Annotated in this window: 56 protein-coding genes and 1 pseudogene (2 of these 57 cut by a window edge); 33 read left to right on the plus strand and 24 right to left on the minus strand. The window is 36.4% G+C overall.

Annotation, left to right across the window (positions count from 1 at the left end; translation table 11 throughout):
- The 4 genes from CY0110_RS07795 to CY0110_RS07810 all read left to right on the plus strand — a co-directional run.
- Positions 1–114: the 3' portion of an RDD family protein gene (locus CY0110_RS07795; RefSeq protein WP_008274841.1), read on the plus strand. 492 nt of this gene lie to the left of the window's left edge; 114 of the gene's 606 nt are visible here — the last part of the coding sequence; the start codon falls outside the window, past its left edge; the stop codon is at positions 112–114.
- A 141-nt stretch (positions 115–255) separates the two neighbouring features.
- Positions 256–1,146, plus strand: coding sequence for a gamma-carotene 1'-hydroxylase CruF (cruF, locus tag CY0110_RS07800; protein WP_035798841.1), 891 nt, complete (start codon positions 256–258; stop codon positions 1,144–1,146).
- A 13-nt stretch (positions 1,147–1,159) separates the two neighbouring features.
- A complete protein-coding gene (cruG, locus tag CY0110_RS07805; RefSeq protein ID WP_008274843.1) occupies positions 1,160–2,377 on the plus strand; it encodes a 2'-O-glycosyltransferase CruG in 1,218 nt (405 codons plus the stop codon).
- A gap of 100 nt (positions 2,378–2,477) precedes the next feature.
- Entirely contained in the window at positions 2,478–2,849 is a 372-nt protein-coding gene (locus tag CY0110_RS07810) for a hypothetical protein (RefSeq protein WP_008274844.1), read from the plus strand.
- 41 nt (positions 2,850–2,890) lie between these two features.
- Here CY0110_RS07810 and galE read toward each other — a convergent pair whose 3' ends face one another.
- From galE to CY0110_RS07840, 6 genes are all read right to left on the minus strand, one after another.
- On the minus strand, positions 2,891–3,892 hold the full coding sequence (gene galE / locus CY0110_RS07815) for a UDP-glucose 4-epimerase GalE (RefSeq protein WP_008274845.1): 1,002 nt from the start codon (positions 3,890–3,892) through the stop codon (positions 2,891–2,893).
- A 21-nt stretch (positions 3,893–3,913) separates the two neighbouring features.
- The gene (locus CY0110_RS07820) at positions 3,914–5,149 is read right to left on the minus strand and encodes a glycosyltransferase family 4 protein (RefSeq protein ID WP_008274846.1); all 1,236 of its coding nucleotides are present in this window, start codon (positions 5,147–5,149) and stop codon (positions 3,914–3,916) included.
- Between the two features lie 46 nt (positions 5,150–5,195).
- Positions 5,196–6,080, minus strand: coding sequence for a putative capsular polysaccharide synthesis family protein (locus CY0110_RS07825; protein WP_008274847.1), 885 nt, complete (start codon positions 6,078–6,080; stop codon positions 5,196–5,198).
- Positions 6,081–6,231: 151 nt separating this feature from the next.
- On the minus strand, positions 6,232–7,227 hold the full coding sequence (locus CY0110_RS07830) for a glycosyltransferase family 2 protein (RefSeq protein WP_008274848.1): 996 nt from the start codon (positions 7,225–7,227) through the stop codon (positions 6,232–6,234).
- Positions 7,228–7,301: 74 nt separating this feature from the next.
- Complete coding sequence (locus CY0110_RS07835; protein WP_008274849.1) at positions 7,302–8,135, minus strand: hypothetical protein; 834 nt, start codon at positions 8,133–8,135, stop codon at positions 7,302–7,304.
- Positions 8,136–8,157: 22 nt separating this feature from the next.
- Positions 8,158–8,790, minus strand: coding sequence for a response regulator (locus CY0110_RS07840; RefSeq protein ID WP_008274850.1), 633 nt, complete (start codon positions 8,788–8,790; stop codon positions 8,158–8,160).
- A gap of 178 nt (positions 8,791–8,968) precedes the next feature.
- Here CY0110_RS07840 and CY0110_RS07845 point away from each other — a divergent pair, with 178 nt between their 5' ends.
- From CY0110_RS07845 to CY0110_RS07875, 7 genes are all read left to right on the plus strand, one after another.
- Entirely contained in the window at positions 8,969–11,206 is a 2,238-nt protein-coding gene (locus tag CY0110_RS07845; RefSeq protein ID WP_008274851.1) for a sensor histidine kinase, read from the plus strand.
- 192 nt (positions 11,207–11,398) lie between these two features.
- The gene (locus tag CY0110_RS07850; RefSeq protein WP_008274852.1) at positions 11,399–12,199 is read left to right on the plus strand and encodes a YwqG family protein; all 801 of its coding nucleotides are present in this window, start codon (positions 11,399–11,401) and stop codon (positions 12,197–12,199) included.
- 548 nt (positions 12,200–12,747) lie between these two features.
- Complete coding sequence (locus CY0110_RS07855) at positions 12,748–14,055, plus strand: FAD-binding oxidoreductase (protein WP_008274853.1); 1,308 nt, start codon at positions 12,748–12,750, stop codon at positions 14,053–14,055.
- 27 nt (positions 14,056–14,082) lie between these two features.
- Entirely contained in the window at positions 14,083–15,450 is a 1,368-nt protein-coding gene (locus CY0110_RS07860; protein WP_008274854.1) for a (Fe-S)-binding protein, read from the plus strand.
- Between the two features lie 80 nt (positions 15,451–15,530).
- On the plus strand, positions 15,531–16,166 hold the full coding sequence (locus CY0110_RS07865; protein ID WP_008274855.1) for a SanA/YdcF family protein: 636 nt from the start codon (positions 15,531–15,533) through the stop codon (positions 16,164–16,166).
- Between the two features lie 137 nt (positions 16,167–16,303).
- Positions 16,304–19,786, plus strand: coding sequence for a transcription-repair coupling factor (gene mfd, locus CY0110_RS07870; protein WP_008274856.1), 3,483 nt, complete (start codon positions 16,304–16,306; stop codon positions 19,784–19,786).
- A 227-nt stretch (positions 19,787–20,013) separates the two neighbouring features.
- Positions 20,014–20,718 (plus strand): type 1 glutamine amidotransferase domain-containing protein, encoded by a 705-nt coding sequence (locus CY0110_RS07875; protein ID WP_008274857.1) that lies wholly within the window; start codon positions 20,014–20,016, stop codon positions 20,716–20,718.
- Between the two features lie 340 nt (positions 20,719–21,058).
- Here CY0110_RS07875 and psbC read toward each other — a convergent pair whose 3' ends face one another.
- The 8 genes from psbC to CY0110_RS07915 all read right to left on the minus strand — a co-directional run bounded on the left by psbC (position 21,059) and on the right by CY0110_RS07915 (position 30,136).
- Positions 21,059–22,435 (minus strand): photosystem II reaction center protein CP43, encoded by a 1,377-nt coding sequence (gene psbC, locus CY0110_RS07880; RefSeq protein ID WP_008274858.1) that lies wholly within the window; start codon positions 22,433–22,435, stop codon positions 21,059–21,061.
- Positions 22,419–23,474, minus strand: a complete 1,056-nt coding sequence (gene psbD / locus CY0110_RS07885; RefSeq protein WP_008274432.1) for a photosystem II D2 protein (photosystem q(a) protein) — start codon at positions 23,472–23,474, stop codon at positions 22,419–22,421. Before psbD ends, psbC begins: the two co-directional genes overlap by 17 nt.
- 503 nt (positions 23,475–23,977) lie before the next feature.
- Entirely contained in the window at positions 23,978–24,451 is a 474-nt protein-coding gene (locus CY0110_RS07890; protein WP_008274859.1) for a GatB/YqeY domain-containing protein, read from the minus strand.
- Between the two features lie 185 nt (positions 24,452–24,636).
- Entirely contained in the window at positions 24,637–25,692 is a 1,056-nt protein-coding gene (locus tag CY0110_RS07895) for a CHAD domain-containing protein (protein ID WP_008274860.1), read from the minus strand.
- A 413-nt stretch (positions 25,693–26,105) separates the two neighbouring features.
- Entirely contained in the window at positions 26,106–26,660 is a 555-nt protein-coding gene (locus CY0110_RS07900) for an imm11 family protein (RefSeq protein ID WP_008274861.1), read from the minus strand.
- 59 nt (positions 26,661–26,719) lie between these two features.
- Positions 26,720–27,265 (minus strand): hypothetical protein, encoded by a 546-nt coding sequence (locus CY0110_RS07905; RefSeq protein WP_008274862.1) that lies wholly within the window; start codon positions 27,263–27,265, stop codon positions 26,720–26,722.
- 24 nt (positions 27,266–27,289) lie between these two features.
- Positions 27,290–29,017 (minus strand): succinate dehydrogenase/fumarate reductase flavoprotein subunit, encoded by a 1,728-nt coding sequence (locus tag CY0110_RS07910; protein ID WP_008274863.1) that lies wholly within the window; start codon positions 29,015–29,017, stop codon positions 27,290–27,292.
- Between the two features lie 189 nt (positions 29,018–29,206).
- On the minus strand, positions 29,207–30,136 hold the full coding sequence (locus CY0110_RS07915) for a hypothetical protein (protein WP_008274864.1): 930 nt from the start codon (positions 30,134–30,136) through the stop codon (positions 29,207–29,209).
- A 118-nt stretch (positions 30,137–30,254) separates the two neighbouring features.
- Between CY0110_RS07915 and CY0110_RS07920 the strand changes: the two genes are divergently transcribed.
- The 10 genes and pseudogenes from CY0110_RS07920 to CY0110_RS07960 all read left to right on the plus strand — a co-directional run bounded on the left by CY0110_RS07920 (position 30,255) and on the right by CY0110_RS07960 (position 37,182).
- On the plus strand, positions 30,255–31,130 hold the full coding sequence (locus CY0110_RS07920) for a hypothetical protein (protein ID WP_008274865.1): 876 nt from the start codon (positions 30,255–30,257) through the stop codon (positions 31,128–31,130).
- Positions 31,131–31,216: 86 nt separating this feature from the next.
- Positions 31,217–31,399 (plus strand): annotated as a pseudogene (locus tag CY0110_RS28495) (IS1 family transposase); the annotation flags it as partial.
- Positions 31,400–31,564: 165 nt separating this feature from the next.
- On the plus strand, positions 31,565–31,807 hold the full coding sequence (locus CY0110_RS07925) for a hypothetical protein (RefSeq protein WP_008274866.1): 243 nt from the start codon (positions 31,565–31,567) through the stop codon (positions 31,805–31,807).
- A 192-nt stretch (positions 31,808–31,999) separates the two neighbouring features.
- Positions 32,000–32,230: a type II toxin-antitoxin system CcdA family antitoxin gene (locus CY0110_RS07930; protein ID WP_035798868.1), complete on the plus strand. Its 231-nt coding sequence runs from the start codon at positions 32,000–32,002 to the stop codon at positions 32,228–32,230.
- A 240-nt stretch (positions 32,231–32,470) separates the two neighbouring features.
- Positions 32,471–33,520 (plus strand): fatty acid desaturase, encoded by a 1,050-nt coding sequence (locus tag CY0110_RS07935; protein ID WP_008274868.1) that lies wholly within the window; start codon positions 32,471–32,473, stop codon positions 33,518–33,520.
- A gap of 787 nt (positions 33,521–34,307) precedes the next feature.
- A complete protein-coding gene (locus CY0110_RS07940) occupies positions 34,308–35,723 on the plus strand; it encodes a form I ribulose bisphosphate carboxylase large subunit (RefSeq protein WP_035798872.1) in 1,416 nt (471 codons plus the stop codon).
- An 81-nt stretch (positions 35,724–35,804) separates the two neighbouring features.
- Complete coding sequence (locus tag CY0110_RS07945; RefSeq protein WP_008274870.1) at positions 35,805–36,203, plus strand: chaperonin family protein RbcX; 399 nt, start codon at positions 35,805–35,807, stop codon at positions 36,201–36,203.
- 23 nt (positions 36,204–36,226) lie between these two features.
- Positions 36,227–36,562, plus strand: a complete 336-nt coding sequence (locus tag CY0110_RS07950) for a ribulose bisphosphate carboxylase small subunit (protein WP_008274871.1) — start codon at positions 36,227–36,229, stop codon at positions 36,560–36,562.
- A gap of 82 nt (positions 36,563–36,644) precedes the next feature.
- Positions 36,645–36,959 (plus strand): DUF4258 domain-containing protein, encoded by a 315-nt coding sequence (locus CY0110_RS07955; protein ID WP_008274874.1) that lies wholly within the window; start codon positions 36,645–36,647, stop codon positions 36,957–36,959.
- Positions 36,952–37,182, plus strand: a complete 231-nt coding sequence (locus CY0110_RS07960) for a YgiT-type zinc finger protein (RefSeq protein WP_008274876.1) — start codon at positions 36,952–36,954, stop codon at positions 37,180–37,182. The genes CY0110_RS07955 and CY0110_RS07960 overlap by 8 nt, the downstream gene beginning before the upstream one ends.
- 97 nt (positions 37,183–37,279) lie before the next feature.
- On the opposite strand, the gene CY0110_RS07965 is transcribed toward CY0110_RS07960, so the two are convergent.
- Entirely contained in the window at positions 37,280–38,353 is a 1,074-nt protein-coding gene (locus tag CY0110_RS07965) for a DUF3747 domain-containing protein (RefSeq protein ID WP_008274878.1), read from the minus strand.
- 224 nt (positions 38,354–38,577) lie between these two features.
- On the opposite strand from CY0110_RS07965, the gene CY0110_RS07970 reads away from it, so the two are divergent.
- From CY0110_RS07970 to CY0110_RS07995, 6 genes are all read left to right on the plus strand, one after another.
- Positions 38,578–39,570 carry an SGNH/GDSL hydrolase family protein gene (locus CY0110_RS07970; RefSeq protein ID WP_008274879.1) on the plus strand — a complete coding sequence of 331 codons (993 nt, stop codon included), beginning with the start codon at positions 38,578–38,580 and terminating at the stop codon, positions 39,568–39,570.
- Positions 39,571–39,572: 2 nt separating this feature from the next.
- Positions 39,573–39,761, plus strand: coding sequence for a DUF4089 domain-containing protein (locus tag CY0110_RS07975; protein ID WP_008274880.1), 189 nt, complete (start codon positions 39,573–39,575; stop codon positions 39,759–39,761).
- Entirely contained in the window at positions 39,758–41,131 is a 1,374-nt protein-coding gene (locus CY0110_RS07980; protein WP_008274881.1) for an AtzE family amidohydrolase, read from the plus strand. The genes CY0110_RS07975 and CY0110_RS07980 overlap by 4 nt, the downstream gene beginning before the upstream one ends.
- Before the next feature lie 107 nt (positions 41,132–41,238).
- Positions 41,239–41,847, plus strand: coding sequence for a flavin reductase (locus CY0110_RS07985; RefSeq protein ID WP_008274882.1), 609 nt, complete (start codon positions 41,239–41,241; stop codon positions 41,845–41,847).
- A gap of 53 nt (positions 41,848–41,900) precedes the next feature.
- Complete coding sequence (locus CY0110_RS07990; protein WP_008274883.1) at positions 41,901–43,100, plus strand: M20 family metallopeptidase; 1,200 nt, start codon at positions 41,901–41,903, stop codon at positions 43,098–43,100.
- A gap of 5 nt (positions 43,101–43,105) precedes the next feature.
- Positions 43,106–44,158, plus strand: coding sequence for a P-loop NTPase family protein (locus CY0110_RS07995; protein WP_008274884.1), 1,053 nt, complete (start codon positions 43,106–43,108; stop codon positions 44,156–44,158).
- 80 nt (positions 44,159–44,238) lie between these two features.
- Here CY0110_RS07995 and CY0110_RS08000 read toward each other — a convergent pair whose 3' ends face one another.
- A complete protein-coding gene (locus CY0110_RS08000; RefSeq protein WP_008274885.1) occupies positions 44,239–45,018 on the minus strand; it encodes a carbonic anhydrase in 780 nt (259 codons plus the stop codon).
- Between the two features lie 440 nt (positions 45,019–45,458).
- Positions 45,459–46,430 (minus strand): aldo/keto reductase, encoded by a 972-nt coding sequence (locus tag CY0110_RS08005; RefSeq protein WP_008274886.1) that lies wholly within the window; start codon positions 46,428–46,430, stop codon positions 45,459–45,461.
- A 156-nt stretch (positions 46,431–46,586) separates the two neighbouring features.
- On the opposite strand from CY0110_RS08005, the gene CY0110_RS08010 reads away from it, so the two are divergent.
- The 3 genes from CY0110_RS08010 (at position 46,587) to CY0110_RS08020 (ending at position 48,390) form a co-directional block, all read left to right on the plus strand.
- Positions 46,587–47,204: a DUF6391 domain-containing protein gene (locus CY0110_RS08010; protein ID WP_008274887.1), complete on the plus strand. Its 618-nt coding sequence runs from the start codon at positions 46,587–46,589 to the stop codon at positions 47,202–47,204.
- A gap of 111 nt (positions 47,205–47,315) precedes the next feature.
- The gene (locus CY0110_RS08015) at positions 47,316–47,537 is read left to right on the plus strand and encodes a photosystem I reaction center subunit IV (protein ID WP_008274888.1); all 222 of its coding nucleotides are present in this window, start codon (positions 47,316–47,318) and stop codon (positions 47,535–47,537) included.
- Between the two features lie 16 nt (positions 47,538–47,553).
- A complete protein-coding gene (locus tag CY0110_RS08020; RefSeq protein WP_008274889.1) occupies positions 47,554–48,390 on the plus strand; it encodes a DNA-formamidopyrimidine glycosylase in 837 nt (278 codons plus the stop codon).
- A 37-nt stretch (positions 48,391–48,427) separates the two neighbouring features.
- Here the strand turns inward: CY0110_RS08020 and cobA are convergent, their stop codons facing one another.
- Together cobA and CY0110_RS08030 are read right to left on the minus strand one after the other, a co-directional pair.
- Complete coding sequence (gene cobA, locus CY0110_RS08025; protein ID WP_008274890.1) at positions 48,428–49,207, minus strand: uroporphyrinogen-III C-methyltransferase; 780 nt, start codon at positions 49,205–49,207, stop codon at positions 48,428–48,430.
- A 49-nt stretch (positions 49,208–49,256) separates the two neighbouring features.
- Positions 49,257–50,135, minus strand: a complete 879-nt coding sequence (locus CY0110_RS08030) for a sirohydrochlorin chelatase (protein ID WP_008274891.1) — start codon at positions 50,133–50,135, stop codon at positions 49,257–49,259.
- Between the two features lie 253 nt (positions 50,136–50,388).
- On the opposite strand from CY0110_RS08030, the gene CY0110_RS08035 reads away from it, so the two are divergent.
- Together CY0110_RS08035 and CY0110_RS08040 are read left to right on the plus strand one after the other, a co-directional pair.
- Positions 50,389–51,342, plus strand: coding sequence for an ABC transporter ATP-binding protein (locus CY0110_RS08035; protein ID WP_008274892.1), 954 nt, complete (start codon positions 50,389–50,391; stop codon positions 51,340–51,342).
- A gap of 43 nt (positions 51,343–51,385) precedes the next feature.
- Positions 51,386–53,110 carry a hypothetical protein gene (locus CY0110_RS08040; protein WP_008274893.1) on the plus strand — a complete coding sequence of 575 codons (1,725 nt, stop codon included), beginning with the start codon at positions 51,386–51,388 and terminating at the stop codon, positions 53,108–53,110.
- Between the two features lie 110 nt (positions 53,111–53,220).
- On the opposite strand, the gene CY0110_RS08045 is transcribed toward CY0110_RS08040, so the two are convergent.
- The 4 genes from CY0110_RS08045 to CY0110_RS08060 all read right to left on the minus strand — a co-directional run bounded on the left by CY0110_RS08045 (position 53,221) and on the right by CY0110_RS08060 (position 56,462).
- Positions 53,221–53,880 carry a DUF4335 domain-containing protein gene (locus CY0110_RS08045; protein WP_008274894.1) on the minus strand — a complete coding sequence of 220 codons (660 nt, stop codon included), beginning with the start codon at positions 53,878–53,880 and terminating at the stop codon, positions 53,221–53,223.
- Positions 53,877–54,506, minus strand: a complete 630-nt coding sequence (locus CY0110_RS08050; protein WP_008274895.1) for a DUF3038 domain-containing protein — start codon at positions 54,504–54,506, stop codon at positions 53,877–53,879. The genes CY0110_RS08045 and CY0110_RS08050 overlap by 4 nt, the downstream gene beginning before the upstream one ends.
- Positions 54,507–54,603: 97 nt before the next feature.
- Positions 54,604–55,785 (minus strand): aldo/keto reductase, encoded by a 1,182-nt coding sequence (locus CY0110_RS08055; RefSeq protein WP_008274896.1) that lies wholly within the window; start codon positions 55,783–55,785, stop codon positions 54,604–54,606.
- A gap of 53 nt (positions 55,786–55,838) precedes the next feature.
- Positions 55,839–56,462 carry an SDR family oxidoreductase gene (locus tag CY0110_RS08060; RefSeq protein ID WP_008274897.1) on the minus strand — a complete coding sequence of 208 codons (624 nt, stop codon included), beginning with the start codon at positions 56,460–56,462 and terminating at the stop codon, positions 55,839–55,841.
- Positions 56,463–56,608: 146 nt separating this feature from the next.
- Here CY0110_RS08060 and CY0110_RS08065 point away from each other — a divergent pair, with 146 nt between their 5' ends.
- Positions 56,609–57,352: a DUF1997 domain-containing protein gene (locus CY0110_RS08065; protein ID WP_008274898.1), complete on the plus strand. Its 744-nt coding sequence runs from the start codon at positions 56,609–56,611 to the stop codon at positions 57,350–57,352.
- A 63-nt stretch (positions 57,353–57,415) separates the two neighbouring features.
- Here CY0110_RS08065 and CY0110_RS08070 read toward each other — a convergent pair whose 3' ends face one another.
- A protein-coding gene (locus CY0110_RS08070; RefSeq protein ID WP_008274899.1) for a M23 family metallopeptidase crosses the window boundary here: on the minus strand, positions 57,416–57,671 show its 3' portion. It continues 1,121 nt past the right edge of the window; the window shows 256 of its 1,377 coding nt (coding positions 1,122–1,377); its start codon lies beyond the right edge, outside the window; it ends in the stop codon at positions 57,416–57,418.

The following is a 57,671-nucleotide window of genomic DNA, read 5'->3' on the forward strand; positions in this document are numbered from 1 at the left end:
TTAAAAAAACTCTGGAAAATTATCAAAGAAAAAATACAAAGTCGTCAAACGAAACAACAACGATATCGAAATGATGACTATGATGATTACGACGACTACGATGATCAATATTAAACCAGTGAACAGTTATCAGTCTTAAGTCTTTATCGTTTTATTGCTAATATAACTCCAAACTCCGAACTCAAGTTAAATATTATATTTTTTTATAAAGTTTTGTAAACTAGAATTTAACCCACAGACTATCGATAGAAACTCATGAATAGCCTTATGCGCGTAGAACGCATTCTTGTCATCGGCCATATTTTCTCTATGGCTTTTGGTTTAGCAGGATTATTGCTAGTGTTACCTAATCCTGATTTTGTTGCTAGTTTACCCCCCATCGGCAAAACCGCCTTTGCTTGGTCTATGGCTGGCGGTGGTGTGATGTATATGTTGTTAGGAATGGCTGCTGTTACCGTTTATGCTTATCGTACCCTGGGGGTTTGGCATTGGTTAGGCTTTATGTTACCAGCCTTAAGCATTTCCTTAACCAGTGAATTACTGGGAACCAGTACCGGATTCCCCTTTGGTCATTACCGCTACTTAACAGGATTAGGCTATAAAATTGCAGGGTTAGTTCCTTTTACGATTCCCCTATCTTGGTTTTATTTAGGATTTAGTGCTTATTTAATTGCCCGCGCCGGATTAAATAATAAGATTTCTCAAAATTGGCTAAAAATAGTCGCTTCTATTTTCCTCGGTTCCATTTTCTTAACCGCTTGGGATTTTGTTTTAGATCCAGCCATGAGTCAAACCACCATGCCATTTTGGGTTTGGGATCAACCAGGGGCATTTTTTGGAATGCCTTATCAAAACTTTGCCGGTTGGTTTGGGACTGGGGCAATTTTTATGACCATTGCTACCTTAATTTGGAAAGTTAAACCCTTTAAATTTCCCCAAAGTAACCTAGGACTTCCTTTAGCCATCTATGTCAGTAATTTTGCTTTTGCCATGATTATGAGTTTAGCTGCAGGAATCTATATTCCCGTTTTGTTAGGGTTGATTGTTGGTTTAATTCCTGTTTTAGTTTTGTATCGTCTAGCTAATACCCCAACAGATACCAATATCCCTGAAAATCTCGTCAAAGTGTCTTTTAATAATGGATAATTGACAATGGATTATGGATTATGGAGTTTCTATTTTGTTGAATGATACGGTTATCGGCATTATTTCTCTGTCTGTGTTACTGTTTCAAGGAACAGCAACCTTCATTTTGTTGTCTCGTCTGCTCAAAGGGGCTAAGCGTTGCCCACCCTTAACGCCCCAATTACCTTATCCCGAAATGTTGGGTAAAGTGACTGTCGTGGTTCCCACTCTCAACGAAGCAGAACGCATTACACCTTGTTTACAAGGGTTAGGACAACAAAGTTATGAAGTTCGAGAAATTATTGTCGTAGACAGTCATTCTCAAGATGGAACCCAAGAACTGGTAAAAACAGCAGGATTAGAAGATCCCCGTTTTCGCCTGATCACCGATGATCCTTTGCCTTCGGGATGGGTTGGCCGTCCCTGGGCCCTGCATAATGGATTTTTGCACAGTTCTCCCCGTAGTGAATGGGTATTAGGCATTGATGCTGATACCCAACCCCAACGGGGTTTAGTGGCTAGTTTAGTTAATGCTGCCGAGGAAGAGGGTTATGATATGGTTTCGTTGTCTCCTCAGTTTATCCTCAAAGATGCAGGAGAATGGTGGTTACAACCAGCTTTATTAATGACGTTATTGTATCGTTTTGATTCGGCTGGAGTGCGAGAACAAAGTCCAGATCGAGTGATGGCGAATGGTCAATGTTTCCTCTGTCGTCGTTCTGTTTTAGAAGCATTGGACGGTTATGCTTGTGCTGCTAGTTCGTTTTGCGATGATGTTACTTTAGCCCGTGAAGCAGCAAAACAGGGCTTTAAGGTGGGTTTTTTGGACGGTAAGAACCTCATTCGAGTGAGGATGTACGAAGGAATCAAAGAAACCTGGAACGAATGGGGGCGATCGCTGGATCTTAAAGATGCTGCCTCAACTGCTCAAGTATGGGGTGATTTAGCTTTATTATTATTAACTCAAGCTTTACCTTTATTATTGTTAATTGTTTTCCTTAGTTTTTGGTCAATTGGTTATCATTTTTTGAGTTTGAAATTAGCGATCGCTTTAAATATTGTTTTGGTTATTATCCGATTTTCTTTGTTGTTTGCTGTTTTCCCTTCCTATTACAAAGATAAGTCTTCATTTGTTAAATCCTTATTATTTTGGTTATCTCCTTTAGCTGATCCTTTCGCTGTTTTGAGAATCTTTTTATCTTCTTTACAAACACCGAAACAATGGCGAGGAAGAAGTTATAGTAATGAGTAAAAATGGATAGAAAAAGTTTTAAAATCTTCTATTGGCTAAAGGCAATGATTTATTTACAGGACAATCTAAACTGTCATTATGGGCATAAAATAGAATATTTATGAGCAATAAAAAATATGTTATTTTAACCACATATATTATTTCAATGATATTAGCTGTTGCTGGTTCATGGTTTGCAAGAGGTGTGTATGATGAATTAATACTCTATAAAGGATATTTTCATGTTATCAATGGTACTGAAAACCAGAAAAAAATTGAGCTAACTTTTCCATCAGGAGAATCAACAAATGTAAATATATCTTCTGAAAATATGAATACTTTTGTCGTTTCAAATACAGGGGAAGGTTCTATTGCTGTTAAATCAGATAATCAGGACTTAGCAAATGTTGGCTATGTAAGCAGTTTTAACCCCCCGATAATAATTGTGATTATGGATAATAAGGTAGTTTTTCAGTACATAACTAGACCTTAAGTTTAACAGCTATGCTTAGTTACTTATAATTTAATGATTAATTACTCAATATGTCTTTTTTGATGCCATTGCCAAGCATGGGAAAGAATATTTTCTAAACTGGAATATTGAGGTTTCCAGCCTAAAATTTTAGCAGCTTTTTCACCACTTCCGACTAAAATAGGAGGATCACCTGGACGGCGATCGCCAATTTTTACATTAATATTTTTTTGGGTTACTTCTATAGCGGTATCAATCACTTCTTGAATAGAAAATCCGTTACCATTTCCTAAATTAAAAATATCAGATTTTCCTCCTTGTTGTAAATAGTTTAAGCCTAAAAGATGAGCCTGAGCAATATCAAGAACATGAATATAATCACGGATACAAGTTCCATCTGGGGTAGGATAATCTCTGCCAAAAATAGAAATAAATTTTCGTTTTCCTAAAGCGGTTAAAAGCACTAAAGGAATTAAATGGGGTTCGGGATCATGATCTTCACCTAATAACCCTTCTGGATGCGCTCCTGCTGCATTAAAATAGCGGAAACAAACATAATTTAAGTCATAAGCTTTCGAGAAATCTTTTAAGATTTGCTCTACCATTAATTTACTAGCACCATAAGGATTAATGGGGTTTTGGGGATGCTGCTCAGTAATGGGAGAAAATTGAGCCACTCCATAAGTCGCACAAGTAGAAGAAAAAACTAATTTATTAATAGAAGTTGCTTTCATAGCCTCTAATAAAGTAAGAGTATTAGCAACATTATTACGATAATATTTTTGAGGTTCTTTGATAGATTCCCCCACATAAGCAAAGGCTGCAAAGTGCATCACCGCATCAATAGAATACTGTTTAAATATATCCTTGAGTAAGGAGCGATCGCCAAGATCACCTATTATCAATTCTACTTTTAAAATTTTTTCTACTAAATCTTGATGACCATAGATGAGGTTATCAAGAATAATCACATCATACCCTGCTTTTTTGAGGGCTAAAACAGCATGAGAACCGATATAGCCTGCCCCTCCCGTTACTAAAATTTTACCGTGATTAGATGACATGATTTTTGTTTGAATTGAATGTTAGTTTTTAGATTTAACGAGATTACTAAGTTTATATTGTAATCGTTTGGAAAATGAAGGACGACGTTTATCTTCTACTGCTAAGGGAGGATGGACAGGTGGTAAAAAGAAAAATGGAGGAATCTTGATAGATTGTTTAATACTAGCAGACTGGGATAATTCTCTGAGAAAGTTTGCCCATTTATCAGCACCTACGGTATCAGAATAGTCTGCTTCTATTTTCGCCCGTGCGCCTTGAGACAATTTCTCCCAAAGTTCTGTTTCTTGCTGTAACCGTCGAATAGCATTAACGAAGCTATCTCCGCGATCGTCCACTAATAAACCACTCACACCATTGTCGATCAGTTCAGGAATACCACTACGAATGCGTAGACAGACAGGAACGACTCCGCAGGCCATAGCTTCCATTAGTGCAATAGGTAATCCTTCATAATCGGATAATAGAACGATTACATGGCTTTGTAATAAATGTTGTTGGACTTTATTGCTATCGATTTTGCCCCCTAATTTTATGGGAAGACCTTGACTTTCTTCAGCTATAATTTTTTCTACAGCATCACTACTAGAACCACTACCATAAATAATAGCCTCTGTATTAGGAACTTCCTTGACAGCACGACAAAAAGCTTTAGTTAACAAAGAGATTTGTTTTTGTTCTTCAACTAAACGGCCAACATAAATAATTCTCAATTTATCAGAGGGTTTTTTTGTTTTATTTGGAGGTATAGGCGCGCCATAGGGAATACATCGGATCAAAGATTGGGTTTTTCCTTTGTTGTGTATTGTTTGTTCGATAAAACGGGAAACAGCAACAAATCCAGAAAGCTGATAATCAGACGAACCAAAGACAAATTGATCTAAAACGCCATAATAGAAAGGATCGTCAGAGTGCATGACTCCAACGGTAGGAATTCCTGCTTTTTTGACCCAACGACTCGCATAAAAAGCGGGAACGACCAAATTGGGAATAAATACATCAGGGGTATCTTCTTTTAATTCTTCTAAAATCCAACGAATTCTTTGATCGATATAACGAGGAAATTTTTTGACAGAATGCTGAAATCCTTGTTCTTTAACCAGTTGAACCGCCTGACATTTTTTTTTGTTTCCGGGTATAAAAAATAAGACTTTTGGTTCAATTCCTCTGTCTCTCAGCAATGGAAGAAGCCTGGGTAACCAAGCATAGGGTCCACCAACTCTATCTGGAAAATCGTAAGCACAAAAACTAACTTTCATAAACTAAATTTTCTATTTTTTTTTATATTATTTATTATTAATTATTTTATGATATTTTAGACACTTGGCTCCAATATTCAATTAGTTTTTGTCTTTCGAGATCACTATAAAAGTGAGTGGCATATTTTGAAGAATAAACTTGGGTTAAAATTGACGGTGATAATTTTATCTCTTCCATAACTTTTTCATAAGCATTAGAATACTTTTTATTTTGATTAACATTTGATTTTTTCACAGGAATATTAGTATCACAGTTGAGAAATTTTTTTATAGCTTGGTTAAAATTATTATTCAAATTTTCTAATTTCAAAATCAATATATCAAAGTGATCATTATCAATAATTTGATATCCTTTGGTATAATCAAAGGGATACTCATAAACATCAATTTTTAGGGATATTTTTAATTCTTGATCAAACCAGCTATTTATATAGTCAATGCCTTCATCAAAGTTAGATAATTTTTCTTCAATTATGTTAATTAACTCTTCTCTTGTTCGTAATTTATCATTTTCTCCTAATAAGTACGGATGATGAACTGTTGGATTATGAAATAAATGGGATAGATAGGTTCTAATTGGATCTCTTACTAAGGTTATAAATTTCCAGTTGATATGAGAAGATGCCGTTATTTTGTGTCGTAAAAATTGACTATCTCTTAAATGTCCTTGATCTGAATTAAGATTTACTTTCTCGTATCTTTTTTCTATCTTATTTATCCAACTTTCAGTTAAAAAATGAATATGATAAGTTGGGTTATCAAGACTCGAAGATTTCAAAGATTTTTCAACTGTTGTTGAGCCAACTTTTCCCATAGTATAGATAAGAATAGGATCAATATTTTGCCAAGACTTATAATTTATTCTCAATGATTGATATCTTTGATATGAAAGTAATGTTTTTAAAGTTTTAGGTAACGTTTTTTTTAACACTTGAATTCCCCTAATATTGTTATTTTTGAAAATATATAAAAGATAAATAGAAATTTACAACTATTTAACAGTTAATTTTGTCATAGATTATTTCCCTATAGGATTGTTATCATTTTAGCATTTGAAACCAATTCATTTTCTAAAATCAGACTTATATATTTTTCTGGTTCATTGTGACAATTATTTTTAGGTCAGGTTTAGTATTTGTTATGAGTTTTTTTAACATCAACTTCCCATGCTTAAGTTTTGATGGTTCATCTTTTAAATAATAAAAAATGAGTTTCCAAAATTTAAGCTTTAAACAATCTAATAGTGATATTAAATTGCTCCACCTTTTAATCAAGTTAAAATACATAGACTCTTTTTTCTCAGAAGTCATTTGAAAATTGTTCGACACAAAATTTAGAATAATGTAGTGTTCTATGTATTGTATAAAGCGTTTATTTTTATCTTTTTTATTATAGGCTCGACTAATTTGAGAATGATATCGATAATAGTTGAGTGGTTGATTACAAAAGGCAATATCATATTTTCTTAGAATTTTTATATAAGAATACCAATCTCCACACAATCTCATATTTTCAGGAGCCATTTCTGCTTCTATATATGCTTTTCTTCTCATGAGCACAGCACTAGCATTAGGAATGGTATTCTTTACAATCAAATAATTAGTCACTTCATCAATTCCACTATTTATGAAACTATTGTTCCATCTATTTTTATCTATATCCTCAGTATAATTGGAATAACTTTTAGTAATTTGACTTTTTTCGTTTATTTGTAATGATTGACAATAGGCAATGCCTATTTTCGGATTCTCTTCTAATAAAGGAACTAATGTTTCTAAAAATTTTCTATCTGCGTAATCATCAGATTCAGCAATCCAAATATACTCGCCTTGTGCTTCTTTGACTCCTTTATTCCATTGTTTAAAAGGACTCCCACTATTTTGAGAATTAAAAATTACTTTTTTAACTTTAGGATGATCAGTATATTTAGAAAAAATTTCTTTTGTATTATCCGAAGAAGCATCATCTAAAAAAATGACTTCAAAATCTTGATAGGTTTGATTGAAAATGCTATCTAGACGTTGTTCTAGAAATTTAGCATGGTTATAACTAGGAATAATAATACTTACTTTAGGCATATATGTAAACTATTGAAGTTAGTATTTATTGTTTGAATTTTGAATCATCAAAAATTTGGCTTTTTTATATTTTTTTAGGATATAACATTTTTGTATTTTGTCAACCCTTTCTCAACTAATAAACTATGAGGATTACAACTGTAGACTTCATTGCCTGTTTCTTGAAGCTTCGCAAGCATAAAATCAAATTTATCGAAAATTGTTGTCCCTTTATAAGAAATCGCACTAAAATGAGTCTTTTTTTCTTTGGTTATGTCCGTTGTCCAATCTTGCCATGTAAAATTGAGTTTTTCTAGTTCTTCTTGGAAGAAATAACCAGGGGAATTAAAATCAACTCCCACTAATTTGATAGGATGTTGGGGATATTTTATAGAAATATAATTTAAAACTGTACTTAAACTACCACGATAATGAAATAATGATTCTTTCAGACTATTACTCCAGTTCCCTCCTTCTAACCAACTTTGATGAGAAATAAATTCAAAAGAACAATCTTTAGGAACTAGAAAAAGATTAGGATTTATTGGTTCTCCGTGAAATAGTTTGTCATGTATTTCTTCTTCTATTGATAAGTATTGTTTTTTAATCCAAAATGCTAATTTTTTTGAACATAATCTTTTACTATTAAGGGGAAATTTTAAAATTTTATTGTTAAGAATAAAATTTATTTTACTTAAATTGTTTTGCCGACAAATCTTAAAAATATATTCAAGAAAATAAACGGTTGATGCACTATAAGCATCCACATAATAGACATGAGTTGGTAAAATTTTTGATTTTTTATAAAAAGCCATAAACTTATTAATGGCAATAATCACCTCACAATTATTAATATACTCAATTTCCTGTTCTGATAAATCAAGTATAGAACAACCACTACCTAAGACAATAACATCCTGACTTTTCATAATCTTAAAGGAAATTAAAATGCTAAACTAATCCCGAACGCAAAGCAACTACGGCTGCTTGAACGCGATCGTCAACGGCCAATTTATTCATAATACCCCGAACATGGGTTTTGATGGTATTGGTGCTTAAGTATAAGTCTTCGGCAATTTCGTTATTACTTTTTCCTTCCACAATTAACTTTAAAACCTCTAATTCTCGTTCTGATAAGAGGGCAATGTTTTGATTCGGTTCTGGGGTTGGGGGTTTCAAATTATCTAACACTAACCGTGCAATTTGTGGATCAAGATAAGTGGCTCCATCTTGGGCTGCTTCAATGGCAGCTAATAATCGTTCTAAACTAGCTCCTTTGATACAATAGGCATCGGCTCCACTGGATAAGGCTGCTACCACCTCGGTTTGTAAAGTATGAGAAGTCAACATAACGACATGAATGTTGGGTTGTTGTTCCTTAATCTGTTTAGTGGCAGCAATACCGTCTAAACGAGGTAAACCGATATCCATGACCACCAAATCGGGCTTAAGTTCCAGGGCTTGTTGAACACCAGTATAACCGTCTTCAGCTTGTCCGATAATCTCAAAGTTGGGATGTTCACTTAAGGCTTGTTCTAAGCCTAACTGCATTAGGGGATCGTCTTCTACAATTAAAATTCGCATGGAGGTGACAAGGTAACAAGGAACTTTATTAACAATATGCCAAAAGTTAAAAAAAATCAGTATTTTTCAAGTAACATCTTCACACAAATCTCGACTTATGCTTAAATTCACCCATCTAGGGGAGGCACAAAGATGATTGAGTTAGGCACTCTTTAGTAAGAGTGAGATAGTTAAGTTTATGACTTTAACTCGTCGTAGTCCGTGGCAATATTCTTCTGTTATCGTTGCTCTGGTAGCCTTAGCTTACCTGAGTGGTGGCTTCTTAGCTCATTGGGGCATGGGACTTGGGGTAGAAATCTCGCCCCTCGGCTTTTCGGCGGGCATTGCCTTAACCGCGTTGTTAATCTACGGAGAACAAGTTTGGTTAGGGATTTTTCTAGGCGATGCTTTGTTGATGTTCCTGTCAGGAGCGAATTGGGGAATTATTTTAGGCTCTGCCGTGGGTAGTAGTCTCTCAGCTTGGTTAGCTTTTAAATTATTACGTTGGTGTCATTTCTCCTGTCGTCTTTCTAGAATTCATGATGTTACCGCTTTAGTGTTTTTGGGGGGAATGGTTTCTCCTATATTGAATGCCACCATTGATACAGTGTTAGCCTGGTTAACCAGTCCTCTGAATTGGCAGAATTTTGCGTCACAGTGGTGGATAGGATGGTTAGGAGACTGTAGTGGTATTTTAGTGATAACGCCCTTTCTATTGCGAATATACCTTGATAGCGCAGGCTTATTTCGTCGTCACAAAAAAGAGCGTATTTTTGAAGGACTTCTCTGTGGCGGACTTTTAGTCGGGTTGAGTTGGATGGTATTTTACCGTCATACCCAGGTCGAAACCGTGATGAACGGAGGTTTGAGTAATGCTCAGTATTTGGAGTATTTGCCCTTCCCTATCGTTGTCTGGGCAGCTATTCGTTTTCAAACTTGGGGGGCGGTTTTAGGGAGTTTATCTTTAGCTTTATTGGCGATCGCAGGAACGGATCAAGGAGTCGGCCCGTTTGTGATGCAAACAGCTAATGAGTCTCAAACCATTTTACTGCTACAAATGTTTATTGTTATTGTCAGTGGAACCGCTTTATTATTATCGGCAGCCGTGGCAGAAAGACAACGGGCAGAACGACAGTTACGGGCAACCCTAGAACGAGATCATTTATTAGCAGAAGTCTCTTTAAAGATTCGGCAATCTCTCGATTTACAACAGATTTTTAACACAACTGTCACAGAAATTCGTCAGTTAATTCATGCTGATCGCGTGTTTATTGCTTCTTGGCAAGAGGGGGGACGTATTGAGGTAGTGGCTGAGTCTCTCAATAAGAATTATCCTAGCTTATTAGGCGGTAATGCTAGGGATGATTTATTAACAGATTTACCCTTTCTTTTTACTCAAGCTCAAACCTTTATCGCTGATGATATTAAGGCTTTAAATTTATCCCTAGCCCTGCAACAATATACCCAACGTTATCAAATTCAAGCAGCTTTAGTTGTCCCTTTACATCTGGACGGTAAGCCTTTAGGATTATTGGTAGCTCATCAATGTTTTGGGGTACGTCATTGGCATAAACAGGAGATCAAGTTATTAGAACAATTAGCGGGTCAAGTGATGATTGCTATGAGTCAAGCACAACTTTATCAGCAAGTACAACGCTTAAATTGTAATTTAGAAAAACAGGTACAACATCGCACTTATCAGCTTCAGGAAAAAATGACTGAAGTCCAAGAATTACATGATATGAAAGCTGTGTTTTTACAGGCAGTTTCCCATGATTTGCGTACATCGATTATGGGTCTTTTAATGTTATTAAAAAATTTACAACATCGTCCTGGAGATAGCTTAACCTTGTCTCGCTCTATTTTAGATAGAATGATTAACAGTAGTGAGCGTCAATTAACTTTAATTAATGCGCTTTCTGAGGATCATTTTTCTGAACAACGACCATTAATGATTCATTCTGAAACATTATCATTAGAAAATTTTTTGGACGAATTAACTCAAGAATGGCAGTCATTATTAAAACAAAACAAAGCTCATTTAACTGTGAATATTCCTCATAATTTGCCCTTGACTTATGGAGATAAGGAAAAATTACATCACGTCTTTGAGCATCTGGTTACTAATGCTTTAAAACATAATCCCCCTGGTATTAATTTAACTATTGATATGACGATTGAAAAAGGGATGATCTATTGTCGTTTGACTGATAACGGGGTAGGAATGTGTGAACAACAATGTGATCAATTGTTTAAATTATATCTTCGTAGTTTACATGATAGACGTAGGACAGGTATTGGGTTAGGTTCTTATCAATGTCGTCAAATTATTGAGGCTCATGGGGGTAATATTGGAGTTAATAGTACACCTGGTAATGGTTGTCAATTCTGGTTTACTCTCCCTATTGCTAAAAGCCAACCTTCAGCAGTCAGCTAAGCTTTATAATTACTCAAATTAATATAAAAAGATAAATCAGTTCAAGGGTGACTAATAAATATTAATTTTTAATTAATGTTGATGATCTCTGGATAACAAGATAACAAGTTTCTTAATTAAAGATTAACAACTTCATGAATTTACAGTCCTTCTGTAAAATGGGAGGTTGTACGACCAAGAATCTAAATTATCATGAAGCTGCCTCCTCCTCTAGATACCCTACGCAAAGAGTTAGAAGCAACTCAAAAACTTTATCTTAAAATAACCCCTTCCTTTAGCAACAATATGACTTTATGGGAAAGTAAGTTTGGAGGAGAACCTTATTTTCCTAAACAATTAGAGTATCCTAAAAGTCCAGAAGGAAAACCTTTAATTTTATTAGCTCAAATTAATTTTTCTGAAACCTTGCTATTAGATAATTTTCCCAAAGAAGGAATTTTACAATTTTATATTGATAGTTATCATGACTTATATGGGGTAGATGACGAAGATATGTTAAATCAAAGCCATTTTCGGGTGATTTATTTTGACAAAATTGATTTAGAGGAAAAGAATTTAATCACTGATTTTAGTTTTCTTCCGAGTATGGATGATCCTGATGTGATCTTACCGTTTATTGGGAGTTTTGCTTTAACATTTGAACAAAAATCTGAACCCATTAGTGGTTGTGATTATCGCTTAGAAGAGATGATAGAAAATTTAGTTGATAATTCAGAAGAAGATTTAGATTATTATGATCTTTTAGAAGATTATGTAGACTTATATGATGGGGAAGAACATAAATTAGGAGGTTATCCCTTTTTTACTCAAGATGATCCGAGAATTGATTTTGATGAAAATATAGAACCCTATGAGTTATTGTTTCAAATGATTTCCGATGAAGATGCAGACATTATGTGGGGAGACGCAGGGGTTGGTAATTTTTTTATTCAACCATCTGCATTGAAAAAATTGGATTTTAGTCGGGTTATTTATTCTTCTGATTGTTGTTAAAATTTGGGTATTTTATAGCAGTGCAATAATTAATGAGATATAACTGTATTTAATCGAGTTCTAGCAAGTTCTAGTTACTTGTTTTTATGCTTATTCCCTGGTTTCTCAAGAGAAAATTATAGAAAGAGTTGCCAATTAATACATCTTTGATTTTATGTTTTTAAATCGATGTTAATGCTAGTTAAACTCTCGGCAATATATTAATTTCTCAAGGTTATGATGTTGCTTTTGTTAATGATATTGATCCTGAGATGTTAGATAAAAATATTCTAGAATGGGCAGTCAGAGAAAAACAAGTTACTATTACTACTGATGAATATTTTTAACAGCTTATTTGGCAAAAAAAGAACAAACATTGTGGTGTTTTACGTTTACAAAATTTACCGCGTAAGGAAGGAATAACTTTACTGTAAAGATGTTTTAAGATCATATATTAGATAATTAGAAAATAGTGCAATTGCTATTGCCACAAAAACCAAATTTGGAATTCGCAAAAGTTAGTTAAGTAATAATGGTAAAATATTATAACAGTGTTTAATTAACTAATTATGACCTCTGCCATCGCCTCACAGTTAAAATCGGTATTAGACTCCCCTGATATTATTCCTTGGGAAATTGTTGAGACTGCTTGGAAAGATAAGATAAAAAAAACAGTTAATAATAGTTGTACTCCTCATTATTTAATCACTCCTACTAATATTGAAACCTTACAGGATACTATTAAAATAGCAAGTGAAAATAAATGGTCAATGCTTCCCTGTGGAAATGGAACTAAGCTACATTGGGGTGGTTTAGTTTCTGATACTAATCTCGTTATTAGTACCCAAAAGCTTAATCATGTGATTGATCATGCAGTTAGCGACTTAACCATTACCGTTGAAGCAGGGATAAAATTAAGCGACTTACAGGCTATTTTACGACATCATAATCAATTTTTACCCATCGACCCTACCTACCCAAAAGATGCCACTATAGGGGGTATTATGGCTACAGCAGACACAGGATCATGGCGACAACGTTATGGAGGAATAAGGGATCTGGTGTTGGGACTGTCTTTTGTACGATGGGATGGAGAAGTCGCAAAAGCAGGAGGAAAAGTCGTGAAAAATGTAGCAGGATACGACTTAATGAAACTATTTACAGGATCTTACGGAACACTGGGCATAATTTCTACTGTTACCTTCCGATTGTATCCTATCCCTGAAGCATCTGGAACCTTAGTAATGACAGGGGAAGCTGATGACATCAACCAAATGGCAAAAACCTTGTTACAATCAGGATTACAACCCACGTCCGCTGAGATAGTTTCTTCCTCTGTGGTGAAAACCTTAGAATTGGGGGAAAAAATGGGCTTAATGGTAAGGTTTCAAAGCATACCAAAAAGTATCAAAGAACAAAGTAAACAGGTGCAAGCGATCGCTGAAAAATTGGATATAAAAACAACATTTTGTCAAGATCAAATAGAATTAAATCTATGGCAACGATTACAAGAATTAATTAGAGTTTCTAGCACAAATTCAACCATAACAGGCAAAATGGGAATAATACCCAATCAAGCTATTAGCTGGTTAATTAAATTGAATGACTTGACCCCAGAAAAAGCATGGGCAATGATTAATTTAAGTAGTGGAATCGGACAGTTTAAGCTAGAAATGGAACCCAGTTTAGGGATTTTAAAACAACTGCGATCGCTTGCTCAAGAAAACAGAGGATTTTTAACCATTTTAGAAGCAAATCAAAGCATCAAAAAACAATTTGATCCTTGGGGATATTCAGGTAATGCCTTACCCTTAATGAAACAAATTAAAAAGCAATTTGATCCTCATAATTTATTTAGTCCTTCTCGCTTTATTTAATTAAATTTTGAAATTTAGTTTATTATTATGCACCTTTCTGAAAACTCCAATAATAGTTTTAATTTTCAACAAGCTTTAGAAGAAGAAATGAAAGGATTTGACTCAAAAAATCCTCCTAAACAAGAATTAATTGATAGTTGTGTTCATTGTGGGTTTTGCTTATCTACCTGTCCGAGTTATCGAGTTATTGGTAAAGAAATGGATTCTCCTAGGGGTAGAATTTATTTAATGGACGCTATCAAGAAAGGACAAGCAGACTTAGATGAAACTACAACTCAACATTTTGATAGTTGTTTAGGCTGTTTAGCTTGTGTTTCTACCTGTCCATCAGGAGTACAATATGATAGTTTAATTGCAGCCACAAGACCTCAAGTTGAACGAAATCAACCGAGAAATATTTCTGATAAAATTATTAGAAGTATTATTTTTAATTTATTTCCTTATCCAGAAAGATTGAAAATTTTTCTTCCCTTACTTTGGGTATATCAAAAATTAGGAATTCAAAAAATTGTACGGGTTACAGGATTATTAAAACAATTGTTTCCCCGTTTAGCAGCAATGGAGGCTATTTTACCTGAAATTACCCTAAAATCATTCAATCAAAATTATCCTGATGTAATACCAGCACAAGGGAAAAAACGCTATCGTGTAGGGGTGGTTTTAGGTTGTGTTCAACGGTTATTTTTCTCCCCTGTTAATGAAGCAACTGTTAGAGTTTTAACCGCTAATGGTTGTGAGGTGGTTATTCCTAAAAGTCAAGGGTGTTGTGCCGCATTACCAGCACACCAAGGACAAGAAAAACAAGCGCAAGCTTTAGCTAAACAGATGATTGATAGTTTTGCTAATACTGATGTCGATTATATTATTATTAACGCGGCTGGTTGTGGTCATACATTAAAAGAATATGGTCATATTTTAGCCGATGATTCAGAGTATAAAGAACAAGGTGAACAATTTTCCAATCAAGTTAAAGACATTCAAGAATTTTTAGCAGAAATTGAATTAACGACCCCATTATCTCCATTAACTGATGATAATTTACCCTTAGTTTATCAAGATGCTTGTCATCTCTTACATGGGCAAAAAATCAGCTTACAACCCCGTCAACTTCTCAAACAAATTCCAGGAATCATCTTAAAAGAACCTGTTGATGCAGCTTTATGTTGTGGTAGTGCAGGGGTTTATAATATGTTACAGCCAGAAGTTGCTGATGAATTAGGACAACAAAAAGTTAATAATTTAATCAATACAGGAGCCAAATTGATTGCCTCTCCTAACCCCGGATGTTCTTTGCAAATCAAAAAACATTTAAACCAGCAAGGAAAAAAGCTCAAACTAATGCACCCAATTGAATTATTAGACTATTCTATTAGAGGCATTAAAATAAAATTCTAATGTTTTAAACTCGATAAGTCTGAATATTTAATATGTTATCACGTAAAAAAATAAAGCAATTTTTCATTAATTGGTTGATAATGATTAGTGCTATAATTATTATCTTTATTGTATTAATTGTGTCCATTGATTGGTATATTAGCAACCAATTTGAACAGTTTATTTATTCCGATATTAATCAAGTTCCAAAAAGAAAAATTGCCTTAGTATTAGGAACCTCTAAATATATTCAGCAATCGGGAGAAACCTATTATAATGCTTATTATGCTTATCGAGTGCAAGCTGCGGCAAAACTATATCAAGCAGGGAAAATAGATGGAGTTTTAGTATCAGGGGATAACTCAACACAATTTTATGACGAACCCAGTCAAATGACACAAGATTTAATTAAGTTAGGAGTTCCTTCTCAATATATTACTCAAGATTATGCAGGGTTTAGAACTTTAGATTCTATTGTACGGGCTAAAAAAGTTTTTGGTTTAGAGAATTATACCATTGTGTCTCAAAAATTTCATTGTCAACGAGCCATATATATTGCACAATCAAAAGGTCAAAATCCTATTGCTTTTTCTGCATCAAATGTGCAATCTTTCGCTGGGTTGAAAACAAGATTAAGAGAAGTTTTAGCAAGATTTAAAGCTTTTTTAGATTGTAAAATACTCAAGATTAATCCTAAGTTTTTAGGAAAACCTGAAACAATTAATTACCGAAATTAAACTCCATAAAAATCCCCATCTAAAATTTTTTCAATAGAAAAAGGACACATCAACAGTTGTTTTAGATAAGTAGTAAAAATCCAAAAATCATACTTGATGTGTTACACTAACAAAGATAAACGAATTTCTAGTTGATTATGGTTTTTTCTTCTCTGATTCGTACCCTACAAAAATCCACCTTAACTAAAGAATTATTAGATAAACTTAAGGGAAATAAAGAATTAGGATTAAAAGGAATTAATCGACTACCAAAAGGTTTAATTTCTTCAGCTTTAGCCCAAGCTAATCAACAAAACTTATTAGTTATTTGTGCTACTTTAGAAGAAGCAGGAAGATGGACGGCACAACTAGAAATTATGGGATGGAAAACAGTCAGTTTTTACCCGACAACGGAAGCATCTCCCTACGAACCTTTGAACCCTGAATCGGAAATGATTTGGGGACAAATGCAGGTATTATCTAATCTTAACTTATCAGTAACTGAAAATAATAATTATGCTATTGTTACGACAGAAAAAGCATTACAACCCCATTTACCTCCTCCTGAGAGTTTTCATAAATACTGCTTAAATTTACAAACAGGAATAACAGAGAAATCTAAAATATTTGACGAAGCTTTAGTTAAATTAGGGTATGAAAGAGTTAATTTAGTCGAAGTAGAAGGACAATGGAGTCGTCGAGGTGATATTGTTGATATTTTTCCCGTTTCTTCAGAAGTTCCTATAAGATTAGAATGGTTTGGGGATGAATTAGAAAAAATAAGAGAATTTGATCCAGCCACTCAGCGATCGCTTGATTCTATAGAAAGTATCTTGTTAACTCCCGTGAGCTTTAATACAATTATTGCTAATACGATTAAAGAGAATGATTACAATTTAGACAATTATTTATCAAAAGAAGAAAAAGAAGGTTTAGAAAATTATAATTATCCTTCTGGAATGCAGCGATTTTTAGGAATCGCTTTTGATGAACCGGCCTGTATTTTAGATTATGTAAACCTTAATACCCTTTGTGTTTTTGATGAAATTGAACAATGTAAATCCCATAGCGACCGCTGGTTAGATTATATCGAAGAAAACTGGCAAGATCAAGAAAAATCTGTACCTAAAATTCATAGAAGTTTCGATGATTCTTTACAATTAACACAAGAATTTTCTAAATTATATCTCTCTGAGCTATCAGAAGTTAATAATAAAAATGCCTTAGATTTATCCAGTCGTCCACTTCCTACCACTCCTCATCAATTTGCTAAACTCGCAGAAATATTAAGAGGAAAACGAGAAATTTATAGTGGTATAACTTTAGATAAATATGCAACTTGGTTGATTTCTGCTCAACCTTCTCGTACTGTTTCATTATTACAAGAACACGATTGTCCAGCGCAATTTATCCCTAATCTCCGTGATTATCCAGCGATTAATAAATCTCATATTCAAGGAACAGCGATCGCTCTAAAATATTCAGGGTTAGCAGAATTAGAAGGGTTTATTTTACCCACCTTTCGTATTGTTGTTGTTACCGATAAAGAATTCTTTGGGCAGCACGTTTTAGCGACTGCTGGATATATTAGAAAACGTCGTCGTGCTACGTCTAAAAAAGTTGATTTACAACAACTCCATCCAGGAGATTATGTAGTCCATAAAAGTCACGGAATTGGTAAATTTTTGAAGTTAGAAAGTTTAGCAACCCGTGAATATTTAGTCGTACAATATGCCGATGGGATTTTGAGAATTCCTGCTGATTCCTTTGATAGTTTATCCCGTTACCGTCATACCGGTTCAACCCCTCCCCAACTCCATAAAATGACGGGGAAAATGTGGCAAAAATCAAAACAAAGAGTCCGTAAAAATATTAAAAAGTTGGCTGTTGATTTAATTAATTTGTATGCAAAACGTGCTAAAAACGTAGGGTTTACTTATCCCCTAGACACCCCTTGGCAACAGGAACTAGAAGACTCTTTCCCCTATCAACCCACCCCCGATCAACTAAAAGCCATACAAGACGTTAAAATAGACTTAGAAAGCGATCGCCCGATGGATCGATTAGTATGTGGTGACGTGGGATTTGGCAAAACAGAAGTCGCAGTAAGAGCCATTTTTAAAGCCGTTACCAGTGGTCATAAACAAGTGGCATTTTTAGCCCCTACCACCATTTTAACCCAACAACATTATCATACCCTAAAAGAACGATTTGCCCCCTATCCTATCAATATTGGACTGTTAAATAGATTTCGTACAAACTCAGAAAAAAAAGAGATTATTGACCGATTAGCCACAGGAGAATTAGATATAGTTGTCGGCACGCAACAACTATTAGGAAAAAGCATTAAATTCAAAGACTTAGGCTTATTAGTGGTGGACGAAGAACAACGATTTGGGGTTAATCAAAAAGAAAAAATCAAGGATATGAAAAGCCATGTTGATGTCCTTACTTTAACCGCCACGCCTATTCCCCGAACTCTATATATGTCCCTATCGGGAATACGGGAAATGAGCTTAATTACTACACCTCCGCCCTCTCGTCGTCCCATTAAGACCCATTTATCTCGCTATAATCCTGATGTTGTTAGAACGGCTATTCGTAATGAATTAGATCGAGGGGGGCAAGTCTTTTATGTAGTTCCCAGAGTAGAAGGAATTGAAGAAGTAGCAGCCGAATTAAAGAAAATGGTTCCTAGTGCTAGGATAGCAATTGGTCATGGTCAAATGAATGTTAATGACTTAGAAATGACCATGTTAAGTTTTAATAATGGAGATGCCGATATTCTTGTTTGTACCACCATTGTTGAGTCAGGGTTAGACATTCCTAGGGTTAATACAATTATCATAGAAGACGCTCAAAAATTTGGCTTAGCCCAACTGTATCAACTCAGAGGAAGAGTCGGAAGAGCCGGTATTCAAGCCCACGCTTGGTTATTATATCCAAGCAAAGCCCAACTAACAGAAACAGCAAGGAAAAGATTACGAGCCTTACAAGAATTTAGTCAGCTAGGCTCAGGCTATCAATTAGCCACTCGTGACATGGAAATTCGAGGGGTTGGTAACTTATTGGGTGCCGAACAATCGGGACAAATGGAGTCGATTGGCTTTGAATTATATATGGATATGTTACAAGAAGCTATTAAAGAAATTCAAGGTCAAGAAATACCAAAAGTGGAAGATACTCAAGTTGATTTACAATTAACTGCTTTTATTCCGACGGATTATATTCCCGATATGGAACAAAAAATGTCAGCTTATCGGGCGATTGCAGTTGCTAATTCCAAAAAAGAACTAGCCCAAATTGCAGCTGAATGGAATGATCGCTATGGAAAATTACCCATTCCCGTACAGCAATTATTACAAGTAATTGAACTGAAACAGTTAGCGAAATCTTTGGGATTTTCTCGAATTAAACCTGAAGGAAAACAAAACATTGTCTTAGAAACACCAATGGAAGAACCCGCTTGGAAACTATTAGAAGAAAACTTACCGGCACATTTGCGATCGCGGTTTGTTTATACTCCCAAAAAAGTCACCGTTAGGGGGTTAGGGGTGATGAAACCTCAAAAACAACTCGAAAGCTTATTAGAATGGTTAGGAAAGATGCAAGATGCTATTCCAGTTACCAGTGAATATTAGAGTTCGGGGTTATATTAAATTCGGATTGAAAAATAGACCAGAAACTTAAAAAACTGGTCACTGAATAACTGAATTTACCAATATTTCTATTTCTTCTTTCTTTAGAGAGGTGAAACTCAGATGATGCTTATGTTATCTTCTGAATAATTGGGTAAATAATCCCCAATAAAAAAGACTTTTTAACCCGGTATCTGGTCAAACATTTTACATCTCAATACATACAATATATGACTAAACAAATTCTTTTCGTATTAACGTCTCACAGACAACTAGGAGACACAGATCAAAAAACAGGTATTTGGCTCGAAGAAGCCGTAAACCCCTATTATCGCTTTTTAGAAGCTGGTTTTGAGGTAACGTTAGCTTCTCCTAACGGGGGAGAGGTTCCTATTGATGAAAAAAGCATTTTAGATGACGCTCAAACCGAAGACACTCGTCATTTTTTCCAAGACGAAACTGCTCAAAAATGTTTTAAAAATACTGTTCGTTTAACAGAGGTAGAAGCAGATAATTATGATGCCATTTTTATTCCTGGTGGCCACGGTCCCATGTGGGATCTCTGTGAAAATGAAAAATTAGCCAATTTAGTCGAAGCATTTGATCGCGCTGATAAAGTGATTGCTGCGGTATGTCATGGTTCAGCCGGGTTATTATCAGCGAAAAAAGCAGACGGAACTCCCTTTGTAGCAGGAAAAGAACTGACTAGCTTTAGTAACAGTGAAGAAGAAACTGTCGGACTTCATGAACTGGTTCCCTTTTTATTAGAAAGTCGTCTCAAAGAGTTGGGTGCAAACTATACCAACGCTGATGATTTTCAAGCCAAAGTAGTGCAAGATGGTAATTTAATTACGGGTCAAAATCCTGCGTCTTCTAACGGTGTTGCAGAGGCGGTAATTGCTTCAATGAAGTCTTTATCTTCTGTTGGTAGTTAAAACAGTTATCAGTAAACAGTGATCAGTTATTGGTTACTGTTAGCTGATAAGGATAACTAAATATAAATTCAAAATAAGCTTACAGGTTAATAAAATCGTTGCCTGAAACACCCATTATTTGCTTATATAAGCTCTAACTCTGACCGCTGAATTCTCTTCAAATTCAGCTTGAGAAAGTTCTTTTACATCAAAGACAAAGTGATATGTAAGCTAAAGTAAGTTTTTCAAGTAACTAATAGGGTTCAAGCTCATATTATATTATAGTATGTACTGAAGAACCTTTAAAAATAGAAAACCCCACCCTAAATACAGTTGGGTGGGGTTTTTCACAACCTAAATCTTAGTCAAGATCAGGCATAGTGAGTACGGGTTCAGTTTCACGATCAATCCCTTTCTCAAATCCAGCAGCGGCCGCCCGCGCACGTCCAGCGTGCCATAGGTGACCAACGAGGAAGAAGAAACCGAGGGTAAAGTGAGAGGTTGCTAACCACGCACGGGGAGAAACGTAGTTAAAGGAGTTAACGTCAGTAATAACCCCACCCACAGAGTTTAAAGACCCTAAAGGCGCATGGGTCATATATTCAGCAGCACGACGAATTTGCCAAGGCTGAATGTCATTTCTTAACTTATCTAAGTCTAAACCGTTAGGCCCACGTAGAGGCTCTAACCAAGGACCACGGAAGTCCCAGAAACGCATGGTTTCACCACCGAAGATAATTTCACCAGTGGGAGAACGCATTAAGTATTTACCTAAACCAGTGGGGCCTTGAGCAGAACCGATGTTAGCTCCCATTCTTTGGTCACGCACCAAGAAGGTGAATGCTTGAGACTGAGAGGCTTCCATCCCAGTAGGACCGTAAAATTCACTGGGATAAGCGGTGTTGTTGTACCAAACCATTACAGAAGCGATGAAGCCCATTAAGGACAATGCACCTAAACTGTAGGAAAGGTAAGCTTCACCAGACCAGATGAAAGCACGACGAGCCCAACCAAAAGGCTTGGTTAAGATGTGCCAGATACCACCGAAGATACAAATCAAGCCAACCCAAATATGGCCACCGATTATATCTTCCATGTTGTCCACACCAACAATCCAACCTTCTCCCCCGAAAGGAGCTTTCAGCAGATAGCCGAAGATAATTGCGGGGTTAAGGGTAGGGTTAGTAATCACACGCACATCTCCGCCACCAGGTGCCCAAGTGTCATAGACACCACCAAAGAACATGGCTTTGAACACGAGTAACAGCGCACCACATCCCAAGATAATGAGGTGATAACCAATAATATTGGTCATTTGGTTCTTATCTTTCCAGTCATAACCGAAGAAACTGGAATACTCTTCTAGGGTTTCAGGGCCTCTTAAGGCATGGTAAATACCACCGAAACCAAGAACGGCAGAAGAGATTAGGTGTAATACTCCCACAACAAAGAAGGGGAAAGTATCAATCACTTCACCACCAGGGCCAACACCCCAACCGAGGGTAGCAATGTGGGGAAGGAGAATTAAGCCCTGTTCATACATGGGCCTTTCGGGAATAAAATGGGCGGTTTCAAACAGGGTCATAGCCCCTGCCCAGAATACGATTAAACCAGCGTGAGCAACGTGAGCGCCTAAAAGCTTACCGGAGAGGTTGATCAGACGAGCATTGCCTGACCACCAAGCGAAACCGGTAGATTCCAGGTCACGACCACTGGCAACATTAGAGAGCGTTACCACGGGGCAGTACCTCCTCAGGGAATACAAAGTTTTGATGGGGTTGGTCTTGGGGAGCCATCCAAGCTCTGAGACCTTCGTTTAATAAAATGTTTTTGGTGTAGAATGTCTCAAATTCGGGGTCTTCTGCTGCCCGTAATTCTTGAGACACGAAGTCATAAGCTCGTAAGTTTAAGGCTAAACCGACAATACCGATCGCACTCATCCATAACCCAGTTACGGGTACGAATAACATGAAGAAGTGTAACCAACGTTTGTTAGAGAAGGCAATGCCGAATATCTGTGACCAGAAACGGTTGGCTGTCACCATTGAGTAGGTTTCTTCTGCTTGAGTGGGTTCAAAGGCACGGAAGGTATTAGCTTGCTCACCATCTTCAAACAAGGTGTTTTCTACGGTTGCACCGTGAATGGCACAGAGTAAAGCACCACCTAAAACACCAGCCACTCCCATCATGTGGAAGGGGTTCAGTGTCCAGTTGTGGAACCCTTGTAAGAATAAGATGAAACGGAAAATTCCTGCTACTCCAAAACTAGGTCCGAAGAACCAGCTAGACTGTCCTAGAGGGTACATCAAGAATACACTGACGAATACCGCAATAGGGGCAGAGAAAGCGATGGCGTTGTAAGGACGGATGCCAACTAAACGGGAAATTTCAAACTGACGTAACATGAAGCCAATCAGTCCAAATGCTCCGTGAAGGGCTGTAAATGTCCATAAACCGCCGATTTGGCACCAACGGGTGAAGTCTCCTTGGGCTTCTGGTCCCCAGAGGAACAGTAAGGAGTGTCCGAAGGCGTTAGCAGGAGAAGAAACCGCTACGGTTAAAAAGTTACATCCTTCTAGGTAGGAACTGGCTAACCCGTGGGTGTACCAGGATGTTACAAAGGTGGTTCCGGTTAACCAGCCTCCTAGTGCTAAATAAGCACAGGGGAATAGTAGTAAACCAGACCAACCTACGAATACAAAGCGATCGCGTTTTAACCAGTCATCGAGGACGTCAAACCATCCTCTTTCTGGTGCGCGTCCGACTGCAATAGTCATAGAATCCAATCCTCTTGCTTAACTGAAATCAATGGCAAGATTTCTTAACGTTTGTTTTATCTAGTTTAGGTCATATTGTCCCATTTTCTTATAGGGTGCGACCTAGAGAACGCCTATCAGTTTGACTGAATCGGCTCTTTTGGTAAGTGATGTTAGATCCGTGAACTAACTTCAGGATTAGAGTTAGGGGATCATTAACATTTCTTAAACTAGCACAATTTTCTCCCAAACTTCGGGTAATTTCCTTGTTCAAGGTAAATTGCGCTTTTCGCTATCTTTAGACTATTATTAGCAAAAAATTTACAATTTGACACATCTTGTCTCATAATTTATCCAAGATTTTTCGGATGACCCCCATGAATTTATGTCTATTAATACCATAAGTCAAGGGTTAAAATGGCGTTTTATCTGGGTTTAGGATAAATTTATAAATTCAATCTTAAGAATCCTCTATATTATTATTCAGGGTTAGATAACATTGTCTAACCCTCATTTACTTATGATTAGTTTAATTTAGCTTTCACTATTTCTTGGACTTGTTTCCCGTCTGCTTTGCCTTTTAATTCTTTCATCGCTGGTCCCATGACTTTTCCCATATCTTTTGGGGAGGTTGCCCCTACTGACTGAATAATATTGTCGATAATGGCTTCAATTTCTTCTGTCGACAATTGACGGGGTAAATAAGTTTCAATAATGGCTAATTCTTGGGCTTCTTTATCAGCTAAATCATCTCTACCCCCTTGACGATATTGTTCAATGGAATCTCGGCGTTGTTTTGCTTGTTGTGCTAATACTTCTAACTCTTGTTCTGGGGTTAATTCTGTTTGTCCTTTTGGTCGTACTTCGACTTCTTTTTCAAGGATAACTTTTTTCAAACTTCTAATCGTCTCTAAGCGAATTTTATCCTTTGCTTTCATTGCTTTTTTAATCTCTTCGGTTAATTTCTCTTTTAGTCTTTGTTCAGTAGATTCAGTCATGATTTTTTCCTTAATAACGCCTATCTAATGATAAGTTTTTTGATAGCAAAATATAGCACCACACAGTAGTTCTAAAATACCATATTTGAGGACAAGAGAATAGATAATAGTTTATTTTGTCCTTTTCTGATATCTTACTCTATTTTGCTAGTGCTATGGATGATCTCTTGATGAGGATAATCTAGTTAAGAATTTGATGAAATGTCGGTTGATGATGCAGTTTCTACAGATTTTTTAGAATTTTCTTGACTTTTTTCAATCTCGGATTGAATAACAGAAGGTTGTAAAATTGTAATATGAAAATCTTTCCGAGTTTTATTATTAAGGAATTTGTGCTGTAATGTTTCCCATTCTTGCCACTTTTCATAACGATTTTCTTGCAGTATTTTAGCAAAAGTTGGCATCTTATTGAGAATATTATCTTCAAAAACTTCATCGAGAAATTCAACTAACACAAAGCTATCTTGTATCTCTCCTAATATACTTTGTATCCGTTTAATATCTTTTAGATAATCTTCATAGACTTCTCCATAAAACTGGGTAAATAATTCCATATTATAACGAGTTCGTTTAGCTGCTTTTCGTAAATCGTGTAACATTAATCCCTGTTTGTCGAGTAAAGATTCTACTGCTTCTTTAGATAAACTCTCAGGAAAACTGATGCTTTCTGCTTCAAATTTAACCCCAATTACCCAACCAGGATGTAACATTAATTGACTGACTTCTGGTAACAAAAGATCCGGTAAAATGGTATGAATAGAAACTTGAGCAATATCATGATAAGTTGGACTATTTAACCAATCATCAAAGCCTTGTTTAAGATCAACACATTTTTGACTATTTAAAGTTTTTCTGACTGTTTTTAAAACTTTTTTTCTTTGTTTTTCTAGATTAGATAAAGCTTGTTTTAACTGTTTTTGTTCCTGCTTAGGTAAATTAGGATAATAATTATTTTTTAAGCTATCTTCTAAAACATCTAAATCTCTTAGCTTGCCTAAAGTTTTGGCAATCTTCCCAACTTTTTTTTCTTGAGCATTTTCAGGTAAATCTAAAGCTGCTGAAAATCCTTTAATGGTACTTCTTAAACGTCGCATACCTACTCGCATTTGATGTAATTCTTCAGGATCTTTATCTTCTAATACTACTAATTCATGAGATAAAAATTTATTGTAATGCGTTGCAATAGCTAGATAAGCCCAATCTCCAAAGGTTTTGGGTTCATGTCCTAAGTCATATTTCATATTATTACCTCCAGCGAAATATTAGTAGGAGAGAGTTATTTATTTTAGACACAAAAGGTTTTTGACTTTTTAGCTTACTGAAAATCAAAAGTAGTTTTTTCTATTACTTAATTTTCAATTCGATACAAATGTCTGTAAACTCTCCCCTGTACTTATTTTAATCAATGTAATTACTTATGTTATCACAAGGTTAAGAAGTGTTAAAGGGTTATCCTTTAATCCCAATTTTTTAGATATAAAAGTTAACAGTTGTAAACGCTAACAAAAACTGGTTAATAAAGGTATGGTTAAAGAAATACCAGTTAATATTCTATTGGTGCTATTTTTCCTCATTCTTTCAACATAATACTGAAAATAAGGGTTTTCCTAAATTATAATATCATCACTTGTAACATTCAGATTAAATGTTTTAGTTAAGGAGTAGAATAAACAAGTTCAAACTTAAGTCCAGTTAGCCCATATTCTTTAACTTTAGAATAAAATTTATCAGTTCCAAAAATAGATGAACGAGTAAGCTGAGGTAGTTTAAAATGTGTTACATTTTCTAGTAATTCTTCTTTAAAGACGTATTTCTCTACATCCATTATACCTTGTTCAATTTCATCAAAATACTCAATGACACTTTTTTCTTTATCTAAACAATCAATAAGATTAGTTATATTTAAAATGTTCAAATCTAATCCATCTACATTAGTTGGGATGATTTCTACCTCTTTAATAATATATGGTTTGAGTTTAATAAGGGCATAACTATCACAAAATAATAGACCTGAATCTAAACCTATAAAATCACCAACAGGTTTATCTTCTAGTAATTTTACTCTATAAGGAAAAGACCAATCTTCTCCTAATCTTTGTCCTTCAAAATAAGGCCAATCTGGACAAAATTGTAACTCACCTCCATCATCACTGACAAAATTTACACCAACAAAGTTTTTTACATCATTATCGATGTCCCAAATTTTCATACTTAAAACTCCATTCTTAACAAAAAAATTTCTAAACTAATTATATTAGTTAAAAAGATTTAGATAGGATCATAAGGTCTAGTATATTTTTCTACAAAATATTCAAAGAATAATTCATTTATTGGATATGTTTCCCAATCTTCGTAACTCAAAGCAATTTTACAGAGTCTACTTAAAATTAACCATATTTTATCATTATCAGTAAGCTCTGATTCTTCTCTTTTTAGAAAAATAAAATCATAAAATTCTGTCATCCAATAATCTAAAATTACCTTGATTTCATCATGAAGAATATTTTGTGTTCTTTTGTTCAGAACTGAAAATAAAGGGATTAAGTCAATACGTCCAATAAACACATAAGTTAAAAAACGAATTGAATTATCAACATTGCAATGAATACAACCAATTTCTACCCACTTTGGAGGGAAAACCTCAGAAACTTGACTCCATTGTTTTAATTGTGTCTGAGAAAAGAAATTTAGTAAATAAAATATCTCGGAAATATGTTCTATTTCTTCTTCTGAAAATTGAAGTAATTTCACTATATTAAATTCATTCATATCATATTCATCAAAAAAAAGGACAATGAATAAATAATCAATCATTAATTACTCATTATCCCTAATTATTTAATATTTGCGCTCTTTCGGTTCAAACATATCAATCACTACATCCATATATTGAATATCTAAACCAGCAGCAGAATAATAAGCTAAGGTATGTTTCAAAAAGTTGGGATCATCTCGTTTCGTATAATCTTCCCGTGAATGGGCCCCACGACTTTCTTTGCGGTTTAAAGCAGAGGTTAAAATCATCTCACCCACCACCATAATATTGCGTAATTCCATTGCTTCAATTAATTCAGTATTCCAACAATTTTCCTTATCATCTAGATAAATGTTGTCATATTGCGCTTTAAATTCTTGAATTTTATTAATACCTTCCTGCATTAATTCTTCAGTCCGAAATACCCCACAATGTTCGGCCATAGAGTCTTGAAACTGTTGACGTAATGCCCCAATACGAATGGTTCCTTCTTTATTTAACAGGCTAGAAATACGCTGTTTTGCTTCATTCAAATAAGTCTCTTCATCAAACTCAGAAAACTTACGATCTTTAACATAATGAGCGATATTTTCCCCTGTAATTTTGCCATACACCACACATTCTAATAAAGAATTACTACCCAACCGGTTGGCCCCGTGTACCGACACACAAGCACATTCCCCTGCTGCAAAAAATCCTTCTGTGAGGCGATCGCCACTTAATCTTACCCTTCCTTGGGTATTAACGGGGATGCCTCCCATGCAATAATGGGCGGTAGGACGCACTGGCATCGGTTCATAAACCGCGTCAACTCCTACTAAACGGTGTGCTTCTTCCCAACAAAAGGGAACCCGACTCATGATCTTTTCTTCCCCCATGTGGCGCAAGTCTAAATAAACACAGGGACCGCCTGGCCTGCCATCAGGATGTACACCTCGTCCGGCACGTATTTCTAGGGTAATGGCACGAGAGGTGATGTCACGGGGAGCGAGTTCCATGCGCGAGGGTGCATAATCTTCCATAAACCGCCGTCCTTCACTATTAATAAGATAGGCTCCTTCTCCTCTGACAGCTTCAGAAATTAACACGCCGACAGGATATAAACCAGTGGGATGAAACTGCACAAACTCCATGTCTTCTAACGGGACACCGGCTAACGCTGACATAGCTAACCCGTCCCCTGTTGAAGCAAAATCATTAGACGTAGTGTTGAATACCCGTCCGTAACCCCCGGTGGCGAACATCACTACCTTACTGTGAATAATTTCCAGGGTTCCATCTTCGATATGATATATGACAATGCCTTTGGCTTCCCCGTCTTCATAGATCAACTGCATCACATACCATTCATCATAAATAGTAACTCCGTTGCGTCGTAAGTTATTGACTAACTCATGAAGGATAGCATGACCTGTTTTATCAGCAGCGTAACAGGTACGGTTATGGGTATGGCCGCCAAAAGCCCGTTGAGCAATTTTCCCATTGTCTAAACGGGAAAATAACACCCCCAAATGTTCAAGATCGATAATAACATCGGGAGCTTGTTGGGTAAGTAAGGCTACCGCATCTTGATCCGCTAAATAGTCCGAACCTTTTACAGTATCAAATGCGTGAGACTCCCAACTGTCTTCTGAATCAACATTTTTTAGACTAGCAGCGATCCCTCCTTGGGCTGCAACAGAGTGCGATCGAATGGGATGAGTTTTGGCAACAACAGCCACATCAATACTAGGGTTAAGGCGTTTTATTTCTAGGGCAGCGCGAGATCCCGCTAAACCACCGCCCACAATGACCACATCATGTTTTAACATCTTTTACTAGGCTAGAGCTTTCCTACTTTTGACTCTAACTTATTGAAAGACAAAGGACTTCAAAAAAATATTAAAACTTTATAAATCTATGAACCAACCATCTAAATTACTCTATGGACTCGGAGGAATCACACAGACATTATTTTGTGCTTTGTTTGAGTAAGTTAATAACATTTTATTAAGGTTTTATTATGATTTTTTAGCTAAATTCCAGTTCTGGTCTTTAAGTTCTTCAAAAGGCATTTGAGAAAAATCAGAAAAAACTTCTTTATATTTTAAGACCCTAACATTTAATTTTATAACACGATAATAAAAACTAATTTTTGAAGAAATTTTATTCCAGACCTTGTGAAGAAAAGAGACTGATGGATATTCTATTTTTTTGAGAGTTTCAAAGTAATCCTTATTTTCTTCATAAGTAGCCTTACCAACCTTAATCTTATATTTTTCTAATACATCTTTGAAAATCGCAACTGTTTTCTGCTCATCATAATTAATAGGAAAACCAGCAGCAGCAGCAGCTAAACCTATAACCAACCCTTCTTGATTATAAAGTCCCTGGTATTCATAATAATCTGCTAACAGTTCCCAGTATCTAATAAATTGTAAATACTGTTCATTTTTTTGTATATAGAATATACCTTCAAAAACAAATTTTACTTGTTCTAAATTCAATTGATAGTATGAAGCTACCTGTTGAACAAACTTAAACATTTTATTTCTTTGTAGATACTCTTTATGATAAGGATTACTTTTATTTTCTTTGTAAAAATTCTTCAAAATATTATAACAGCTATAAGCAACTATACCTGGTTTAAAGTTTATAGAATCAGGTATCTGCTCTTTGATTCTAATATTTGCATCTACAAAAATACAAGATTGGTAAAACTCTAAAGCTTTAGAAATAACTATTCTTTTATCGTTATAAATTCTACAACTTATTGGCTGATATTTGAATGCTTTAATATTAGATTTTTGCTGAAAATATCTTGGTTTATCTGTTAAAATAAATAGCTCTGTTTTGGGAGCATAAAATTCTAAATCTCTAGCTAGTAATAAAGCACAATTACGGTAACTTTGACCAATAGCTAGGGTACAAAAACAATATTCCTTATTCATAATGTTAAAAGGCTAAAAGCAAATACTAAATTAAGAGAAAAAAGATTAAACTTATTTGACGATGCTATGTTACCACATTATGATGATATAATCAAATAAAGTTCAATTGCAAATTATCATGGTATTTAATAATTTATATGAAGTTCGTGTATTAGGTATTAGAAGAAGCGGAAATCATGCGATTATTTCTTGGTTAATTGACAATTATTCAGGGAGAGTTGTGCATCTAAATGATATACTTTTTCAAAAGGGACAAGATCCTTATTATGCGTTAAGAAATCGTATTACTATTAAAGGATTACCTTACTGGAGATGTTATCAAGATTTTAGCCAAAAAACTTTAGTAAGTTTAGCTAAATCTTTTTTGAATATTCCTGAACATTTTAGTTTACAAATTAGAGATAAAGCAGTCAATATTGAATACATACGTCAGTCTCCAAAAGATTTTTTAATCTATAGTTATGAAGACATTGATCCTCAAAATTCTCAATTAGACCTCTTTGAACAAAATTATCAAAAATATTTGGGAGAAAGTCGCAAAAGATTAGAGATATTAATTCTTAGAGATCCTTTTAATTTATTTGCTAGTTTATTAGAATCACAAATGATGAAAAAAAACGATGAAGAACAACATAAATACGTCGAGTTATATAAGGCTTATGCAAGAGAATATTTAGAGCAATCTCAAAGTGGAAATATTGAAAAAATATACGTTAACTATAATCAGTGGTTTTTGAGCAAGCAGTATAGAATTCAACTAGCTGAACACTTAGGCTTTACAAGCAGTGGAGAACCTTATGAAAAGGTAGCACACCAAGGAAAAGGAAGCTCTTTTGACCAACTCAAACTACAAAATAATGCAACTCAAATGAAAGTTCTCGAACGCTGGAAAAGCTATAAAAATGATCAATTTTATCGAGAAATTTTTCGAGACCAAGAATTAAAAGATATGACTGAAACAATTTATGGAAATATGGCAGATTTTAGCCTCTAAAAAATAAACTCTGCTAGAAAAATTGAACTATTTCAGGGACATAAGATTCAATGAATCAACCGCAGCATAAGTCAAAAAAAGAATGCGGTTATCCTAGTACAAGGAAAAGTGGTGAGACAAACAACATTGAAAGATTAAATAATACCCTAAGACACCGTTGCTCTCGTTTAGTTAGAAAAAACCTAGCATTTTCTAAAAGCTTTTTCAATCATGAAGGGGCTATTTTATATTTCATCCATCATTATAATGAGGAAATGATATCAACTTAGATTAACTTTCACTACTTAAATAACACTACCCTCCGAATGACAATTGAACAATTACAGATTTATGGAACTTCTGACCTCTGACTTTTTTAACTACCAATGTCTAATATGAACAGCATTTAGGGAATACTAATACCACCAGATTTGTTATTACCATGAAGTAGCAATATGAAACCATTAGGATCGATCATATTAGTATTAGGATTAATTTTTGTTGCTGCCGGGGACAGTTTTTTACCCAAACCTCTAAGTACAGTGAGCAAAAATGCTCGTACCTACGTTAACAACATTTTCCTAAGTTTTACCCCAGATACCGACTTTGAGAAACCTAGTAAGCAACGAGATGCTCAAGTTGAGGATATGGAAGAACGGGTTCAAGGAAATCGTGGCGAATTAATTAAACGTCCATAATTACGGAAAAATGTTGCTAAAAATCCTCAATAAACTAGAATTAGGTCAGGATAATAATGATTAGGTTGATATGATTCAGCAAAAAAAGCCTTAGTTTTACTGCTTCCCCACATTTTACAAATTTTAATTGCTCAAAAACCTAAAGCAATTCCCTTACTTGTACAATAGAACATGGAAGATTGGAAGAAACTTATGAATGATAATGCGACATCTACTCAGCGAAATGCTGATAAAGTAGAAATTTCTATTAACCTTGATGCAGAAGTCCTTGAACAACTTCAACACTTGACAAATGACCCTAGTCGCATTATTGAAACAGCGATTAAACAGTGGTTAAATGGAGAACGAAACAGAGATGATGACTTAACCCGTACCTTTCGTCGAAATCCTCCATTACCACCACGAGGAGAATGGAACGATTAAAGGATTTTGCTTTTTGTTACTAATGTCGGTAAACAGTCCCCAAGCTATAAAGGGCGCAAGTTTTGCGCCTTTTAATTTTGAAAGTAGAAAAAATTGACCCCAACACCATCTAGAGCAAAGGTTCTTGAAGTAGTAACTTGTAACAGTAGAGTATGTCAACTGCTAATAGTATAATAGGTAAGATTAAGAAAAATTAAGTTTTTCTCGACATTAGGTTTAAATAAGGAGATCCAACAGCGAATGCAGCAACCTATGACTGTGAAGCGACCAGAACCAAAAGTGGTCGACCTACCTTTTACGTTACAAGATATTAGAGAAGCCATCCCCCCTCATTGTTTTGAGTCATCTGCTATAAAATCCCTGGCTTATTTTTTTTGGGATATTTTTGTCATATCTGTTCTATATGCGATCGCTTATTCTTTGGATTCTTGGTTTTTTTGGCCGATTTTTTGGGTCATGCAAGGAACTATGTTTTGGGCATTATTTGTTGTCGGACATGATTGTGGCCATGGTTCTTTTTCTCGCTACAAATGGTTAAATAATCTCATTGGTCATCTTTCCCATACTCCCATTTTAGTCCCATTTCATGGGTGGCGTATTAGTCATCGCACTCATCATAAAAATACTGGTAATATTGATACGGATGAAAGTTGGTATCCTATCACAGAATCTAAATATAATGAGATGGGATGGTTAGAAAAGTTTGCCCGTTTTAAACTGGTTTTATTTCTGTATCCTCTTTATTTATTTAAGCGTTCCCCAGGGAGAAAAGGAAGTCATTTCGATCCTAAGAGCGATCTATTCCGTCCATCTGAAAAATGGGATGTTTTAACTAGCACTATTTGCTTGATTGGTATGGTTGCTTTGTTAGGTTTTTTAACTTATCAATTCGGCTTTTTGTGGTTACTTAAATATTATTTAGGACCTTATCTTGTTTTTGTGATTTGGTTAGATTTAGTTACCTTTTTACATCACACTGATCCTGATGTTCCTTGGTATCGGGGGAAAGATTGGTACTTTTTAAAAGGGGCATTATCTACGGTAGATCATGATTATGGGTTTATCAATGATATCCATCATAATATTGGTACTCATGTTGCTCATCATATCTTTTTGACCATGCCTCATTACCATTTAAAAACCGCAACAGAAGCCATTAAACCCGTTTTAGGTGACTATTATCGTAAGTCAAATTACTCTATTTTAGAAGCATTTATTCGGGGCTACAATATTTGTCATGTGGTTCCCGATGAAGGGGGTAAGGTTTATTGTGAATCTAGAAAGTTTTAAGTTTTAATTCTTCTTTCTAGTTATAAAAAACACAATCGAATTAATATAAAAAAGGGAAGGTATTTAATAAGTATCTTCCTTTTACTATAGAATGAAGAAAAAAAATAAAATTTCAAATTTCCTAGTATAAATATATTTGCAAAGAATTATAGAGAAGTTAAATGTAAACAAGATCAAGAAAACAAGTTAATAAAAAAATGGAAATTAGAAGAGAATAATTTATATTCATTATGAATGTAATACATTGATCTATTGTTAACTTTTCCAATTTTTAGAATAATTCTGTAACCTATTGTAAAAACAGAATTAGTAATAAGTAATACATAGCAATATATCTATATTTGACCAAGGGTGATTAATTCTCACACCTCATTCTATTGCTTATCAACCCAAGATTAAGCAATCTTACTCAGTGGATCAATAAAACTTATGTAACTATTTATAAATTTTTTAGGATAAGTGATCCCATATTTGATATGGAGGGAAACAAAATGATTAAAGAGGAATCAGAGCATAAACACTCATTAGTTAAATTAATGAGACTGTCTATAAATTGTAATCAAAAAATCTACTAGAAAAGGGTAAAAAGAATGTTAAAAGAGTCTAACTATCATGATATGATAAGGACTCGAAACGAACATAAGTGAATAAACGGTTTGCTACAAGCGACTTTGAGCGACCGAATAACTTTCTAAAATTTTCTCTATTACCGGTAGGTCAGGGGAAACCGACTTACGAACTGATAAATGAGAAATTAACGATGCCCATTCATGGAGGAATAACAAAAATGGCACAGGCCACAAAAGCAGGGTTTAATGCCGGTGTTCAGGACTACCGCTTAACCTATTACACCCCCGACTATACCCCTAAAGATACCGATTTACTGGCGTGCTTCCGCATGACCCCCCAACCTGGAGTTCCTCCTGAAGAAGCCGGTGCAGCAGTAGCAGCAGAATCTTCTACCGGAACCTGGACAACGGTTTGGACTGATAACTTAACCGACTTAGATCGTTACAAAGGTCGTTGTTATGACATCGAACCCGTTGCTAACGAAGAAAACCAGTATTTCTGTTTTATTGCTTATCCTTTGGACTTATTTGAAGAAGGATCTGTCACTAACGTTCTAACCTCTTTAGTAGGTAACGTTTTCGGGTTCAAAGCATTACGGGCTTTACGTTTAGAAGACATCCGTTTCCCTGTTGCTTTAATCAAAACCTTCCAAGGGCCTCCTCACGGTATTACCGTTGAACGGGATAAATTAAACAAGTATGGTCGTCCCCTATTAGGTTGTACCATTAAGCCCAAATTAGGTTTATCCGCTAAGAACTACGGACGTGCAGTTTACGAATGTTTACGGGGTGGATTAGACTTCACCAAAGACGACGAAAACATTAACTCTCAACCCTTCATGCGTTGGCGCGATCGCTTCTTATTCGTACAAGAAGCTATCGAAAAATCCCAAGCTGAAACCAACGAAGTTAAGGGTCACTACCTCAACGTAACCGCAGGAACTTGCGAAGAAATGATGAAACGGGCTGAATTTGCCAAAGAAATTGGCACTCCCATCATCATGCACGACTTCTTAACCGGTGGTTTCACTGCTAACACCACCTTAGCTAAGTTCTGTCGTGACAACGGCATCTTATTACACATTCACCGTGCGATGCACGCGGTAATTGACCGTCAGAAAAATCATGGTATTCACTTCCGCGTCTTAGCTAAGTGTTTACGTTTATCTGGTGGTGATCACCTCCACTCTGGAACCGTTGTGGGTAAATTAGAAGGAGAAAGAGGCATCACTATGGGGTTTGTTGACCTCATGCGTGAAGACTACGTCGAAGAAGATCGCGATCGCGGTATTTTCTTCACCCAAGACTACGCTTCTATGGCTGGAACCATGCCTGTTGCGTCTGGTGGTATCCACGTATGGCATATGCCTGCCTTAGTTGAAATCTTCGGCGACGACTCTTGCTTACAGTTTGGTGGTGGTACATTAGGACACCCTTGGGGTAACGCTCCTGGTGCAACCGCTAACCGTGTGGCTCTTGAAGCTTGTATCCAAGCTCGTAACGAAGGCCGTAACTTGGCTCGTGAAGGTAATGACGTTATCCGTGAAGCTTGTAAGTGGAGTCCTGAGTTGGCCGCTGCTTGCGAACTGTGGAAAGAAATTACCTTCGAGTTTGAGGCAATGGATACACTCTAATTTTGGGATAATTGTTAGCTTTTAGGAATATAAAAGACTAAAAACTAACAACTGTGTCCGAGGAGGGACAGGTAGGCATCTATGTATCCCAAAAAAATAGCTAACGACACTGCTGAAGTAATACAAAATTACCTGACTTATCAAGCGGTTCGTGTGATTCTTGACCAACTATCTGAAACCAACCCCAAACAAGCCATATGGCTGAGGCAATACACAGCCTCCCACAATATCCAAAAGGGAGAACTGTTTATTGAGGGGTTAATGGGAGAAGATAAGGAGCTAGTGATGCGTATTCTCAAAGTACGAGAATATCTAGCCTCTGAGGTAATGGAATTTATGCCCCAGATGGTTAGACACCGTATGAGTCAGGCAAATGTAGAACATCGTCGTCAGCTATTGGAGAGGCTTACCAGTTCTTCCTCAGTGTCCTCAACATCTTGTGAGTCAGAGAATGATGACTCAACGTCTAATTGTGATTAACTTGAGATAGAAATCAACCAACCATGAAAACATTACCTAAAGAGCGTCGTTACGAAACCCTTTCTTATTTACCCCCTTTAACCGATCAACAAATTGTTCGTCAAGTTCAATATGTATTGGATCAGGGAATGATTCCTGGAATTGAGTTTGAAGAAGATCCCCAACCCGAAACTCACTTCTGGACTATGTGGAAGTTACCTTTATTCGGTGCTAGTTCTGCTCAGCAAGTATTAGCTGAAGTGCGCGAATGTCGTTCTGAGTATCCTAATGCTTATATTCGTGTGATTGGTTTTGACAATATTAAACAGTGTCAAACCATGAGTTTCATCGTTCATAAGCCTAACAACCGCGCATTCTAAGCTGTTTTAGATAACTTTGAACGGTAAATTTTGGCCTACCTACAGTTATTGTGGGTAGGTTAATATTATGAATTGAAAGATTATGATCGACAAAATTCATAAAAAACTTTTAAATAATCAATATGAATTCTCGGAACAAGCTATTAATCAAACTCTTTTGCGCCAAATTAGTGTTTATGAAATCAAACAAGCCGTTTTACAAGGTAAGCTCATCGAAGATTATCCTGATGATAAATATGGTCCAAGTTGTTTAATATTTGGCTTAACAGAACAAAAACGCCCCTTACATATACATTGTAGTTATCCTACTCGTTCGCTAATTAAAATCATAACAGTCTATCAACCTAGTTCTAAGCTTTGGATTAATTATGAGCAAAGGAGACAGCTAAATGACTAATATTTCAAATGAAGAAACTTACTATGAAACAACAGTGACCTATACCCTTGAACGAGAAGGGAGATTTTACATTATTGAAAACGTACCGGCAAGGGTATGTGTAGAAACAGGAGAGCGATTATTTTCACCCGAAATCGTAGAAAAGTTACAAGAAATTATTTGGGAAAATAAACCCCCACAACGATTAATTCAAACGCCAGTCTATGAATTTTCTTCTGTTTGATTTACTAAAGCTATTATTAATTATTCTTGAGCCAACTTTACAAAACATTTATTTTAGGAAGCAAATACATAAATTGTTATTGCTCCCTAAAGTTTCTTTATTGAATAATAATCGGATTTAAACCAATACTTTTAAGACTTTGTTCTGCTTTTTGAGCATTGTTTTTATCACTAAATAATCCCACTTGTAACATAGAACGACCTTGATAAGAGGTAGAAAACGCTTCAGGAAACAGCGATCGCACACGAGTCCTATCTTGACTACTACCCACAGCAACCACAACCCGATAACTTTGAGAGGTTTGAGTATTGCGTTCTGTATTAGCTGCGTTTGGGGTAGGAGGAGGAACCATACCATTAAAACTTTTGGTGGTTGGAGGTTCAAGGGGAGGTAGTTCTGAAAAACTGGGTAACGGTGGCGGTTCATTAGCCACTGAAGGGTTTGGGGGAGGTGGTAAAGTATTACCAGAGGGTTGGACTGTGACAGTATTACCTGAAGACACACTAGAGGGTTGAGTTTGGGCGGTAAACGTCATTTCTTGTACAGAAGAATCAGACTCAGATACCACAACCTCTTCCTTAGATGAATCAGTGGTATTATAAGCTGGTTGTGCAGGAATAGACGCACTGTCCCCCGTTAAGTAAATATGACCCAATACTTGACCATTATAAGCCCGTTGGGTAAATCGCCAACCGGGATCTAAATCAATCTTTAAAAATCCTGAAGCAACTCCCTCAGTTCTTCCAACAACGATATCAGGTTGATTGGGATCACTGCGATGGGTTCCCACTAACAATAATTCCCCCTTGTTTTGAACCACTCTTAATAAATAGTCTAGTCCTAAGTCTTGTCCATCAATGCGGATAGAATACCCATTACTATCGGTACTTCTTTGACAACTACCGGCAAAATTAAAGTTGAGTAGTAGAGGGTCAATAGTGGTCACTGAATTCGATTCTATTTCTTCCCAACACTGTCGCTGTCCTGGTATTTGTCTGATGATGAGTAAATCGTATTTATTATCTCCGTAGGGTCTAGCAACAGCAATAAAATCATCCTGGTTGACCTCTTGTTCATCGAAGGTCGAGGCTTCACAAGGAAACCAAGGGATAATACCCGTTAATGCGAAAGTGGTAACAGCAACCAATTTACCAATAAGTGTGAGTTTCATAGTCTATACCATTGCATCATCACAACATGATTTACACAAAATAGAGTGTTTCCATGTCTGCAATCATGACGCATCTCATCAGTAGAATGTTGCTAGAATTGGACAGCTTACCATTTGTCTATTCTTTGGTTTAACGAGTTTTTAATTAAATTAAGATAAAAAAATATTGATGCTAACGAAAGCTTGATTACTATGTAGATCAATTTTTAAATAGATTTAATATAATGAAAAAATTATCTTTATTCGGTTTTTTGGTAAGTATTAGTAGTTTTATCTCTTCCTCTGCGATCGCTGCTAATTTTTCAGCCATTTACGGGTTTGGAGATAGCTTATCGGGGACTGGTAATATTAATCAGATTGTTTTTCAGGCAACAGGAGGAACTCAAACCTTTCCTCCCAGTCCTCCTTATTTTCAAGGCAGATTTTCCAATGGTCCAGCCTGGATAGAACTTCTTGCCCAAGAGTTAAATATTCCCTTAGTTAATTTTTCTTTTGGAGGGGCAACCAGTGGTGATAAAAATGCCTTTGATACTACGTTACCAGAACTTTCTTTATCCGGTTTACAACAACAAGTTAACAATTTTCTACTTAATAACCCTGTCGCTGATCCCAATGCACTTTATACAATTTGGATAGGAGGAAATGATTATTTACCAACTAATAGTATGACTTTCACTCCTTTCGATACTCCTGAGCAAACTTTAAGTAACATAGAAACAGCTATTAATTCTTTAATCGGGTTTGGTGCTGAGAATATTATGGTTTTCAATTTACCAAACTTAGGTAATACACCTCTCAATAATGGAAGTTTAGATGGATTTTGTCCTAATAATAATCAATTTGATGCTGATTGTTTAAATGAGTTAACTATGGCTCATAATAATGGTTTAGCAAGTTTGTTATCTAGTTTTTCAGCCAATGTTAATATAATACAAATTGATCTTAATACTTTATTTAATAATACCATTGAAAATCCTTCTCCTATTTTTACAAATGTGACTGATCCCTGTTTTAATACAAACACTTCTGAAGTTTGTAATAATCCTAATCAATTTTTATTCTGGGATAACAGCCATCCAACAGCAGCAGGACATCAATTAATTGCTGACACAGCGTTTCAATCATTAGGAATTCCTGAACCTAAAACAACAGTAGGATTATTAACAATTGGATTGATAGCTACCATTAAAAAAAATAACAAAATAAACAAAGGTTAATTATGAATAATAAGGATATTAACATCCGAGAATACATCGAACAAACATCTGTCATTATTGATTTACCCATTGATGCTGAATATATGCCAGGAGTAATTGATAATTTAACAAGAATTGCTGAAATTGCTATATTAGTTACTGAATTTGAACTTCCTGAAACTGTTGAAGCTGCCCCCATTTTCCAACCATGAATATCAATTATTTAGATGCGATCGCCCTAAGTCAAAAAATAAAAAAGCAAGAAATTTCAGCGACTAATATTATTAGCCAATTCATTCATAATATCGAACAACAAAATCCGATATTAAATTGTTTTACAACTATTTTAAAAAATAAAGCTATTGAACAAGCAGAAAACCTTGACTATAAAATAACAAAAGGTGAAGATACAGGTGTTTTAACAGGTGTTCCTTTTGCTGTAAAAAATCTCTTTGATATTGAGGGAGTTATAACCTTAGCAGGTTCAAAAATAAATCAAGAAAATGCGCCAGCAACTCAAGATGCAACAGCTATTAAAAAGTTAAAAGCAGCAGGTGCTATCTTAGTCGGTGCTTTAAATATGGATGAATATGCCTATGGGTTTGTCACAGAAAATAGTCACTATGGGGCAACGCCAAACCCCCATAATTTAAGCAGAATTTCAGGAGGATCGTCAGGAGGATCGGCTGCTGCAGTTGCTGCTAATTTAGTTCCCTTTTCTTTGGGATCAGATACGAATGGTTCAGTTAGAGTTCCTGCTGCTTTATGTGGTGTTTTCGGACTAAAACCGACTTATGGAAGGTTATCGAGAACAGGTACGGTTTTATTTTCTAATAGTTTAGATCACATCGGAGGCTTTACTCGCTCCGTGCGAGATATGGCAGCTATTTTTGATATTTTACAAGGAGAAGATAAAAATGATCCTGTGTGTACTTCTTTACCTCCTCAATTATGCTTTGATAAATTACATGAAGACATTAGCCGTTTAAAAATTGCTGTCGTAGGTAACTATTTTCAAGAAGGGGCAGAAACAGAAGCTTTAGAAGTTGTTGAGACTGTGACAAAATTATTAAATATAAATAAAATAATTAGTATCCCAGAGGCACATCGAGCGAGGGCTGCTGCTTATATTATTACAGCTTGTGAAGGGTCTAACTTTCATTTACAAAATTTGCGATCACGACCTCAAGATTTTGATTCAGCTACCAGAGATCGCTTTTTGGCAGGGGCTTTTATTCCCAATACCTGGTATCTACAAGCGCAAAGATTTCGTCGTTGGTATCGAGATCAAGTTAAAGAACTTTTTCAAAAGGTTGATGTCATAATTGCCCCGACAACTCCCTGTGTTGCCACGACCTTAGGACAAGAAAAAATGATGATTAATGGAGAAGAAATATTAATCCGTCCTAACTTAGGCAGGTTTACTCAACCCCTATCTTTTATTGGCCTACCTGTGTTATCTTTTCCTATTTTAAGACAGAATAAGTTACCCTTGGGAGTGCAATTAATTGCTGCACCTTATCAAGAGTTAAAAATCTTACAAGTAGCAACCTTTTTAGAAGAAAAGTTACGTAAATTGTAAAGTTTAAGTACAAAAATTTCTTAAACTCCCTAATAATAAGTATGATCAAAGTAGAATAAATTAGAGTTTGAGATATCTTTCTTAACTCTTTGCCAGAGGGAAAGCTTATGTCTTCAATTACCAGCGATCGCCTCATTTCTCTGGATATAACTCAACCATTATGGGATCGTTTCTTCATGGTGGCACCTTTAGTGATCGTTGGCACTAAAGAAGCAGACGGCAACTATGATCTTGCACCGAAACACATGGCGATGCCCTTTGGTTGGGATAATTATTTTGGGTTTATTTGTACCCCAAGTCATGGTACTTATCAAAATATTGTTAGAGAAAAAGCCTTTAGTGTCAGTTTTCCACAACCTAATCAAATCTTACTCACCAGTTTAACCGCTACTGTCCGTTGTGAGAATAATCAAAAACCGCTTTTATCAATCTTATCTACACTTGCCACTACTCAGATAGACAGTGTTTACCTCGAAGACAGTTATCTTTATTTAGAGTGTGAACTAGATAGAATTATAGACGAATTTGGAGATAATAGCTTAATTGTAGGTAAAATTATAGCAGCCCAAGTGAAAGAAACAGCTTTAAGAAGAAGTGATCGCGACGACCAAGACATTTTACTCGATATTCCTCTGTTAGTCTATCTTCCTCCTGGACGCTATAGCATCATCGATCATAGTTTCTCCTTCCCCTTCCATGCAAAGTTTCATCGTTAAACCAGTGATCAATCAGTCATTAGTTTTTTAGTCTCCCCACATTCAACTGAAAAATGACCACCCCAACCCTAACCCCTTCGATGACTCAATGGCTACTTGACTATCTCCACAGTCGTCATGGGGAAATGGTGGATCTTTTGAAACAGTTAGTCTTAGCAGAGTCTCCTTCAACTATTCCCACCGCACAAAAAACAGTCCTCTCCTTGCTCAAAAATGCTCTCTTAAGCCGTGATTATCGGGTTCGCTATCTCAAAGGTCAAAATACAGGAGGACATCTCTTAGCAGTACCAAAACAGCGCATTAAAGGACAACCGAGACAACTATTACTCGGTCATTGTGACACAGTTTGGCCTTTGGGAACCCTAGAAACCATGCCATTAGTCCAACGAAACGGCAAACTGTACGGTCCAGGAGTCTATGATATGAAAGCAGGGTTAATACAGACTATTTTTGCCTTAGAAAGCCTTTTATATCATGATTTGACCCCTACAGTTACCCCTATCTTTTTAATCAACTCCGACGAAGAAATAGGCAGTAAAGAGTCGACTCCTTATATTCGTCGCTTAGTGCAAGGATGTGATCGCGTCTTTGTCATGGAACCCTCTTTAGGAGAAAGGGGACAACTGAAAACCCGTCGGAAAGGAGTAGGAAGGTTTACAGTGAAAGTTGTTGGTAAAGCTGCTCATGCCGGCTTAGAACCGGAAAAGGGTGCTAGTGCCATTTTAGAACTATCCTTTGTTATTCAACAACTCTTTGCCCTCAATGATCCTGAACATGGCATTACAATTAATGTCGGAACCATTAACGGGGGTATTCGTTCTAACGTGATCGCTCCAGAAAGTACCGCAGTGGTGGATGTCAGGGTACTCCGTCAAGAAGATGCTGAAAAAATAGAACAGAAAATCCTCAATTTACAACCCACTACCCCCGATACTCAACTCATCGTTACCGGAAAAATCGGCCGGCCACCAATGGAAAAAACTCCAGACAGTGAAAGACTATGGCAACGAGCTTATCAACGAGGGTGTGAGTTAGGGTTAACCCTTACAGAAGCGATCGCAGGAGGTGGGTCTGATGGTAATACAACAAATCTATATGCACCCACATTGGATGGTTTAGGTGCAGTGGGAGATGCTGCTCATTCTCCTGGGGAGTTTATCTATCTCGATAGTTTAGTGGAGCGATCGGCATTATTAGCGAGTTTGTTGCTTGATCCGCCTTTAGTCAGTGACCAGTTATCAATGAAGGGATAAAAATCATGAACACTAACCTTTTAAACCCACCTTATTTATACAGTTCCTTAACTCGTATTTCTGATCTGCAAGTCAAACCATTTGATGTGGTTTCTTTACCCAGACAACAATGGGAAACTGGGGATTATGTCGTTGGAGAAGTCTTATCTCCTGTTCCTGTTAATGTTAAGTTAGAATTGCCTAACGGACGCTTAGCTAGTCTTTTAGAAGGCGATCGCATTATTGGAGCGTTTGGTATTCGACGAGCGACTCTAGAAGCAGTCGGAGAATGGCAGTCTATTGGAGAAGATGGAGGTATGGATAATATGACTTGTGCCGGTTTGTTTGGCAAAGTTACCTCTAAGTCCTATTTATTACCTCCTTTAACTTCCCTTCAATATCAAGGCCATGTCTTACGTCATGGTCAAAAAGTTTCTATGAAAGATTTTGTCCCAACTATTTCCTATCATCCTTATGACTGTCCTACTATCATGATTATTGGTACATCAATGTCGGCTGGAAAAACCACTTCTGCTCGCATTATTATCCATCAATTAAAACAGTTAGGATTGAAAGTTGTTGCAGCTAAATTAACTGGTGCTGGACGTTATCGTGATATCCTATCAATGAAAGATGCAGGGGCTGATTATATTTTTGATTTTGTAGATGTGGGACTCCCTTCCTCTGTTGCACCCCCTGAAGCATTTAGGATTTTAGTGCGTCAATTATTGAGCATGATGGCAGCTAAAAATCCTGATGTTGTTGTCATTGAAGCGGGTGCTTCTCCTTTAGAACCTTACAATGGTTCTGTGGTCTTAGAAGAACTGAAACAATACATTTATTTAACGGTTTTATGTGCCTCTGATCCTTATTCTGTGGTTGGTGTTTGTCAGGGATTTGGCTTTTTACCCGATCTGATTACAGGGATCGCCACCAGCACATCTTCAGGGGTAGAATTGGTGAAAAAATTAACCCAAATACAAGCGTTAACGTTATCAGAACCCGGTGCTTTATCTATCCTGACTCAGTTGTTAAACGATAAATTAGGTTTGAAGGATAAACTATTAACAACTGCCTAGACAAAAAAATTTTTTTCTAGAACCATTTTCACATGGGCTATTGTGTAAGGTGGGTAATGCCCACCCTACTCCGAACACATTTAACTTGATTGATTCATGATCAATTCTACTAAGCGATCGTTATGTTCTTGAATCGGTCGAGCATTCATCGGATATAAGTCCATAAATTGTTCAATTTGTTGCCTCGATGCTTCTATGGGTTCTGTTATCATATTCCAGAGAACATTCTCACTACAAGGCGGTGTCGTTAATGACCCCTGATAATGAAAATAAGTAGGATTATTAACTATAAAATTAGCCCCATTGATCGTCTTATTTTTGACTTCTTGTATTCCTTGCTTTTCTGATAGATTTTCCCAAATTGTTGCCAGAGTTGGGTTAGCTTGTCCTTCCTTAATAAAAAGACCGATTACTGCAATTTTTCCTTGCTCGTTTTGATGCACTAAATGTAGTTCCATCTCACTTTTTTTACCATTTAAACTATGTTCACTAGGAGTATGAAAATGAAACTGTTTTAATTCATACTTTTGTCCATTAATCAGGACATAACTTCCTGGTTTATAATTAACTTCGATGGTATGACCATTATTATTAATCACTAAGGGAGTTGCTTGATAATGGGTTTCAATGTTTCCGTTTTCTCTAATTAAATTAGATGAGGTTAAATGAATTGGTGATTGAAATAATCCTGTTGAACAAGTTTCATATTCAATACTAATTTCTCCCCATCTATCAGGATTATTTTCTCCTTCATAACTCCAAGTGCTATTCAATTCACCTGCCCCTAAAACAACGGACATGGTTGAAAAACTAAATAATAAACAAACCAAAACCCAACGGACAAGTTTAGTATTTTTCATGAACAAATTTTCCTCGATTTCTCTTCTTGTTGACTCCCCTCTCAACGAGAAATCTATAACTTTATCCCACCTAATCTAATTATATCCGTCAGGTTATTTTTTAAGATTAAAAAATTTATTAGCTTTTAAAAGCATATTTAATTTATTTTGTCAATTCCCTAGTGATTATACTTAGTGTCCTTTTTAGTACATTTGCTCAAAATTAAACCTAAACACCCGAAAAAATCAGTAATACACAAACATCATTTTACGAAATTATAATAGTTACAGACCCTATTTTTATAAAAAGATAAACTACGCCTAGATTCTCAATCTTGCTGATCATACCATAAAGGCGGAACTTCGTTGACTATTGAGAAATATTTTCATATTTTTCTTAATAAAGATTTAAAGCTGTGGTTTAAATTTTAAAACTATTTAAGAATATTGATAAGTTTACATTATGTCCAACGACGAAAGAAAGTATTTTCTTCCCATACCTTTGCGGTTAAGGTTTCTATCTCAGAAAGTTGGGAGGGGTTAAGAGGTTGAAACTGAGACGCGACTTGAACATTACTTTGTAACTGTTGTATTGATTCGGCAGCTATGATGCAGCTATGAACACCCCCCAAAGAGAGAACATAACCCATAGCCTGATTCATGCTTGATAATGCTCCAGGTCTTAATAATCGTCCATAAGCAGGGATTTTCATGGCAACCACACCGACATTCTTTTGCTTAGCTACAGGTAAGACCGTTGTACTAAAAGGACGAGGATGATGAACATCAGCAGCATTCAAAGAAACCAAAGTCATATCGAAAGGATACCGTTGCAGAGCATTAGCAATAATATCAGGTTCATGATGACCGCTAATGCCAGAAAAGCGGATGATTTTTTGCTCTTTTGCCTCTTCAATGGCTTTAGCTGCTCCATTTTTACCAAAAATTTGGTCTAACTCTTCTGCGAACGAAACATGATGTAACTGCCAAAAATCAATATGGTCTGTTTGCAGTCGTTTTAAAGACCGTTCTAACTCGCGCCATGCGCCGTTATAGTCCCGTTGGTCGGTTTTTGTCGCGATTACAACCTGGGAACGATGGGAGGGTAGAACTTTGCCTAAATAGTCCTCACTCGGTCCATAATTAGCTGCCGTATCAAAGTAACGGATACCCAGTTGTAGGGCTGCTTCAATAAGTGCGATCGCTTCTTTTTCTTGGCCGTGTTTAGATAAAGGCGTTTGTCCTGCTCCTCCTAACCCTAAAATGGGGACAGAAACCCCAGTATTGCCTAATTGTCTTTCTGGTAGAGGTGCAACAGGGGAAAAAGCGATTTTTTCAACCGTTTCGGACTGATTGGCTTTTTGACAAGCCACCGTCCCCAACATACTCATTCCTACTAATAAAAAATTACGACGAGTCTTAAAAGAAGTCATGAACCTCAATCTTAGAATTCTTTACTTATGAATATAACGCAGAAAAATGCTGCTCCCATTACAATAGACTTAAAGAAGATGTAATTTTAGTCAGTGGTTAGACACTGTGACTATCAAATTTAACTTCTGAGTTTTTAGTTCTGACTTCATTCAATTATGACCAACTCGGTTAACCCTGGCACTGGAAACCTTTGGGACTTTGACTGGTATCAGCCCCAACATCATCAAGATAGCGATATTTTACAACAACTGGGATTTATTCCAGGATTAAAAGAAGTTCTGATGTTGCGTCAAGTTCATGGGTTAGAACATGGAACGGTTTGGGTCCTTAGTGAAAGCAAACAAGGGTTAAAAGATAATGAAAACTTAGGGGGTTTATCCACTCCCAATGGCTTTTATCTCTACGGAGACGTTAACCATTTAGATGTACAAAAAGCCGTCAGTAAAGCCTTACATCGATTTCGCGCTGGCATTTGGAATTTAGCCGTACATCCCCGTTGCGGTACCAATATGTCCGTTAATATGTTACTGACCACCAGTTTTGTCTTGGGAACCCATCTACTACTTCCCAAAGGACCCATTGAACAAGTTTTAGGCTTACTATTGGCCACTTCCACAGCATCCCAACTATCCCCCGATGTGGGTATCTGGGCCCAGAAATATCTCACCACAGCTATTCCCTTCAATTTAGAACTGGTACAAATCGCCCGAACCCGTGATTTTTCAGGACATCCAGCCTATTTCGTTGAACTGAACTGGAGAGATTCGCAATAAAACTTAAAGTTTTGAAGTAGCAAGGTGTTGCGATCCAATAGTAGGCTTTTATAGATAAGGAGCTTATTCCTTACCTTTGTTTTGAATATCCATTTATTAAGGACAATACCTATGGTCAAGCGTGGAGATACCGTTAGAATTAAACGCAAAGAATCTTACTGGTACAACGACGTTGGTACCGTTGCCACTGTCGATAAAGCTGGTATCATCTATCCTGTCGTCGTCCGTTTTGATAAAGTCAATTACACTGGCTACAGTGGTAGTGCTACTGGAGTTAATACCAATAACTTTGCTGAAAACGAATTAGAAGTAGTTGCTTCTAAATCTAAGTAATTCGTTTCAGGATTAAATGCCAGAACTTCCTGAAGTTGAAACAGTTTGCCGAGGGTTAAATCAATTAACCTTTGGGCAAACTGTTCGGGGTGGGAAAGTGTTGCTACCTCGCACCCTTGCTTACCCCGTTTCTACACAAGAATTTTTAGAACAGATTCAAAATGCTACTTTTGGTCAGTGGCAAAGAAAAGGTAAATATTTACTGGTTCCCCTAGAAGATGATAAAGGATGGTTAGGGGTTCATTTGCGCATGACAGGACAATTATTATGGGTTCAACAAGACGAACCCTTATCCCGTCATACTCGTTTACGATTATTTTGCGATCGTTCTCAAGAATTAAGATTTGTCGATATTCGTACTTTTGGTAAAGTGTGGTGGGTTCCCCCTCATACCCCTCCCGAAACCATCATCACAGGATTGCAAAAATTGGGGCCAGAACCCTTTTCAAAGGCGTTTTCGTTAGATTACTTCAGAGATAAATTAAAGGGTCGTCAGCGCAATATCAAGACCATTCTACTTGATCAAAGTGTAGTGGCAGGGATGGGGAATATCTATGCAGATGAAGCTTTATTTAAAAGTGGTATTCGACCCACAACCCTAGGGAAAGAATTAAGCCAACCCCAAATTAAAGAATTAAGAATAGTCATGATAGAAGTGTTGAAAACGGCTATTAAAGAGGGTGGGACAACCTTTAGCGATTTTCGAGGGGTTACGGGGATAAACGGTAATTATAGCGGTATTGCTTGGGTGTATGGTCGCCATAACCAACCTTGTCGGGTGTGTGGGACACCCATTGAACGAATAAAATTAGGGGGACGGTCTTCTCATTTTTGTCCTCAATGTCAACAATAATTTAAAACTTAGGGTTAAACTAAATTACGCTTCGGCCTTACTCTCCAACTCCACCATAACCGACTAATTTTGAATTTAACTCAACTACTTGACCAATAATAGCGATCGCAGGTGCTTCAAAATTTGCTGTTTCTACCTGTTCAATAATCGTTTCTAACATCCCTATTAACTGTTCTTGTTCGGGCCTGGTTCCCCAACGAATTAAAGCGATAGGAGTCTCGGAAGTCAACCCACCTTCTTGCAATGCAGTAACAATATTATTGAGGTTATGAACCCCCATATAAATAACAATCGTTTCCGAACCTTGTGCGATCGCAGTCCAATTAATATCCGGTCGATATTTTCCCACTGCTTCGTGACCGGTTACAAAGGTAACAGAAGAACTATAACCACGATGAGTCACAGGAATACCCGCATACGCAGGGGCCGCAATACCGGAAGTAATTCCTGGAACCACTTCTACAGGAACCCCTGCATTAACCAAGTCTTCCATCTCTTCCCCTCCGCGTCCGAAAACGAAGGGATCACCTCCTTTGAGACGAACCACCACAGGATACTGTCGCGCTTTCTCGATTAAAATTTGGGTGGTTTCTGCTTGCAACTTAGAATGACGACCCCGACGTTTTCCTGCATCGATTTTAACGGCTTTGTCACCGATCATATCCAAGATCGGAGGGCTTACCAGCGCGTCATAAACCACCACATCAGCGTGTTCAAGCAATGTTTTACCTTTTAAGGTCATTAACCCTGGATCGCCTGGTCCTGCGCCGACTAAATAGACTTTTCCTAAACAAGTTTCGCTGATATTTTGCGTCATATTTGATTATTTCCTCTGTTATCAGTGATCAGTGAACAGTTACCAGTGATTAGTTATCTATCAACTGACTAACCATCAATTGAGCTAATTCTGGGGTTGCGCCTAGGGGTTGTCCTAAGTTAAGTTGAGTTTGGGGTAAACTATTCTGTAACTGTTGGACTTGTTCTTTAATCACTGTAGTAATGCCTCCTGTGAAGAGAAAATAAGGCACAATAGTAATCTGTGTTTTCCCTTGTTTCACTAAAGCATCAACTTGGTCTGATAAACTGGGTTCAATACTCCAATAAGCTACCTTAGCGTTTAATTGAGAAGCGATCGCTTCAACCGAATCATTTCCCCCATGACGACGACTACCATGAGCGATAATAATTCTAGCGTTTTGGGGATGACTTGAGAACTGACGGGCGATAATCTTAATTAACCCTTTATAACTCCCCAAATAGGGACATAATTCTATGTTTATTTTAGGGTTTATTGTTTCTTGGGCTATGGCTATTTCTCTGGGGATATCTTCTCTAACATGAACCCCAGGTAAGAGAAATAAAGGCACAATTTTTAGATTGTTAATGCCCATATTTTGAAGTTTCGTAACAAATTGTTGAATTTTCTGGGATAAAGAGACTTCAGATAATTCTAAGGACGCTGTTTCTACTATAGTGAGTTGGGGGGCAATAACGACACTATTTCGCCCTCCTATTTTTTTCCGCAAGGTTTTCCTAAAGTAATAGTTTGGTTTCTCTTCTAAGATTTCGTTGTTACTCTTTTCTCGTTGGTTAAACGAAGATACTGTAGAAGAATTGTCATGATGATTGAATTTGAGGTGTTTAAGTTCTTCTTCTACCAAATAGGATAGACGTTCTAAAGCAATTTGAGGCCGTGGATCACGACTTCCGTGGGAAACGAGAAGATAAGCTGATGTTAAAGTCAAGGTCTATATTAAAGAATTCCGTATGTTTTTATCATAAGGCAATTGTCTAACTGTCATCTTTTAGTGGTCATTTGCTTAAACAAAAGGCTAAGCTAACTATATTAACTAAATCGTGCAACTAATTTAAAGTTAAGTCTTAGATGGGGAGTCAGGAGTCAGGAGTCAGAAAAGAATATGTTCTGGTCACTAATAACTGATAACTGTTCACTGATACTTCGACAATAGCTCAGTACAAGTAACTGATAACTGAATTATGATAGCCTCAGAATTAGCGATCGCCACCTCTAACCTTACCAAGCAATTTGAACGTCATATTGCGGTCAATAAGCTAGAATTAGAGGTACAACCAGGAGAAGTTTACGGTTTAATTGGACCTAATGGTGCCGGAAAAACCACGTTGATGCGAATGTTGGCTGCTGTCGAAGAACCTACTACAGGGGAAATTCATATTTATGGCGATCGCTTATTAACGGATAATAGTCACCCTCGTCTCAAGCAAAAATTAGGCTATCTTCCCGATGATTTTCCTTTATATGAAGACCTCAATGTTTGGGATTATTTAGATTATTTTGCTAGACTGTATCACCTTAGATTACCCCATCGTCGTCGTCGTATTCAAGAAGTTCTAGAATTAGTCCAATTAACCAGTAAAAAAAACAGTAATATCAAAACCCTTTCACGGGGAATGAAACAACGATTAAGTTTAGCTAGAACTATCTTACATGATCCCCTTTTACTACTATTAGATGAACCAGTTTCCGGATTAGATCCCATTGCTAGAATGCAGTTTAGGGAAGTAATTAGAATCTTACAAAGCGTAGGAATGACGGTATTAATTTCTTCCCATGTATTAAGTGATTTAGCAGAATTATGTACTTCTGTTGGTATTATGGAACTGGGATCGTTAGTAGAAAGTACCTCACTAAAAGACCTCTATGAACGATTGTCCCATCAACAAATTATTATCAAAACATTAGGGGATTTAAACCAATTACAACAAGAATTAAAAGGTTTTCCGAATGTAGAAGAATGGGAAATCATTTCCCATCAAAATAGTTTACGAGTTAACTTTGCTGGAGGAGACGAAGAAAGTGCCAAATTACTAAAACATCTCATTCATAAAGAAATTCCCATTGCTGAATTTCACTGCACTCAAGAAGACTTAGAGTCTATTTTTCTCAATTTAGACCATAAACAAGCATCATAATTGATGAAACTAACTCACACAAAAATTTAGGAGGAATAAGTCAATGTTATTGACCTATATTGATAAATTCGGGGACTGGAATCCCCAATTGTCACGAGAATTAAAAGGACGTTTTAAACTTCGTAATTTATCAATTGCTGCTGTTATTGCTATTGGTATTCAAGTTTTATTACTATTAACTTTTAGTGGGGAACTTCCCATCGATCCTAATACAATAGATGCCCCTCCATTTCAATATAGTCGCTATTGTACGGCTACACCACCAGAGAATTCTTATCCTCCTTATAATCAACTATATTGTATTAAAGATTTAGTAGGAAATTGGGTCATTAATTGGCAACTTTGGTGGTTAGATATCTTTAAAATTCTTAGTGTCACTGGTTTATTTATTTTATTAGTAACAGGAACTTATTTACTGATTGCCGATTTATCCAAAGAAGAAAATAAAGGAACCTTAAACTTTATTCGGTTAACCCCTCGATCTTCTAACAATATTCTTTTAGGAAAAATGTTAGGAGTTCCTGCTATCATTTATTTCTTGTGTTCACTTCTATTTCCTTTACATTTAATCGCTGGATTTCAAGCCCATATTTCTCCTAATTTGATGCTTGCCTATTATGCAATAATCATAGTTAGTTGTGGCTTTTTCTATAGTCTGTCTTTGTTCTTTGCTTTAGTAAGTTCAAAGTTAGGAGGATTTCAATCTTTTTTAGGAAGCGGACTTGTTTTACAATTTCTGTTGATAACAACAAGTATCCTTTTATCTTCCCATGATTTTATTTCCCATACTCCCTTAGATTGGTTTATATTGTTTTATCCAGGAACTGTTTTAGCTTACTTAGTTGAGTCTGCCTATATTCCCGTAAAAACTACTCAAATTGACTACGAAACCCTCCATCAATTTGCTTGGTATGGTAAACAATTTTGGCAAAATTCTTTTTTAGGAATTAGCTTTATTTTTGCTAATTATTGCCTTTGGACTTATTGGATACAACAAGCATTAAACCGTCGTTTTCGTAACCCTAATGCCACCTGGATAAGTAAACTCAATAGTTATGGAATTTCAGCCAGTTTTATTATTATCGCCACAGGATTTGTCTTTCAATCAGGTCGTCGCGGAAGATTTGAATATCACATTTTTGACAATTTTATTGTCTTACAAATGTTTATGATTCTCTTTGCTGGTTTGTTAATAATAGCCTTAAGTCCTCACCGTCAAACTTTATTTGATTGGGCAAGATATCGTCATCAAACCCCTCAAAATCGTCGTTCTCTTCTACGAGATTTAATTTTAGGAGAAAAAAGCCCCTCAACCTTGGCGATCGCTATTAATTTAGGCATTATGTTTGCCTATCTTATCCCAACAATATTAATAGCACCTTTAAACGATCCTTTTGCTGTTTTAGTCGGATTATTTATCAGCCTAAATCTGTTAATTATTTATGCTGTAATTAGTCAAAGAATTCTCTTATTTAAACTACCAAAACCCACTTTAATTGCTACTGTAGTTATTGGTGTTTTGGTGGTAGTTCCGCCTGTTATGTTTGCCATATTACAACTGACCCCCCGCGAAGTTGCAACCCCTTGGCTATTTACTATTTTCAGTTTAGCTGCTTTCGATCACTATCTAGATACGATCACCTTTATGTCAGTTATCTTTCCTTTATTAAGTCAATGGGGACTCATTGCGTTAGGTAGCTACGAAATGAGCAAACGTTTACAAAAAGTAGGAGAATCTGAAACTAAATCATTATTAATGAATAGTTAATACTTAATAAGTATCGAGGGGAATAGAAAGATCATCTTACCTGTTCCCTCTTGTCTATCTTTGTAAGTAGCCGATAGATAATTAGAATTAGTATGATAAACAATCACTGCTCACTGTTGAGGAGGAGTTTCTGAGGAGGGTTGTCCTAATGGTACAGTTTCCGTAGGCGGTGCCGATAAATCTGGTTCAGGTTCCTTGACTTCAGGAGACGGAATAAAGAATAAAGCAAACCCTGCTACCACTAAACTAGCAATTCCTAAAGTAGCAGGAATTGCTCGCTGAGCTAAAGGCTCATCTGGGGGACGATAACGACGGGATAACGGTCTTAATTGTAAGCTTAAATTAGGTAATGTCTGACTATCGGCAATAAATTGGTCAATTGCTTCGACTAAATCAAATAATTGTACCGTTGTTAAAATGATTTCTACGGGTTTGTCTGTTTGAGTAGATGGATGCCAAATCAAACGATGAACATCTTGGCCAGAGACTCTCTCAATATTAATCCCATCTTCTTCAGCTTGACTCTGGACAGGATGAGGTATCCCGCTAAGATATCCCTGAGCGTATTCACTCACTGTTTTCACTAAATTCTCTAGTAAACTAGAACCCCCTTGCAGTTTGTTAGCAATTCCCATAAACCGACATTCAGTATTAACTAAAATTGAGAGTACAGGACGAGGGTCTGTGCTATCAGTAGAAGAAATATTATTATTTAACCCTTCTAAAATGAGCGTACAATTGGGTAAATTATACTGACGTTGAATATTCACGCAACCTCCCCGTCAAATAAACTAATCCAAAATCGTTGCATTCCAGCAGTACCTGTACAAAATAATAGCTGTTTTAATAAAAATAGGGCGAGTTCATTTAATTGATCTTCCGAACTCAGATAAACAGATACTTTAGCACGACGGGGATTCATACGACTACGAAAATGAGCGCGGAATTGATCTAAATATTCAGCTAACAGAAAATGACAAGTGACTGGTAAGCCTTTTTGGTGCATTTGCTGCTCTGCTAGTAATAATTGGCGAATTTGAACTGTTAGAGGCTTAACACGGTAATTAGCAATAATAACCAACGCTTTTGCTTGTTCTATGGTTAACGTATCACGAGTATAAGCCCTTCGCCAAGGATTCGTAGAACGCAGTCGCCACAGTGCAATGCGATTTTTAATAATTTTTTCGAGACTAAAGTGTTTAATCGTGGTTAACATCTGCTCTGATGCCCCTAATTCTAATGCTTCAAGCGCAAGTAGTAAAAGGTCGATATGTTGTTGAATACGACCAGCACATCGTTGTCCAGAAATGGTGAAGTCTGGTAAAACATCTAAAATAATTGGTTTTGACTCAACAGAAGGATTAGAATCGGCCATTGTGGTTGTAGAAGAACTCATCTTACCATAGCATCAGACATCATATCCCAAATGAATAGGACTTGTGAACTTTAATCAATATAACGTCTTTATTTAACTTGACAACAGGATACTCCGCTTAATTCTGAGATAAGCGTTGTACAGACTGTCCTCCCAATAACTCGTGAGCTTCGGCTAAATAGTCGGGGATTTTTTTTTGATGGGGACTACGACTTAAACAACTAGATAAATCTAATTGTTTGGCATTTTCTGCATTTTTTCCAGGAAACCAATGTCCCCCATTTCCTAACAAATTATAGCGCATTTTTCCATATTCAGTCATGTCATAAGCTAAAGCTAAATTTCTCAACCATAAAATCGTTTTAATATTAATATTGCCTGGGATTTCTTCATAGTCGGGTAGCCCTTGATCCCAAGTATTAACCCAATCTTCCCCTAACACTTTGATAGATTCTTCTTCTAATTTAGCCAAAATAGGCTTTAATATGGGTTGCGGATCATCTAACAACGAAAGAGTCTTTAAATGTTCATCAAAATCTGTCGGACGAGCAGCCCCTAAACTAAGGGTATGAACTTCTGGGTGGGATAAACAAAAAAGATCATTAAATACCATCGGGCTTAACGGTTTGCATAATTCCACTAATTTTTTCGGGGGATCATATAGTTTTCCACCCTTATCAGAAGGACTAATAATAAACACTCCCATATCATGTTTTTTAGCAGCTTCGATGGCAGACCAATTAACTTGATTAATATAGTACCAATGAAGATTAACGTAATCAAATTCGTCAGTTTCTATGGTTTTTTTGATAATATCCGTAGGTCCGTGAGTTGAAAAGCCAATAAAACGAACTTTCCCTTGTTCTTGTAACTTTCTCGCCTCTTCTAAACAGCCTCCAGGACGAACACAATAGTCTAAAATTTGTTCAGTATTAATACCATGTAATCCCACTAAATCTACATAGTCTAATTGTAAAAATTTCAAAGATTGATTAAATTTTTGCCGAAACTCTTTAGGATCTTCTTTAGGAGAAACTTTGGTTTGAATAATTAATTTTTCCCTAGGTAACTTAGGTAATACTTTTCCTAGTTGCATCTCTGATGTTCCGTACCCTCTGGCGGTTTCAATATGATTAATTCCTACCTCTAAAGAACGGTTAATTGTTGCTTCTAAATTACGCTGATTATTTCGAGGAATTTGCCAACTCGGAACATCTTTCCACTTGTATTGATAACGCATACCTCCACAGGAAAATACAGGCATTTCTAACTCGGTGCGGCCAAATCTTCGATATTTCATGATCAGTAATCAATAATTAAAGAACTTAGGAGAATAACTATTTTTCAAGCAATTTAAGCTGCATCGGGTTGAGTGATTATTTCTAGAATTCGTTGCTGATATTCATTGTTAAACAGAGAATCTACGCAAACTTGAGCAACTTTTGATCGAGGAATACTTCCTTCAAACAGAGTATCTGCGGATGACACCAAAATTGGATTTGAGTTATCCTCGTTCTTAAGACCACCAGGACGGACAATCGTGTATTTCAAGCCACTATTTTCTAAATAGGTTTCTGCTTGTTTTTTCCAATATAAAACTAACCAAAAAAGATTAAGGGGATGAAAAAATTTCGAGACACAAAGGGAAGAAACTAACACAAACTGTTCTATTCCTTGCTTTTTAGCAACATCGACTAAATTTTTTGTCCCTTGATAGTCCACCTGATAAGGGCCGCTAGGATCAAGACTCGGTGTTGCACCCGTTGCACACAGTAATACAGTGCATCCTGTCATAGCTTTAGTCAAACTGTCCACGTCAAGGACATCACCCACGGCTAACTCGACTTCGGGGGGTAAAATATTTTTTCCTTTGTCTTGATCTCTAACTAATGCTCTGACAGGGATTTGACGATTGACCAATTCTTGGACAATTCTACGACCTGTCTCTCCGGTTCCACCAGCTACCAATGCTTTCATCGTCACACTCCTTGAACTTCATCTAAAATGGATACTGTAACATTTCTTTATTGTATGAAGTTTCCTAACTTTCGTAACAGTCTAGAAGTCTGATGGCCCGATAGCTACTCCAAAATCTCTGTAAACTAACTGATTAAGAAATCGTTATGCAATGTCAATGGCTCAATAATCATCCCAATAAGGTCTCTGAGGTATCTTTGGGTAATCTTGAAGATAAACAGGCTACTCAATCTTTAGAAGTCACTCCTGTTCATTTTAAGACCCAATTCGCAGGGTATATGGAAATGTATAGTGATGCTGACACCGTCGCCAACTACCTCAATGCTCATCAAAGATGGTTTTGTCGTTGTGCAGCACCGATGAAAACCGAACCGATTGGCAATAACGGTTATATTTTAACAGTGGGACGATTTGGCTCTTTTGGCTACGACGTAGAACCTAAATTGGCTGTTGTTCTAGAACCTTCAGTCAATGGAGTTTACGATATGCACAGTATTCCTATTCCTGATGAACCCTACTTAGGCTATGAGGTCGACTATCAAGCCTCTATGAGCATAAAAGAAATCCCTAGTCATTTAGCTAACTCAGGATTAGAAAAAGCTTTCAGAAAACATGATAACCCTCAGTTACCTGAGATGATTACCAAAGTAGAATGGCATTTAGCGATGGATGTGGCAGTGCAGTTTCCTAAATTTATTCATAAGCTGCCTTTATCTATGATCCAAAAAACAGGCGATCGTTTATTAACTCAAATTGTCCGTCAAATTTCTCCCCGGTTAACCTACAAAGTTCAAGAAGATTTTCATAGCGGACATAACCTGCCCATTCCTCCTAAAACCAGTCGCCATCTTGAGAAAATTGAAGAATCTAGTTTAGACGAAGCAGCTTAGTCTTCGGAGAAGTCAGGAGACAGGAGTCAGAATAATTAATGACTTTTTGCCTCCTGCCTATTTTTAACCTTCAGGGGTTGTACTCTCTTGAGCGTACTGCATCGCACGCATTAAATTATCCATAGCGTATTCTAGATGAAGGCCAGCATCCACAGCGACCCATCCTTGTTCTGTTAGGTGTCGCCACTCAAAATGGAGGTGTGGCCCTGTAGAATAACCGGTACTACCAAGCCGTCCAATAACTGTCCCCTGTTCGACCCATTCTCCAGGTTGGACATAGATATCAGAAAGGTGAGCATAACGAGATTCTTGGGTTCCT

Source organism: Crocosphaera chwakensis CCY0110, from assembly GCF_000169335.1.
Lineage (GTDB): Bacteria > Cyanobacteriota > Cyanobacteriia > Cyanobacteriales > Microcystaceae > Crocosphaera > Crocosphaera chwakensis.

Excerpts from the sequence above, each read along its gene's own strand:
- cruF (WP_035798841.1), top strand. The coding sequence starts at position 256 with ATGAATAGCCTTATGCGCGTAGAACGCATTCTTGTCATCGGCCATATT.
- cruG (WP_008274843.1), top strand. The coding sequence starts at position 1,160 with ATGGATTATGGAGTTTCTATTTTGTTGAATGATACGGTTATCGGCATT.
- CY0110_RS07810 (WP_008274844.1), top strand. The coding sequence starts at position 2,478 with ATGAGCAATAAAAAATATGTTATTTTAACCACATATATTATTTCAATG.
- galE (WP_008274845.1), bottom strand. The coding sequence starts at position 3,892 with ATGTCATCTAATCACGGTAAAATTTTAGTAACGGGAGGGGCAGGCTAT.
- CY0110_RS07820 (WP_008274846.1), bottom strand. The coding sequence starts at position 5,149 with ATGAAAGTTAGTTTTTGTGCTTACGATTTTCCAGATAGAGTTGGTGGA.
- CY0110_RS07830 (WP_008274848.1), bottom strand. The coding sequence starts at position 7,227 with ATGCCTAAAGTAAGTATTATTATTCCTAGTTATAACCATGCTAAATTT.
- CY0110_RS07835 (WP_008274849.1), bottom strand. The coding sequence starts at position 8,135 with ATGAAAAGTCAGGATGTTATTGTCTTAGGTAGTGGTTGTTCTATACTT.
- CY0110_RS07840 (WP_008274850.1), bottom strand. The coding sequence starts at position 8,790 with ATGCGAATTTTAATTGTAGAAGACGATCCCCTAATGCAGTTAGGCTTA.
- CY0110_RS07845 (WP_008274851.1), top strand. The coding sequence starts at position 8,969 with ATGACTTTAACTCGTCGTAGTCCGTGGCAATATTCTTCTGTTATCGTT.
- CY0110_RS07850 (WP_008274852.1), top strand. The coding sequence starts at position 11,399 with ATGAAGCTGCCTCCTCCTCTAGATACCCTACGCAAAGAGTTAGAAGCA.
- CY0110_RS07855 (WP_008274853.1), top strand. The coding sequence starts at position 12,748 with ATGACCTCTGCCATCGCCTCACAGTTAAAATCGGTATTAGACTCCCCT.
- CY0110_RS07860 (WP_008274854.1), top strand. The coding sequence starts at position 14,083 with ATGCACCTTTCTGAAAACTCCAATAATAGTTTTAATTTTCAACAAGCT.
- CY0110_RS07865 (WP_008274855.1), top strand. The coding sequence starts at position 15,531 with ATGATTAGTGCTATAATTATTATCTTTATTGTATTAATTGTGTCCATT.
- mfd (WP_008274856.1), top strand. The coding sequence starts at position 16,304 with ATGGTTTTTTCTTCTCTGATTCGTACCCTACAAAAATCCACCTTAACT.
- CY0110_RS07875 (WP_008274857.1), top strand. The coding sequence starts at position 20,014 with ATGACTAAACAAATTCTTTTCGTATTAACGTCTCACAGACAACTAGGA.
- psbD (WP_008274432.1), bottom strand. The coding sequence starts at position 23,474 with ATGACTATTGCAGTCGGACGCGCACCAGAAAGAGGATGGTTTGACGTC.
- CY0110_RS07890 (WP_008274859.1), bottom strand. The coding sequence starts at position 24,451 with ATGACTGAATCTACTGAACAAAGACTAAAAGAGAAATTAACCGAAGAG.
- CY0110_RS07895 (WP_008274860.1), bottom strand. The coding sequence starts at position 25,692 with ATGAAATATGACTTAGGACATGAACCCAAAACCTTTGGAGATTGGGCT.
- CY0110_RS07900 (WP_008274861.1), bottom strand. The coding sequence starts at position 26,660 with ATGAAAATTTGGGACATCGATAATGATGTAAAAAACTTTGTTGGTGTA.
- CY0110_RS07905 (WP_008274862.1), bottom strand. The coding sequence starts at position 27,265 with ATGATTGATTATTTATTCATTGTCCTTTTTTTTGATGAATATGATATG.
- CY0110_RS07910 (WP_008274863.1), bottom strand. The coding sequence starts at position 29,017 with ATGTTAAAACATGATGTGGTCATTGTGGGCGGTGGTTTAGCGGGATCT.
- CY0110_RS07915 (WP_008274864.1), bottom strand. The coding sequence starts at position 30,136 with ATGAATAAGGAATATTGTTTTTGTACCCTAGCTATTGGTCAAAGTTAC.
- CY0110_RS07920 (WP_008274865.1), top strand. The coding sequence starts at position 30,255 with ATGGTATTTAATAATTTATATGAAGTTCGTGTATTAGGTATTAGAAGA.
- CY0110_RS07925 (WP_008274866.1), top strand. The coding sequence starts at position 31,565 with ATGAAACCATTAGGATCGATCATATTAGTATTAGGATTAATTTTTGTT.
- CY0110_RS07930 (WP_035798868.1), top strand. The coding sequence starts at position 32,000 with ATGAATGATAATGCGACATCTACTCAGCGAAATGCTGATAAAGTAGAA.
- CY0110_RS07935 (WP_008274868.1), top strand. The coding sequence starts at position 32,471 with ATGCAGCAACCTATGACTGTGAAGCGACCAGAACCAAAAGTGGTCGAC.
- CY0110_RS07940 (WP_035798872.1), top strand. The coding sequence starts at position 34,308 with ATGGCACAGGCCACAAAAGCAGGGTTTAATGCCGGTGTTCAGGACTAC.
- CY0110_RS07945 (WP_008274870.1), top strand. The coding sequence starts at position 35,805 with ATGTATCCCAAAAAAATAGCTAACGACACTGCTGAAGTAATACAAAAT.
- CY0110_RS07950 (WP_008274871.1), top strand. The coding sequence starts at position 36,227 with ATGAAAACATTACCTAAAGAGCGTCGTTACGAAACCCTTTCTTATTTA.
- CY0110_RS07955 (WP_008274874.1), top strand. The coding sequence starts at position 36,645 with ATGATCGACAAAATTCATAAAAAACTTTTAAATAATCAATATGAATTC.
- CY0110_RS07960 (WP_008274876.1), top strand. The coding sequence starts at position 36,952 with ATGACTAATATTTCAAATGAAGAAACTTACTATGAAACAACAGTGACC.
- CY0110_RS07965 (WP_008274878.1), bottom strand. The coding sequence starts at position 38,353 with ATGAAACTCACACTTATTGGTAAATTGGTTGCTGTTACCACTTTCGCA.
- CY0110_RS07970 (WP_008274879.1), top strand. The coding sequence starts at position 38,578 with ATGAAAAAATTATCTTTATTCGGTTTTTTGGTAAGTATTAGTAGTTTT.
- CY0110_RS07975 (WP_008274880.1), top strand. The coding sequence starts at position 39,573 with ATGAATAATAAGGATATTAACATCCGAGAATACATCGAACAAACATCT.
- CY0110_RS07980 (WP_008274881.1), top strand. The coding sequence starts at position 39,758 with ATGAATATCAATTATTTAGATGCGATCGCCCTAAGTCAAAAAATAAAA.
- CY0110_RS07985 (WP_008274882.1), top strand. The coding sequence starts at position 41,239 with ATGTCTTCAATTACCAGCGATCGCCTCATTTCTCTGGATATAACTCAA.
- CY0110_RS07990 (WP_008274883.1), top strand. The coding sequence starts at position 41,901 with ATGACCACCCCAACCCTAACCCCTTCGATGACTCAATGGCTACTTGAC.
- CY0110_RS07995 (WP_008274884.1), top strand. The coding sequence starts at position 43,106 with ATGAACACTAACCTTTTAAACCCACCTTATTTATACAGTTCCTTAACT.
- CY0110_RS08000 (WP_008274885.1), bottom strand. The coding sequence starts at position 45,018 with ATGAAAAATACTAAACTTGTCCGTTGGGTTTTGGTTTGTTTATTATTT.
- CY0110_RS08005 (WP_008274886.1), bottom strand. The coding sequence starts at position 46,430 with ATGACTTCTTTTAAGACTCGTCGTAATTTTTTATTAGTAGGAATGAGT.
- CY0110_RS08010 (WP_008274887.1), top strand. The coding sequence starts at position 46,587 with ATGACCAACTCGGTTAACCCTGGCACTGGAAACCTTTGGGACTTTGAC.
- CY0110_RS08015 (WP_008274888.1), top strand. The coding sequence starts at position 47,316 with ATGGTCAAGCGTGGAGATACCGTTAGAATTAAACGCAAAGAATCTTAC.
- CY0110_RS08020 (WP_008274889.1), top strand. The coding sequence starts at position 47,554 with ATGCCAGAACTTCCTGAAGTTGAAACAGTTTGCCGAGGGTTAAATCAA.
- cobA (WP_008274890.1), bottom strand. The coding sequence starts at position 49,207 with ATGACGCAAAATATCAGCGAAACTTGTTTAGGAAAAGTCTATTTAGTC.
- CY0110_RS08035 (WP_008274892.1), top strand. The coding sequence starts at position 50,389 with ATGATAGCCTCAGAATTAGCGATCGCCACCTCTAACCTTACCAAGCAA.
- CY0110_RS08040 (WP_008274893.1), top strand. The coding sequence starts at position 51,386 with ATGTTATTGACCTATATTGATAAATTCGGGGACTGGAATCCCCAATTG.
- CY0110_RS08050 (WP_008274895.1), bottom strand. The coding sequence starts at position 54,506 with ATGAGTTCTTCTACAACCACAATGGCCGATTCTAATCCTTCTGTTGAG.
- CY0110_RS08055 (WP_008274896.1), bottom strand. The coding sequence starts at position 55,785 with ATGAAATATCGAAGATTTGGCCGCACCGAGTTAGAAATGCCTGTATTT.
- CY0110_RS08060 (WP_008274897.1), bottom strand. The coding sequence starts at position 56,462 with ATGAAAGCATTGGTAGCTGGTGGAACCGGAGAGACAGGTCGTAGAATT.
- CY0110_RS08065 (WP_008274898.1), top strand. The coding sequence starts at position 56,609 with ATGCAATGTCAATGGCTCAATAATCATCCCAATAAGGTCTCTGAGGTA.